This is a genomic window from Metaplanococcus flavidus (assembly GCF_042675885.1).
In the GTDB taxonomy this organism is placed as follows: domain Bacteria; phylum Bacillota; class Bacilli; order Bacillales_A; family Planococcaceae; genus Planococcus; species Planococcus flavidus.
In genome coordinates this window covers 115344-172232 of record NZ_JBHTKI010000022.1, presented here as the reverse complement: position 1 = coordinate 172232, position 56889 = coordinate 115344, and the positions used below count along the sequence as shown (strand labels likewise).

Below are 56889 nucleotides of genomic sequence, written 5' to 3'. Positions count from 1 at the left end.
CGTGGGCAACGCCAACAGCAAAAATAAACTGAGCATCATCGTTCCATGCCATCGAATCATCGGTTCGACGGGGAAACTCACGGGTTACGCCGGCACGTTGAGCAGGAAAGAATGGTTGCTGAAGCATGAACAGAAGATCAAAAGCGAAAGTGTGTGAGCTGAGAGAAAAACAGATGTATTTTTTGAGTGCAAGCTTATTGGAGGGGAGAAACTTGATAAAAGTTTCTCTTTTTTTGGCTGGTGAGAAGCTGGTGCTTGCTGCGAACGCTCATCCCCATTTAAAGCAGCGAGAAAATTGGCGAACGCGGATATAATTTTTTTAACACGGATATAAATCGCTGAACGCGGAAATAATTCGCTGAGCGCGGATATAATCTCCCGAACACGGATATCCGCTAATATGCCGACCCGCCGATGAGAAAAAGCAGTCCAAGAAGCGGATATTAGCCCTTATTGTGGCCAATATCCCTCCAAAAGCTCAAAACAAAAGACAAATGGATGCTTTTCGCAGGCGAAAAGTGAAAAAACCTTCTTGTTTGCTCAGTGTATTTTTGAAAATAATCGTCGATGGATTTGCATCAGTTTTATTTTAAATAAGACACGCAGTTGTCTAATTGGTAGTGGTAAAGTAGGTTCAATAGAACGAAAGAGGTGGCGCGGAAATGGAACAATGTTCATGGCCGAACAGCAGTGAAAAGATGCAGGCTTATCATGACGAAGAATGGTGCAGGCCCAGCCGGAATGACCGATATATTTTCGAAATGCTGAATTTGGAAGGCGCACAGGCGGGGCTATCGTGGAGTATTGTCATAGGGAAACGTGAAGCCTACCAGGCTGCTTTTCATAATTTTGATATCGAATATTGTGCTAATCTGAGTGACGCGGATCTGGAAACTATAAAAGAAAATTATAATGTCATCAAGCATTTTGCGAAGCTGAAATCGGTAAGCTCCAATGCCGAAGTCGTTTTGCGGATCCAACAGGAATTCGGGAGTTTTGCCGATTTCCTGTGGAGCTTTGTGGAAAATGAACCGATTATCAATCAGTGGGAAACCCAAGCGCAAATGCCTGCCGAATCTCCTTTGTCCCTCCAAATCAGCAAAGATTTGAAGAAGAGAGGGGTTAAATTTGTAGGGGCGGTTACGACGTATTCATTTCTGCAGGCGATCGGGATGATAGATGATCATATTAAGACATGTGATTTTCATACTTCGAATCGGCAAGTTCACGAAAGTTAGCGAGAAAAGCCTTTATCCACACGGGGATAAGTATTGGAGAATTTAAATCGTATATCATAAAGTAAACTTCCTTCATTTTTCTGTGGATAACAATATCAAAATGACCAAATGCAAAAGGAAGATCAATCAGCTTATTCATAAGCGCTTGATCTTCCTTTTTAATAATTGGTTCTGTTTGGTTTTATTGTCTTATTGAACTAACGTCTCGGTCTCTTCTTTATTGAAAATACCAACCAATAACATAACGAGTCCGACGATGAAAATGAAAGGGAAAATATACCACATAACCAATGCTGCCCAACCATTTTCTGTAAGGATTGCATAGGTTCTCCCTGTCGCAAAAGCGAAAGCTGGTGAAATTGGTATCATAAGAGCAATTCCCCATACCTTATATTTTTTGTTTTTCGGTTTATTTATGCTTAACAGAAAAGCTGCAAACGCACCTGTAAATGCAATTACATAACCTATAACAATTGCCATTTTAGCAATCCTCTCTATATTTAATATCCTGGTCATTCACTAAACTGCTCCGTTAGTGGAATAATCAACAAGGAACTTTAAAGAACCTGACAATTAATAATGAGGTTTCAACTTTTCATTGCTGCGAAACGGACCAGTGAAATGGTCGCTCTATATGATGCGGCAATTGCGTTTCCGCATCTCCTTTTGCTGAATTGATCTGCATCTGCGTCAAAAATAGGCTCCCCTGAAGTTGGTGCCTCTCAAATCCTGACGCGTTAAATTTTTCCCCATCCAATCGGCACCCCGCAGTTCCAGATCCCGCTTTTTCTGTTGGCGCGGCACTCTATTCGAAATCCGGTGGCGCAGCTCACTGCTCGCTTTTAGTAACAGATCATTCACGGGAGCCCGACAGGAAATCAAATCCAGATTCAATAACTCGTCTGCGTTTAAGTTTGTCAGCCTTTGCAACTCTTCCAATTGTTTGGTTAAGTCCTGCTGCAGAAGTGTAGTCGTTTCATAAGACAAGGCTTCAGCGACAAAGGCGATCATCTCAAACAGCTGCTGCATTACCGGCAATGACTTGAACATTTTCTCGGCATTCTCCGGCTCCTTTTTCCAGCTTTGTCCGTCAAACGTCGATTGCGCAATCATTTGGCCAGCACCAAGGCAGTCAAATACTGTGCATCCTTTAAAACCCGTTTCCCTCAGTTCGCTGTGTATACTGCAGCGGAAATCTTCCTGCAGATTTGGACAGGGTACTCCCGCCGGCTTATTGATCGCGAAATCACTTGAAGCAATCAGGTTGAGGGCTATGCAGCACAATCCGAAACATTGCGAACAGTCCGCTTTCAGCCCGGCTCTGATTTCTCTCGCCTGCGCAGGGTCAATCGGCTGATAGGAAGGCATACACAATCATCCTTTCTGAGTTAGACAGAGACCATATTTTCAAATTTAATCCAATTTAAAAACTGAACTGTTATAATAACAATAATAAACTGGATTTTGGGAGGCAAAATTACATGGTGAAAAATTGTAGTGTAACGATGGTGGTTAAAAAGCGATGACTAAAATAAGGACAGTATATTTCATCGGTTATTTTCTCTTGTTTCCTATTCTGTTTTTGTTTAGTTCGTTTTTATGGAAAATTATTATTAAAAGTTATAACGCACTGGAAGTCATGACTGATAGTTTATCCATAATCGCTATTTATTATATGTTAATCAGTTTCATTTTTATTATTTTTAGAAACAGAATAGGAGAAGATGATAAGAGTATATAAAATTGCGATGACTGCAGTCTTTTGTGGTTAATCGCAATTTTATTGCCATATGCTCATAAAAAATTTTCCGGATGCTTAAGATTATTTGTTAGTAAATGCTATATTCAGTATAAGCTAAAAAGACGGAAATTTCTGTTTTTTATTTAAAAAGTTTAAGTGGAGGGAGAAAAATGATTTCTCGTTTTCTTTTATCAATCATTGCAATCATTGTTTTTTACATAGGTCTGAGCGTTGCTTTCTATTTTGATTTGATCAACACTTTTATTGTAGTAGGAGTATTGTTTTTAATATTTACTGCAGCAATGATTGCTCTAATCCGATATCGCCACGAAAAATCTAAAGCTAATAAAATTAGCTTGGTTGTTGTATTGGTGGGCTTACTTTTCTCTTATGACAGTTTGCTTGTTCAGTATGAGCACTTGACGTTCAGGGCATTGGTGCATCTGGAGCCAGTTGAAGCAGCTGACAATTCTGGCATAAATTTAATGGGTGTCGGAATTTCATATGTTAAATTTATTGATGATGAAGAATGGCTTGTTAAAAACTATGGAAAGAGTGATCAGACCCTAGTTCACTTGGATAAGATGAACAATAAAATCCGGTACCACAGCAGAAACATGGCAATTCTGCAGTTACTTGGTATCCGTAACGATGAAGTATCTGAAATGGCCGGGAATGTCAGCGAATACCTCGATTATGAAACAACTGGTATCGAGCGGTTTCTGGAAAGTGGGAATAATTCCGGAGACAGCGCCGGCTTGGGTTTGGCGTTAACCGGTTTGATAGAGCAAAATAAACTCCAGAATGATTTGGAATTCGGTGTAACTGGGGCGTTGGATGGGCATGGCGAAGTTAGTGCCATCGGTATGGTCACAGAAAAGCTGATGATCGCGGAGGAAAAAGAATATCCATTCATGATTGTTCCGAGTGAAAACGCTGACGTAGCCGAGAAAGCAAAGGAGTCACAAAATCTCGCCATTGAGATTTTTGCCGTCAGCCATATCGACGAGGCTGTTGAATTGATTAATAGATTGAATGAAGAGCATGCGGAGTAAGGAGATTTGTAGGATTTAAACTGGTAATTAAGGGGAGGTGAACAGGGGGGATTTCATGAATAAAATTCTGATTTTTCTATATGTAATTTCCACAGTAATGGTGATGTTGGGATTTTACGCAATTAACTTTCTCACCGAACCTTTAGGGGCAGACGGTTATGCCGGCGGCAATGGAAATCCCGGGTTGTTCCCCGTTGTTTTTGTCATGCCGTTCTTCTTTTATTTTCTATACGGCACTGTAGAACTTTCCATGAGATTGGCGGAGAGATACAGGGAAAAACGTATCCTGTTTGTGAGCGTGGCAATCAGTGTGCTGACAGCGATAAGCATTGCCGTTTACACTTATCTGGAAGCTGATGCCGTGCGGACGGAAATACTGCTGAAAAGAGACGATCTGAAGACCGCTTCAGAAATTCCTCTTCTGAATCCTTTTTCCAACTCGATTTTCTTCAATCCGCTGACTTTCGTTTTGGTGGTGCTGGTGTGTTATGTGATTGGCGCGTTATGGAGTGTGAGCCGAGCGCGACGAAAGCAAAAGTTAACCTTGCAAAAACCTGAATCCACTTTTATTGAATAATTGAAGCAAGTAATGAAGAAATTCGGATCCGGGTTTCTCTTTTTTTTGGCGTAAAAATTTCTATGAGCGGTTTTCGGTAGTCTATGAGCGGTTTTTGACATTCTATGATCATTCAATCTTTATTCCGGCAAATTTGGCTGAAAATCTGGCGCATAATAAGTAAACGAGACCTATGACTGACTTTTGATTGGAATTTTTAGGATATAATGTTTAGTGAGTAGTTTAGTTAATTCGGGATATATAGTTTTCACATACATAGATTTAAAAAAATGAAAGGATGAAGAAAATGAAGAATTTCATCTGCAATACTTGTGGGGTGCAAGTTGGCAGTTCAGCAGCGGCGCCTGAAAAATGCTTAATATGCAATGAGGAGCGGCAATATGTGAACCCGACTGGTCAAACGTGGACAACATTAGAAGAAATGATCCAGTCTCAAATCTATAAGAATAACATCGCACCTGAAGAGGAAGGGCTGTTCAACATTTCCACTGCACCTGGTTTTGCCATTGGACAAACAGCTTATCTCGTTCAAGAGAAGAATTTTAACTTATTATGGGACTGCATCACGTATATCGATTCGATAACGATTGGTGAAATAAAAAAGTTGGGCGGCATTGATGCTATTGCATTATCGCATCCTCATTATTATTCGACACAAGTCGAATGGGCAGAGGCGTTCGATGCAAAAATCTATATCCACGAAGACGACAAGGAATGGGTGACGAGGCCAAGCGACAGAATCATCTTTTGGTCAGGCGAATCCCTCGAGTTAACAAGTAATATGATTTTGCATCGTATTGGAGGCCATTTCAAGGGCGCAACCATAACAGAATGGAAAGCGGGAAATGCCCGGAAAGGCGTTTTGCTGACAGGGGACATCATGCGGGTAGTTGCAGACCGCCGCTGGGTGAGCTTCATGTACAGTTACCCGAACTTTATTCCTTTGCCGGCGTCTACCGTCGAAAGAATGGCTGGGCAGCTGGATGAAATTACCTTTAATCGAATTTACGATGCTTTTCATCGCATTATAAAAGAAGATGCGGGAGCTGCGGTTCAGCGCTCAGCTATGCGGTATATCGATGCATTGAACGGAAAACTTTTTAATACTTGATCACAACACACTTAAATTTTCTTTTAATTGAACAAAGTGACCAGAAACATAAAAAGTCCCTGGCCACTTTGTTTTTTGCGATTTTATTTCTGAAAGTAACTGGAAGCGTAGTCATTAAATTTAGGATTGTGGTTGAACTCGCGGTCACCCATCGAGTAACTGGTGATTTGGATTTCTTCATCTCCAGATTTTATTTTGACCATCCACAAATAACCTTCTCGTTCTTCGTCCCGCCGAACTTCTTCCCATTTCACCTGTTCTAATTGATCCAAAAAGCTCTTAATTTCATCTGTTGCGGAAATTAAAGTAGAGTCCCCCGATGTGCCATCCACTATTTCAATTTCCTTAACTTCGTCAAAAGATGAAGGATACACATCTGACAGATGAATTTCATTGCCTGTAACTGCAGAATTCCTATCTTCCTGGCATGCCGCCATCAGGGATAAAGCGATAAAGAGAGTTACCGGAGCGCTTAACTTTTTCAAGTGGTTCCCTTCTTTCTAAAAGGTGATCCAGAACTCAGCATTTATGAGTGTGTGAGAAAATACAGATTTGAGCTCGTCGTACTGGAGTGTCATCTAGCGACAAACTTACTGTTTCGGATAAGGATTCCACTTATGATCAGGACAACGCCTACAATAGCCGCTATGAAATAAAAGCTGGTGAGAACATTCATGATGTGGAAAGGCACCTTGTGGACATATTCAGCCTTAACCCAAAGATTGTCGGCTTCTACGGCGATTGCTGTGGAAGTTGAGGTTCCAGTTATTTCATAATACTGCGTTCCTTTTGGATAAAAATTCGAAGCATCTCCGTAATAATTTCCAGTCATGTCATCTGTTTGGGTCTTTACTTCCCCGATGGCTTTTCCAATTTCATTGTCTTGGAGGATTTCTTCTTCTTTCACTTCGTAAACTTTGCCGTCCCAAACCACGAAAGGATAAGCCCAGCTCAATGCCTGCACGGGGGAAGAAATCAAAAATATAAATATCAGCGATAACAAAGATATTTTCTTCATAGACACCTCCTATCAATAATCCATTTTATTCCATATTAGCAGAAGATTCTGTAAAGAGTAACGCGTTTTTAAAATAAATGCGTTTCAGTAAATGACTGTTCGACGAGGCTAAAAGCAGAGGTTCAAAACAGGAATAATATGGTATATTCTTCTTAATAAAAGAAAGACAAAATAGAATGGGGGATTACCTATGACACCAAAAGAACAAACCATACAAGCAGTGTACTCACCGCCAAAGCACATTGTTTCAGCAGCCACGATTGTGTTGAATGCGCAAGGGGAAATGCTACTGATCAAGGGTCCGCGGCGCGGCTGGGAGATGCCGGGCGGGCAAGTCGAAGAAGGCGAGTCGCTGAAAGACGCCGCCATTCGGGAGACTTTGGAAGAGTCGGGCATCGAAGTGGAGATTCTGAAGTTCTGCGGCATCTTTCAGAATGTGGAGGCGTCCATCTGTAACACGTTGTTTCTGGCGAAGCCGGTCGGAGGCACACCGACGACGTCCGCAGAAAGCCTGGAAGTGGGATTCTTTCCAATCGCTGAAGCACTCGAAATGGTAACCTGGAAAAATTTCCGGGACCGCATCGAATTATGCCTGAACGAAGAAGTGCAACCGTTTTATGTGGACTTTTAATTTTTCTTTCAAAATTGTAGGGAGGAAATGCTGAACGTGCATATCTTTTTTTTAATCGCGCATAAAAATTTCTAATCGCGCATAAAATAATTTAATCGAGCATAAATCGTTTTAATCGCACGCAAATGAAAATAATCGCACACAAACACCAAACAATCGCACGCAAATCATTCCGCTCGCCAATTTTCCCCTTTCTCAAAGCCCCACATCCAAAAGGAAGCTTTCCACAGGGCGAAAATTTTTTTCATATCGCCAAATTCCCAAAACTTTCTTCACCACATTACCAAACGCCCAATGCTTCAGCAGATTAGGCGTTTTTCTTATGCCTTTCCACCTTTCCCCTTTCAAATTCACTCCGTCATGTCAATTTAAATTGTAATTAATTTCCTAAACCAATTGACCATTCCAAAAAATATATGCTACTGTGTATATGAGTATAAACAGTATAACAGTTAAAAGGAGTGCTCCAATATGAATGAGTGGAAACAGGCTTACCGGCTGGCGGCTTTTGAGATAAAAGCTTCACGAAGGAATTTATTGCTGATTATGGCTTTCTATATCGTCGCGAGCATGATTTTTATGCAGTCATTTGAAATCTACCTGAATGGAGAATTTCAGTTTTTCGATTTGATGTTTTTGCTGATTTTCTTTTTGTTTCCGACCTGGACGAAGGGCAAGGAATTTCAGATGCAGAAATTGGATGGTGATTTGTGGACAGCGCCATCGATTGTCATGATGCAGCAATTGCCCGTCACAAAAAAAGTCATTATCAAAAGCCGATTCATTATCCATGCGCTTTGTTCATTTCCGCTTCAGTTGGCTCTTCTTATCTCGATGCCACTGATCTCAGAAAATTTCAGGGAAATGATGACGCCTCTTGCGTACGTATCATTTTTGCTGATTTGGCTGGCTTTGTCGATAACTGTCGGTTTTATGATGGCGGCCAGTGAAGCAGGTGGGAATTTCAAAACCAAAGCTATCGTGCTGTCGTTCATCTATATGCTGCTGGGAATTGGCGCCATCTACTTATTGTTACTGCTGTCGAATGAAGGCTTCATCTATTGGACGATGGTGCTTGCAACGGAATGGACATTACTGTCGAGTTTGATTGCCATCATCCTGATCGTCGGAGGCTGGAAATACTGGCAGATGGATATGAAAAGAACGATGAAGAAAACGGATTATCTGTGAGAGGGGGGCCTGCTTTTGCTGCCGATACGTATATCCAAAGATTCGCGTGAACCTATTTACCATCAAATTGAAAAGCAGTTGAAAGCTCTGATTGCCGGTGGGCATTTGACGGCCGGCACACCGCTTCCTTCGATACGTGCGTTGTCGAAGGATCTGGAAATCAGCGTCATTACCATCCGTCGTGCCTATCAGGACCTGGAGGCGCAGGGGTTTATCCAGACAGCCCACGGCAAAGGAACTTTCGTCGCAGAGATCCTGACCACCACGAAACAGGAAGTGATGACCTCGTCGGTTCAGGAAGAATTCCGACGGGCGATCCGCAATGCGATGGATTACGACTATGCAGTGGAAGAAATCAAAGCAGTTTTTGAGCAGACATTAAAGGAGCTTGAGAAAGGGGAATGACCAATGCTTCCGTGGATCGAATTAAAAGATGTCAGGAAAGAGATAGAAGGGTTTCAACTGGGGCCCATCAGTTTAGCGGTGGAACCAGGGACCATTACCGCATTTGTCGGCAATAATGGTTCCGGCAAAAGCAACTTGCTGAAGCTGATCATGAATTTGGTCAATTTGGACGGAGGAGAGATTCGAGTTTTTGGCAAACCGGTTAACGGTGCAGATGAAAGCTGGAAGAGGCACATTACTTTTCAGCCACAGATTGCAGTGGGCTGGAATGCTTATACAGGGAACGACTTGCAGAAATTAATCGCGCCCTTATACACAAAATGGGATCAGGCACTTTTTGAGCGCATGATCGAACTTTTCGGGGTGCCGCTGGATAAACGTTTTGGTAAATTATCACCCGGCGTTCAACAAAAGCTTACGCTGTCGCTGGCATTGCCGCGCAGCACGGATATCCTCATTCTCGATGAACCGACTGCGTCACTCGATATTCCGTCGAAAACAGTGGTAATGGATCTTCTTGTTGAATGGATGGAGAAAGAGGACCGTGCAGTTATTATGACATCGCATCAGCCCGATGATCTGCGAAAACTGGCGGATTACCTGTTCCTGATTCAGGATGGACAAGCGATCGGCCGCTACGAGAAAGACTTGCTGATAACGGGATTCCGCCGCTATTGGCTGACGGCAATGCCCGCCGGTCCAGTGCCAGGTGAACTTTCGCGCTCGACCAATCAGCTGGTTTCTGAAAACCCTTACGCAACGGAACAGTACTTTGTGGAACAGGAAATCGACGTCATTGACGACAATGCGTTGGAACTGGAAGACATCATCAGTCTGCTGCTGAAATGAAAATTGAAAGGGGATGAGAGGAATGGAAACGATGCTCGCCGTAGAAGGACTGGGAAAATCATTTAAAGACAAGAAAATTGTCTCGAATATTTCATTCGAAGTTAAAAAAGGGGAAATCATGGCGCTGCTGGGGCCGAACGGAGCGGGGAAATCGACGACGATCCGAAACATCATGGGCATCATGTATCCCGATGAAGGGACCATCACATTCCGGAACGGCACGACCAAAGACATTCCCCGCAATAAAATCGGCTATTTGCCGGAAGAACGGGGCTTGTACAAAAACGTTAAAGTGATGGATATTCTGCTGTATCTGGCAGAATTGAAGGATTATCCGCTGGACCGCGCCAAGCAGCGCGCGCTGGAATACCTGGAGAAATTCGGACTCGAAGGCAAAGACAAAGTATCGGTGGAAGAATTGTCGAAAGGGATGGGGCAGAAAATCCAATTTATCGCTTCGATTATCCATGAGCCGGAATTGCTGATACTGGATGAGCCTTTTTCGGGGCTGGATCCCGTCAGCCAGGAACTGTTTAAGGATGAGATCCGGTCGCTCGCTAAAAACGGAACAGCGATTTTATTGTCATCACATCAGATGAATCTCGTGGAGGAAATGGCGGACCGGCTGTTTCTGATTCACCGCGGAAGCAAAGTGATTTCGGGGAGCTTGAGCGATGTGAAAAAGGAATACGCGAACTTTAAATGTACCATTCACGGCAGCAACAGCCTTGTGTTGCTTGAAAGTCTGCCGGAAGTGGAACGGGTGGAGCAGAGCGATGACACGGCGGTGCTCTATCTGTCGAAAAACGTCGATCCGGCTTTTTGGCTGAAGAATCTTCCGGGAGAAATGGATATCCAGGAATTATCGATTGACCGGATTTCGCTTCATGAAATTTTCATCGATATCGCTACGGACAAGAATTTATTGAAGGAAGCGGGTGAAGTGCATGCGTAATACGATGAAAGTCGCCAAATGGGAAATCAAACGCAATATGAAAAGCAAATCGTTCATCATCGGCCTGGTTCTGACACCGCTTATTTTTCTGGCATTTTTCCTGCTGCCGGATCTGTTCAGTTCGGATGACGAAGCAGCAACGACGACTGTCTATGTCAATGAAGGGCTTGGCGTCTACGATCAGCTGGAGATGGCGGCAGCAAATACCGAATGGCAAATGGAACCGACAGAAGTTACTGAACAGGAAGCAGCTGCGGCACTTGAAAGCGAAGAGGATGCAGCATATGTCTTTATCGATGAACAGTCGGTAGAAACAGGCAATGTGGCTGTCTACACGGGCGAAGAAACCAACCCCGCCTTCATGGAAGAGGTCCAGCTTCTGGGCGGTCCTTTGCAGATGATGCAGATTGAACAGCTCGGTCTGACACCGGATGAAGCGGGAGTCGTCGCGCAAGGCATCGTTTTTGAAGATGCTTCCGATGAAACCGAAGACAGTGGTCTGTTCAGTGAATCGATACTGGCGCGCGTGATTCCAGGCATCTTTGCAGCCGTCGTGATGCTGTCGATCGTCTTTACGGGAATGGCGATTTTCCAAAGCGCTTCTCAGGAGAAGAAAGACAAAATAGCAGAAATCATCCTGTCGTCGCTGACGCCGGCTGACTTGATGCAAGGCAAGATCATCGGCTATTTCGTCCTCGGCATCATCCAGGTGATCGTCTTCATTGTCATCGCACTCCCTGCGCTCATCTGGAAAATCGATTTCCCGATTATCGAGTATCTGCTGGTGCCCGAACTTCTGGTGCTGTTGCTCATCTCGATTCTTGGATACCTGCTGTATGCGGCTTTGTTTGTCGGCATCGGTGCCACGATGGCCGATATCTCGACGGCTGGCAATTTCCAGGGCATGGTCATGATGCTGCCATTCAGCCCCTTCCTTTTCATAGGGCCAGTGTTCAGCGATCCGAGCGGTTTCTGGGCTCAGCTTGGAAGTTATGTACCATTCACTGCGCCGGGCGTTCTGATTCTTCGCTTATCGCTCTTGGAAGAATGGCCGTGGGTGGAGATTGGCATTGCCATCGCAATTCTCGCCATCAGTGTTCTGATTTTCATGAAACTTGCCGGCAAAATCTTCAAAATTGGTATCCTGATGTACGGGAAAAATGCCACTCCAGGTGAGATCTGGAAATGGATTCGGGCGTAACCTTTTTGAAAAGCACTCCGATTCGTAGGGTTCTGGAATAACAGAACTTCTTCGAAGGGGGTGCTTTATTCAGGTCTTTAATGCTAAATTAGTTTAATAAAAGAATTACACTTAATATGCCGCTTCGTCGCTTTGTACAAGGGCAGAGATTATGCTACTGCGCACGCTCGTCGCGAAAGAGGTACCATCTTTGCATGGGCACATCTGGGCTCCTGGAATAAGCCGAGAAGACCACTCTTCGCGCCGGCGCTAGGGTTACATCCAGATATGGAGCAAAACAGCGAAGACGCCCAGGGGACCAAGCGAAGTGATGAGATCCACTCGGGCGAAGTGAAACGAGCCCGAGTTAGCTCAGCACGAGCCAAGAGTTGGCCGTAGCCTGCAAGGCCGGCTCTTTGCGACGAAGCAGCGCAGCGATGCAGGAGCAGCCTTAAAATCGTGCTCCTGCAGTGCTGCGCACTTCGTCGCAAAGACAGTATCCGTGCAGGACACACCTACTGTCTTCGAAGCTGTTTTTGCGGAATATCGGTTTCCCTAGATAATTAGTACAGCATATATAATAAAAGCAAGAGGCCATTGCCAAAATGAATATCTTGAATTTGTCGAAGCATCTTGATAAAAGCGGATATTTTCTTTTGAATAGGAGTAACACGAAATTTCCGAAACTTAATAACTGCACATCCGTAATAAGAATGAGGTGAAATACATGGAATACATATTAAAAGAACCGGAAAGACAAATTTCAACGAAAATCATCCAAATCTGGCGGATGACCAACACCATCGGGCACGGTTCTTTCCTGCTGGGCTTTGGCGCATTATTGACTGCCAGCCATTTGTGGGATTGGTACAACTGGGTCAATATTACCCTTTATGTGCTCATCGGCATCACGATTTTGTCGGCTATTTTCAGTATTTGGATCGAACCGGTTTTTATTCAGCGCACCTGGCGCTATGACGTCGACGAGAATTTCATTCAGCTTAAACATGGCCGCTGGAATGTTGAACATAAAATCATACCAATGGCGAAAATCGAGTATGTCATGACGGATCAGGGACCATTCCTGAGAAAAGCCGGACTTTATTCATTGAAGATCGGCACGACTGCTTCAAGCCACACGATACCCGCTATCCCGCAGGAAGAAGCGCTGAAGCTGCGTTCACTGATTGCGTCGTATGCCAATGTGAAGGAAGATGATTCCTTTGAATAATTCCGGCGAAGCGAAACGCTACCATCCTGCTTATCTGCTTGTGGAATTTTTTGCATTTCTGCGCAACAGCTTTTTCTTTATATTGGTCCTGTTTATTTTCAATTATGACGTAACGACCGGCTGGATCCTCTGGGCAAAAATCGCTTTCCTGGCTGCAGCGGCATTTACGGTTGTAAAGATCTTTTTGTCGTGGTGGCTGCATACCTATGAAGTCGATCCAACATCCATCACCTTACGTGAGGGTATATTCGTCAAAAAAGTACGGACCATTGCGTTCAACCGGGTGCAGAATAAAAAGACGGCTACCACCTTCATCCATAATTGGTTCGGTTTGACGTCGCTGACGCTTGAGACCGGGACTTCCAGTGAAGAGGCGTCAGTCCGTTTCCCGGTTTTGAAAAGGCAGGAAGCGGATGAGATTATCCGCATGATCGAAAGAGGAGACACTGATGTGGCTCCATCGATTGAGTCCGAAGAAAGTGAAGCAAGCGAAGACTTGCAGGTGCAGCCTAAAAAGGCGGAACGACGGGAATATTTCCAGTCGACAAAGCGGGATACGCTGCGCGCCGCTTTCACGTCGCTCAGTTTTCTCGCCATCTTTCCGATCCTGCTGGCATTGTATTTCCAGATCGATGATTTTTTCTCACTGGAAGATGAAGCTGAAAATGCCTTCTTCTATTTTGCCGATCATCTCTGGCTGCTCATCCCGCTCTTTATTGCCGCCGTCATCATCTCTTCGCTGATCGGCTATGTTATGACGACAATCCGCTACGGGAATTACCGGATTGCAGCGGATAAGGAACGGATTTATATTTCGCGGGGGGTCGGACAGGTCCATACGTTTTCGATCCAGCGCAATAAAGTCCAGGCAATTCAAATTGAACAACCGCTGATTAAACGTATCCTGGGTATTGTTGAAATCAAATTGATCAGCGCAGGAGCGGTCAATGTGGGGGATGAGCTGGAAACCAATTCGCTTTACCCGTTCATGAAGACACAGGAAGCTTACCGCTTGCTGAATGAGCTGATGCCGCAATATACGGTGCAGGAGAATTTGAAGCGCCTGCCCCGCAACACGATCTGGCTGAAGCTGATGCGTCCGTATTACATGACAATTCTTGCTGCTGTTGGCTTATGGTTCTTCCAGCCGTCACTCCTATGGATTGCAGGGATTCTGTTTGCCTTCAGTCTCGTCAGTCGTCTGTTCGAATACTTGTTCACGCGCTATGCACTGGAGGGGGATTCGATCCAGATCCGGACAGGCGGGTTTACAACGACCACCTTTATCACCCGCAGGGAGCGGATACAGGAAATCGAGGTCAGCCAGTCCAAACTGCAGCGAATGTTTGGCGTCGGGAGCCTGAGTTTCATTAACCGCGCGAAGCCGATTCACGTCAGCAATATCCGCGATGTGCCGAATGATCTCAGCGGGGTCTTCAAGCAATGGTTCGTGCAGCGCAAAGTCAAATTGGAATAAATTCAAAACCGCTCCAGCCTTACATAGGCCAGAGCGGTTTTTAATATTATTTTCACAGGTTACTAAAACTTAGATGAAAATGTATGCGCTGTCGGTAAACTTCTTGAAGCACGTTTGCAGGTAAATGAATTAAGGGTATGGTTGCAAAAAGAACTATTATTTGGGTTGCCTGTATTCCTGTGTTCTCTTGTTATGGAACAGAAGGGAGGTCCGTCCTATTTTTAACCTGATTAAACAAGTGGTAAGAATCAATACAGCCAAAGTTGTCCTGTTTGCCAGCCTTTTTTATATTGCCAGTGCTTTTATCATCTACTATATCGAACCCGAAACATTCGGGACACCTTTCAATGGCCTGTGGTGGGTTTTGACAACGGTTACGACTGTCGGTTTTGGAGACTATTCTCCTGTTACAGTACCCGGAAGGATATTCGGGATGTTCCTGTATTTATTCGGAATTGGCCTGATTGGTATCATACTCGGCAAAATCGTGGATACTTACACTTATTATGGGAGGCTTAAAATGGAAGGGAAGCTAAGTTATACTGGCAAAAATCATTTTTTGGTTATCGGATGGTCAAAAAGTGTCGAAAAAACCATTATAGAACTTTTGCTGAACAGAGGCATAGAAAAAGATGTGGTGTTGATAGACCACCTTAAAGAAGCTCCTTTTAAGCATGACCGGTTTCATTATATTCAGGGAAATCCGACAGAACAGAAAATATTGGAGCAAGCGAATATTGACAGAGCTGATTCTGTAGCAGTTTTTGCTTCTGATTATGAATATGAAGTACAGGCTGACGGCAAAACGCTCCTCATTGCATCCGCTGTTGAAAGATATGCTGCAGAAAAAGGAATAGATATTTACACCATAGCCGAAATTACGCATAAAAACCATATCAGAATGTTTAAGCACGCGGGTGTAAATGAATTCGTGCTGTCCAGTGAATCGTTCCCTCAATTAATGACGAAGTCGATGATGCATCACGGGGCCAGTCGATTATATAGTAAATTACTAAACGATGCATATGGAGAGAATATATGGGAGATTGAACCCCAGTCTTCATGGAAGACATATGGTGATGCATTTGAAGCGTTAATGCAGCAGGGGGCTAATTTGATAGCAGAAGGACATGATTTCAGCATCGTCCGCCGGCTGGAAGATCCGATTCCGGAAGATGCACGTCTCTACGTGATTTGTGATGAGTTGACTTATGAGAAGTTAATATTGATGTAAATGGGTTGCTGACAACAGGAATTAGGAAGCGCATGTTTTTCACAGTGTTGAAAATTCTAATCTTTTAAGAAAACCTTCGCATCGGCGAAGGTTTTTCGAGCTTGTTGAGAAAGTAAGAATGAAAACCGATATTCCGCAAAACAGCTTCGCTTGCCAAAACCCGTGCTCCTGCATCGCTGCGCTAGCTTCGTCGCAAAGAGTCGGCCGAACTTCCTTCGGCCAACTCTTGGCTCGCGCTGAGCTAACTCGGGCTCGTTACACTTCGCCCGAGTGGATCTCAGCACTTCGCTTGGTCCCCTGGGCGTCTTCGCTGTTTTGCTCCATATCTCAGATTGTTTTCTCTAAAAGCAAAATTTTAAGCCTATTTCAAGAAACTAGCATTCCGATTTTACCTTGAACCCGAATGAAGCGTCCGTCTAAAGCGAAATGATTGAGAAGTGGACATTCTCTCGATAGCCTAAGAAAACCTTCGCATCCGCGAAGGTTTTTCAAAGTTGTACGAATTCCGCGGCGAACTGAAAAGACAAGACTAAAATTTTTCACCCATCTGTGATATAAAGGAACATGGAAGTAAAGGCCTTACATGGAAAATCTTGAGTATTACTGACTTTTGCACCAGGAAACAGGAAGGATTGATTTGATTGGTTGATGTTGAAAATTTTAATTGGGAAGGGCTGCTGATCGATATTGGCATAATTGCAGCTCAAATTATCGGGATTCTTATAGCGTTCCTGATTGTCAAAGCGATAGGCAATCGAGTGATCGGGCGTTTTTTCGATAAATTAACGAAGAAAGGCGATGTCACTAAAGGCCGTGCGTTGACCTTGCAGAGTTTAGCGGAGAACGTATTCTCGTATGTGCTGATATTTATACTTGTCGCCACTATATTCAGTATATTCGGCTTGTCCGTCGCGAGTTTGATTGCAGGAGCCGGAATTGTCGGCCTGGCGATTGGTTTCGGGGCACAGGGCCTCGTCAGTGACGTGGTCACCGGGTTCTTCCTATTGCTGGAGAAACAGATTGACGTCAATGATTATGTAACGGTCGGAAACCTCGATGGCATCGTCGAAGCGGTCGGGTTACGGACAACACAGGTCCGCAGCTTCGACGGAACTTTGAATTACATACCGAACCGCGACATCACCACCGTCAGCAACCACTCGCGCGGCAATATGCGAGCACTGGTGGATATTGGCATATCCTATGACGCAGACATCGACAAGGCAATCGCGGTCATCCAGACGGCGTGTGAAAATGTCACGCTGGAAAATGAAACGATTGTGGAAGGTCCGGATGTCATCGGCGTTCAGGCATTTGGCATGTCGGATGTCACGTTGCGGGTCATCGCAAAAGCGAAAAACGGCGAGCAATGGGCGGTCGAACGCCAATTGCGCAAAGCCATCAAAGAAGCACTTGATGCAAATGGCATCGAAATCCCGTTCCCGCATCAGGTGAATATAACGAAGAATTCGGAACAGGCTTAAAAAGCTGTACGGGAAGTAAAGAGAATGCTTCCTGTGCAGCTTTTTTGTCTGAAAGAATTCATTTTATTTCAAATAAAAATTTTACATAATATTGTTCACCTTTCCTGAAGAAGAACGTTTATAAGGGGGGAGGCCGGTGAATGAGCGATCGAGTGATGGACCAAAAATTATATGATCATTTAAAAATTGTGAAATCCTATTTGATGAAAATGGGTGCTTCAAAAGAAGATGCAGAAGATATCGTTCAGGATACCGCCTATAAATTCATCCTCTACATAGATTCCATCAGCCATAAAAATGTGGAAAGCTGGCTGTTCCGCGTCGCTGTCAACGGCTATTATGATTTGTACCGGAAGCGCTCGCGGAGGCGGGCGATAGACCTGAAGTTTAATTTTCAGCAATTGTTCGAGGAATTCACGCCGGAAGATGCTGTCCTGCAGAATGAAAAGAAACAGGACGTTGATGGCGTGTTAAAGAAATTAAAACCGAAACATCAGCAATTATTATTGTTGAAATACAGTCTCAATCTCGCCATACGGGAGATTGCCGAGTTGTATGACATGAAGGAAGACTCGGTCAAAACGACGTTGTACCGCGCGCGCAAAGAATTTATGAATGAGTACAGGAGGCAAGGCTATGACTGAAAAAAATGAGTTGTTTCCGGGAGACGGCGATTTTTCGAAACTGGTAAAGAGGGCGCGAAGGAAATCGCTGATCCGCAACATCCTGGTTTCGGTGATAGTGAGTTCGCTGCTGTTTGCCGGCCTGTTGTGGCTGGGAACTTTTCTGATGTATAAAAATATGGAAAATGAAAACAATTACGACTACGCTGCGGGATCAATTCGCGGGGCCAATGTGGAAATGGAGGGATCGCAGTACAATTACACACCATTTTCAGCGAATATCGTGACTTCTTCCACGAAATACGTGGCGGGTGTGCCGGTTCCGTGGGAAACACGGGAAAAGGCATTTACCGTTTTCGGGTCTTCACGTGCAGTCGGGACTTCCTCATACTCTGGAAGAGGCTCTGTCGAGGATGACCGAATGGTTATGTATTTTAAGGGGGAGCGTTTGATTGAATTTTATTCCCCGGTGCTCGATTATGATTTTTATCCGGATGAACGGGAGTTATTGGAGGAAATCGACGGCAGTAAAGTAGTGGAAATGGCCTTTTCTTTTGATGCTGCATACGGAATAGAGGAAGTGCAGGAGAGTTTTTCGGATCAGCTGAACTGGTATTGGGTGGATGTCAGCAGGGCTGCTGACCAGGAAGAAGAACAGCAGCCGGTTTACGGATACAACGCTTATGGCTTTTTGCAGTACCGCGATGCTTTGGAGTCGGCAGACATTTTTATGCGGCAACTTGAGTGGCTGCGGCAAGAAGAAGGCGACTTCCAGCAGGAAGCTGGACGGATTCACGAGGTTATTGCGGGAGATGGGGCGTCCGGAGTTGCTGCGGAAGAGTTGGAAGTTTCCGGAGTCGTTGTTTCGGGATCTCCGGAAGAATTGATGTCTTTTGCCGACCTTCCGATGATCCGGGCAGCCGTTCTTGGTGCGACCACTGATAAATATTAGGTTTTTAGGTTAATTAGAGGCTTTTCGCTCAGCGAAAAGCTTCTTTTTTGGTTTTTGGGGGTTTGGGAGAGGCAGGAATTTGTTGATGTGGTGATTTGCGCGCGGTTAGAAAACTTTATGCGCGATTAAAAATTTTTGTGCACGATTAAATAAAAATATGCACGATTAGAAAAAAATACGCCCGATTAAATGTATTTATGCGCGATTAACAACTGTTTACTTTATTCTCCCCCAAGCGTTTAAAAGAGGAAAGGGGCTAACAAATGGTGAGAGAAACAGGGACACAATGGAAAAGTGAACAGTTCAGTTTATTGGTTAAGCGTGCAAAACGGAAAGCCCTGCTGAAAAACATCGTGATTTCAGCAGCTACAAGTTTTGTCTTTCATTATTTGATTCGCAGGAAGCTTTTTTGATACAGAGAGAAAGGGTGGAAAAAATGTTGAAATCGAAAGCCGCAATGGCAATAGGAAGTATGATAGGTGCATTTATAATAATTTACGGAACGGCGGTTGTGTTCGGATTGCTTTTCGGAGCGTATTTGTTTGAAGGTGGATTGGCGAATTTGAATTACGGAGTGCTGGCTTTATTGTGTGCAGCTCCATTTGCAGTGATTGCAATGGTCGGGAGGAATGAGAGGGAAGCGAAAAAATCCGTCATCATCAGTGCGTTTTTATTTTCCGTGATATTCATACTGGTGCACCTTGTTTTGGTCCTGTCAGCTGAAGTAATGGAAGTGAGCAGGGTGCTGGCAATTTTCCCGATAAGCGCTTTGCTGCTGGTTGGGGCGTTGTATATAACGACGGGCAAGGAAAAGGCAGTTTGAGAAGATCAAATCAGATGAGAAGGCGTCTGAATTTGGCGCCTTCTTTTTTAGGGAAATGAAAATTTTTCCTGTAAACTATTTTCAAAGTCACTTCAACTTTCCTCAATCAACAATCGGTTATTTCTATACTCTGCCAAATCAAATAAGTAACTTTCATTTTCACACTGCAGCAAGAGCTTAGCACCCCGTCCGCTGACCCGGAGCGGGAATATGCGCTTCCCTGCCGGATCCATAAAACTGAGTTCATTCACTTTATGGTACGCTGCACCTGTCCGCTTAGCTAAATGAAAAATCCCATTGTTTCGGCCCGTATCATCGGACAACAGGTAATCGTCATCCATGGCAAAAGCGGAAAGGTAGAGAGGGACTTCTTCGTTCATGTAATAAGTCGTTTTGCCATTTCTTCTAATGCCTATCTGAGAATCCCATAGCCCGCATTTAAACCAGACTTCGTCGTCTGACGGCGCATTCAGTGCCAGGCAATCCATGATGAAATGCTTGTTTGGCTGTTCGTATGTGTAGATGATTTCTCCAAATTCATTCCAGTTGATCAGTCCGTGTTTACCGATGGGATCATCCCAGCCATGATTGCCGAATACCCCTTCATCAAAATACCCAGTCCAAATTTTTTTGTCTGCCGTTGCAGAAATCTGTTCAATTCCATCCCCTAAGCAAAATGAACGGACGAAATTCCCTTCCGTATCGAAGATTCTCGCGTTTTCGTCTGCTTCTCCATTTTCATATTTAACGGCTCCCGCACAAACCAGAAGAAGCTGATCTTTGCCGAAGAGCTGGATATGGTGATAATTCCATGGTTGTTGAGGGATGGGAATTACTGTTTTTGCGCTGTCGGAGAGCACAATAACTTTGTAATCAATGAATTCTGCGGTTTTGCTTTGCACAAAACTTCCATCAATCAATTCTGGATCCGAAGTTGCCAGCAATAGGCAAATCTCGTTATTGGGATCGAGTGATGCGTTTCGAAGTGTATAGCCCGCCAGTTCGTCTTGCCAAACTGCCTGTGGTTCAAGTGTGATTGTTTCGTGTTTTGTCATCACTTTAGCTCCTTTTGTTCATAAAAATCCCTCTTTATCTACTCTACCGCAGGATTTGATATAGTTTCCAGAAAAAGGATGGCGTTTATTTTTGTGTATTCGGTTGCAACGAAAAATGGCCAGCGGAAAGTTCTCCTTAGTTCCTTCGGTCGCCGACTTCAAGAGTGTGAAAGCTGCATGTTTCATTCATTCTTCTCAAGAAAAATTCTTCTTTCATTGATTACCACTGAAAGTTCTTCTGTATCCACACGTTTAACAGTAAGGTTTCTCAACTCCTCACCTTCTAATCCAATCTGGCTTTGTCCAAGTTTTTTGTAAACAAAAGGAGCAATTTTTTCATACAAATAAATATCCCGCGGATCCCCGCTATCAGGATGCAGACCTTTCATTAGTCCGATTACCACCAGGAGTTCTTCATTGGCATCCGCAGTATCGAAATAATGTCTGCTGTGTTCGTCGTTTGTATTCATGACGATATATAAAAAAGATACAAGAATTGTGAATGGAATAAAAAATGCCATCAGCGCAATTGAAATGTACCTCATGGCCCGGCTGTTTTTGAAAAAATTATATAAGCTGTAAAAGAACAGCAACGTAAGTCCGACATCAACATAGGGAAGCAGCAAATCAAGATCGTGATTTTTGTAAATAAAAAGGTGGTTTTTATCGGCCATGACAAACAGCATTGCAAGCCTGCCCGCAAGATAAAGGGAAATAGAAAGTAAAATTGTTAAATGGAGTTTCTTTTTCATCTTATTAACGCTCCTTGTCTATGAATCTTATAAGACGATTCAGGAGGGGGATAGTTGCTGGTTTTATGGTCTTGGGAGTTGGAAATGCAAGGATTTATGGAGTTGCAGGGAAGTTTTGGTGAAGAAATTGTAAGAATTTCTTGTTAAAAGTGTGGATGGAGTGAGTTTCATAAATTTATTTGGGCAGACCCAATGTCCGCAATCACCCCAATTCTACCGCCCCGCTCAAACAACCCAAACCCCGATTTGAAAAAGCCTTAGCGTCCGCTAAGGCTTCCTTTAAACCATGGATATTTTTCGCGGGGCGAAAAACATCCGCTTTTGCCCTGGCAACTGAGAGGGAGGGAGATGATTTTATTGTCCGTCTGCATTTTTAACGAAAAGTGGTTTTCTATTTTTCCATAAAATGGATTTACTATCCGGAACAGCTTTAATACTATCCGGAGAATGAAAATACTATCCGCAACCGACAGAATACTGTCCGCATTCCAAAAATACTGTCCGGATGCAAAAATCGTCCCAAAAAAATGCCGATCCGTCATTCAAGCGGGACTGGCATTTCGAGTTGTTCCACTTAAAAAGCAGAAGTCCATCCTGCATCCGCAGTGACAACTGTGCCGTTGACGAAACTTGCTTCGTCTGATGCCAGGAACAATGCCACCTGGGCGATTTCTTCCGATTTCCCGGATCGTGGCATTAAGCCGTGCACAGCCTGCAGCCGGCCGGCGCCGAATTCGCTGATGTTCGTCATCGTGGAACCGATGTTGGTTTCCACGCCGCCTGGTGCGATCGCGTTGCAGCGGATGCCTGAGTTGGCATACATAAATCCGGTGTTTTTCGTTAAGCCGACAACGGCATGTTTTGAAGCGCCGTATGCAGCACCGGCGTGAGCTCCGTTCAAGCCGCCTGTTGAAGCGGTGTTGACGATGACACCTTTGCCTTTTTCAAGGAAAATCGGAAGCGCTTTACGAGTAGCCCGCATAACGCCTTTCATATTTACATCAAAAATCAGGTCCCATTTTTCATCCGTGATCTCGCCGACTGGCTCAAAGCCATCCATAATGCCGGCGTTATTGACCAGAATATCCAATGTGCCAAATTCATTTACCGCTGTATCAATCATGTTGTCGATATCTTCCTGGCTCATGACGTTCACTTTCACCGCTTTGGCGGTTCCGCCGTTCGCTGAAATGCCCTGTACCACTGCTTCGGCGCCGTCGAAATTCATGTCCGCAACGACCACTTTCGCGCCTTCAGCCGCATACAATTCCGCAATCGCCTTGCCCATTCCGGACGCAGCCCCTGTAACTACCGCAACTTTACCTTCCAATCTCATCAATAAAACCTCCTCATATTTAATGAACAAGTGTACAATAAAATTATAGACTTAAAAAGTAAGAATATTCAATAAACAAAAACGACAAAACTGTTCATTAACATAAAATATGACGAATTCTGTTCGCTGGGAGGTGGAAAAATGAAAACGGATTTACGGGTGTTCAAGACGAAAGAAGCGTTAAGGAAAGCGCTTATGCATTTATTGGAGCAAAAGAGTTTGAACTCGATTTCCGTAACCGAATTATGCCGGCTGGCGAAGGTCAATCGCGGAACATTTTATACGCATTATGGACAAGTTGAAAACCTGTTTGAGGAATACTTTAAGATGATTATGAAAGATTTGGCGGATTCTTATCAGGAGCCGTATAAACACGTGGAAAGCCTGCTGTCGAAAAACGTCAATCCAGCAACCATCCGCATTTTTCATCATATCGAAACTTATCAGCCATTCTACCGCATCGTTTTCTCGAAAACCGTGCCGCTGTCCTATTATTATCTGCTTTTTGATCAAGTGCAGAAACTGATCAAAGACGATATCAGCCATCATTATCAGACGGACATCGAAATACCGATGCTCAGCGCCTACCAGGCAAATGCCATTCTGGGCCTCGCGATAGAGTGGCACCGGCAGGATTTTCAGCAAAGTGCAACGGATATGAACCGGTTGCTTGTCAGGATATTGAGTATGTAAAACTTGTAACTTTCCCACCTATTTCCAGTCTAATGCGTTTAAAGGGGGTTGACCCATGAAAAAATTGATTCAGTTATTGATTGTCACGGGATTACTAACCGCTGTGTCAGGCTGCGGTATTATGCAGGATCAAGATCAAGCCAGTATGAAGATTGCGGATCATGTGGAATATGGAGAAACGGATTACGAACTGATTGCGGAGGCCAATAACATACTCGGCATGAAACTGCTGAAAGATTTATCGGCCAAAGAAGACGGAAACATCTTTGTGTCGCCAACAAGTTTGTATATGGCATTGGCGATGGTCTATAACGGAGCAGAGGGGGCAACGAAAGATGAAATTGCCAAAGTGCTTGAAGCGGAAGGGCTGGCTCCTGAAGAAATGAACAAAGCAAATGCATCACTTGTCACGAAACTGGCCAGTGATACAGAAGATATTGAACTGAATATAGCGAATTCCATCTGGGCAAAAGAAGGTTATACGTTTCGTGAGAGTTTTACAGAAAGCAGTCAGGATTACTATAACGCCAGGTTAGAAACCATTGACATTACAGATCCCGCTTCAGCAGACGCAATCAATGATTGGGTCAGTGACGCAACAAATGAAAGAATCGACAAGATGGCTGAAAGTCCGCTGCCCGGCAATTTGGTGGCCATGCTGTTGAATGCGATTTACTTTAATGGAGCGTGGCAGTACCCGTTTCCTGAGGACGCGACTGTTGAACGGCCTTTCCACCTGGAGGATGGTTCAACAGCACAAGTTCCGCTGATGAGCTTGAACGAGCAGCTCTCTTACCTGGAGACCGACAACTTTCAGGCTGTGTCACTTCCTTACGGCGAGGGTGAGATGAATATGCATGTATTTCTGCCGGCTGAAACCTCTTCATTGGACGAATTCAAAGCATCGATGAATGAAGAAGAATGGGCCGGGTGGATGGCCGGATTCGAGTCGAATTTAGGCACCGTGATGCTGCCTAAATTTGAACTGGAATACGAAGTGAATTTAAATGATACTTTGCAGGAACTTGGCATGGAAACCGCCTTCAGCAGTGCTGACTTATCGAAAATGTTCGAAACAAGCAGCGGTTTGTTGATCAGTGAAGTGAAACAGAAAAGCTTTATCAACGTGAGTGAGGAAGGAACCGAAGCAGCGGCAGTCACTTCTATAGGGGTCGATACATCAGGACCAGCAGAACCGCCATTTGAACTGATTGTAGACCGGCCATTCTTCTTCGCAATTACGGACGAAGAAACCGGCGTGATCCTGTTCATGGGTTCAATCGAGAACCCGGTATAGCAGAACTCTGATTGCCCGGAAACTGAAGGAAGAGAAACGCTGTCGACAAGGCGGCTTCTCTTCCTTTTTATTTCCTTTTTTCAAGAAAAAAAGAATTAGCTCTAAATTCCAAATTTACTGAAACGTTTTCCAATTCTCGTCGTATAATTATTATGCAGTAAAAATTCAGGAACATGGCTGCACTTACTTATTTGAATTTCAAATAAGAATACAACTCAAAGGGGAGATGTACGAATGTTGGAATCAATCGGATACGCCACACTGGGAATTGCGGTGTTGATCGTCGCAGTACTGGCTGGTATCGGGTACTTTTTCTGGGTAAGATTCCGTTACCGGACGGCCAAATCAAACGAGGCATTGATTATTACGGGACCGAAACTTGGGGATCCCGAGAAAGATACGAATATTTTTAACGATGAAGAAGGAAGGTCGATGAAAATCATACGGGGCGGCGGCTACCGCTTGCGCCGTTTCCAGACTTCCACACCGGTCAATTTGACTTCATTCCAATTAAAGCTTTCAACACCGCGTGTGTATACGATTGCCGGCGTGCCGATTGTGGCGGATGCCGTGGCCATGGTGAAAGTGGCTGATACGTTGAACGGCATCGCGAATTACGCCGAGCAATTCCTCGGCAAAGAGCAGAACGAAATCGAAACGGAAATCATCGAGGTGCTCGGCAGTAATCTGCGGGCGATTCTGTCCAAGATGACGGTCGAAGACATTAACGGAGACCGTGAGAAATTCAATCTGGACGTCCAGGAAGTGGCCCAAAAGCAATTGGATTTGATGGGCTTTAAAATCACATCTCTTGGGCTGACGGATCTGCGTGATGCGGATGAAACGAACGGCTACCTGGAAAACCTTGGCCGGCCGCGGATCGCTGAAGTCCGCAAGCGGGCTGAAATCGCAGAAGCGGAAACAGACCGCGAAACCCGGATTCAACGGGCGCGCACCGATCAGGAAGCGAAAGAGGAAGAATACAAGCGCCAAATTTCGATTGCTGAATCGCGGAAAGAAAAAGACATCAAAGATGCCGCGTTCAAAGAAGAAACAGAACGGGCGCGGGCGAAATCCGAGCAGTCTTATGAACTTGAAAAAGTGAAGCTTGCAAAAGAAATCCAGGACGAAGAATTGAACCTGAAATTCATGGAGCGGGAACGCGCCGTTACATTGGAAGAAGAGGAAAGCAAAGTCCGCAAAACGAAAGTGGATGCCACTTATTACGAAACCACACGTTCCGCAGAAGCGGAAGCCCGCAAGTCGATTATCAGCGGGGAAGCGAAAGCGAAAATCCGTCGCGACGAAGGTGCCGCGGAAGCGGAAGTTATCCGCGAACGAGGGAAAGCAGAAGCCGAATCGCGCAAACTGCTTGCTGAAGCGATGGAGGAACACGGCGATGTTATCATTGCAGAGAAACTGATTGATATGCTGCCGGTATTTGCTGAAAAAGTAGCGCAGCCACTCAACAATATCGAATCCGTGAAAATCATCGATTCCGGCAATGGCCAGGGAGTGCCTTCCTTCGGCCGCAGTGTCACAAAGACAATGGTTGATATGCAGGAACCGCTGCGGGAAATGACCGGTATTGATATCGGAGACTTATTGAAATCCTATGTCGGCAGAGCACAAGGCGAAATCGTTCAGCCTTCCAAGCAGCCTCAGCCGGAAGAAGAAACGATAGAAAATGAACCGAATGAAGAGTCCAATGAAGAAAGAAATGAAGAACAGAGTGAAGAGAAGTAATCCACAACTTCTTTTCTGTGGATAAAGGAATATCCCTCTGCTTGTCGAATATTTAACTGTGGATAAGTAAAAAATGACAGAAGACCGGTTCTTATCCACAGGAACCGGTCTTTTATCGTCTACCGACAGGAGGAGGATGTATTGGTAATCGATGTGATCAGGCATTCTGAATGGGCGGAAACCAAATTCACCTTGCATTTGCTTTCACAGATTCTCGGGAAGATAAAATTGGAGACAGCACAGCAGGAACCGTAATGGGCACATGTCGCATTGACCATTACACCGGACGGCTTCAGTAGGGGGATTTTGTTTACAACGAGCCAGGTATTTCAAGTGGATATGGATATTCGGCACAGCCGCATCATTGTCAACGTTGATGGCGATACTGAGTTTATTGAGCTGAAGACGTCCAAATCGATCAAAACGTATTTTGAGGAAATATTTTCAGCGCTCCATGCCCGGGGCATCAAGTTGAAAATCAATCCAAAACCGCAGGAAATGGCCTATCGTGTGCCTTTGAACGAAGACGATACATCGAGGGAATTCGATCAGCACAGCGCTTTGCGGGGATTGAAACTTTTCCAGTTTGCGCTACTGGAGCAATCAAAGTTTGTCGCGCCGTTGCGCTGTCGAAAAATGAAACCGGCATTATTTTGGGGCACTTTCGACGTGTCGATGATCATCCTGCCCGGCATAATGGAGCCGTATCCCGAAGACAGGGTCATCGAAAAGGCGGCTTTTGATGAGCACATGGTCGAATATGGTTTTTGGCTCGGCGATGAGCAAACGGATATTCCCACCTTTTTTGTGCTGCCCTAACCGTTTCTTTACAAAGATTTAAATGATCCAGTGCAGCCTCCAGAAGCCTATTACGATGGAGCGAAAAGCGAATATTTTCTGCCTTTGAGTGCTGTTGCCGGAGAGGAACTTTCAAGTGGAAAAGTTCAGGGATTTTTCCGTACGACCTTTGAAGTCTTAAGGTCCGAATTGAAATGGGAAGGCTGTGACTATTATTTCACGCCATTAAAATGAAAAAGCAAAACGGATCAAAATAAAAAAATACAAGCGAAAAATGAATGGAGAAGACGATGGGAAAAGCCGCTGGAAAACGGCTTTTTTCTTGTGTCCATGTTTTGCCGGGGCGGCTGATTATAAGAAAAGTTTAAGTTGATCAAGAAAGTCCTTGCAGATTCAGCATTTTAATCATATGATATAAAACGTAATTATTACTATTTATAAAGATGATTTCTATTAAGGAGGAAAAGATATGAGAGTGAACATCACATTGGCTTGTACTGAAACCGGAGACCGCAATTACTCGACGGTAAAAAACAAACGCAATAATCCTGAGCGGCTTGAAATGAAGAAATACAGCCCGCGTCTGCGGAAAGTAACTTTGCATAGGGAAACAAAATAAAAAAATTTACGGTTTTACAAATCGTAATCGTTACGATAATGTCTGAAGACAAATAAATGAGCAAAGCATGTGAAGAACATAAATTAGTGAATTGAGGGATTTCATTTGAAAAAATTATTACTGCCGGCCCTGCTGCTGTTAATAGCGAGCGGCTGCGGCAATACGGATGAAGCTGTGACAAGTACAGACACCGAAAGTGCAGCAACAGAAGAAAAGATCGAGATTTATACAACCGTATATCCGCTTACATATTTCACGGAACGGATTGGCGGGGAGCATGTGAACGTCCAGTCCATCTATCCGCCTGGTTCGAACGAGCATACATTCGAACCAACTCAGCAGGACATGATTGCAATGGCTGAAGCTGATGCTTTATTCTATATCGGATTTGGGCTGGAAAGTTTTATTGAGAGTGCTAAACAGACTTTAAGCAATGAAAATGTTGAATTCATAGCCACTGCTGAATCGATTCCTGAAGTAGAGCTTGGCGAAGAACCTTCGCATGAAGAGGGAATAAAAGAAGAGGAGCGTGATTACGAAGAAGGAACGGAAGACCATGATCACGACCACGCAGAAGAAACGGAAGAAAACCACGATCACAGCTATGAAGTGGATCCGCATGTCTGGATTTCACCGGTGTTGAGCAAGCAGCTTGCTGAAGCCGTCAAAAATGATCTGGTGGAGCGTGACAGCGAAAACGCTGAGGAGTACATAGCGAATTACGAACAATTGATTGAGGAACTTGAAGAACTGGATACGTCGTTCGAGGACATGGCAGCTGCCGCGGAACAGAAATCCTTTTTCGTTTCGCATTCGGCATTCGGCTACTGGGCAGATGCTTATGATTTAAACCAGGTTGCGGTAGCAGGATTGAACAGCCAGGATGAGCCGTCCCAGCAGGAACTTGTAGAAATTGTGGAACAGGCGGAAGAACTGAATATCGAATATATCGCCTTCGAGCAAAATGTTTCCTCGCGGCTGACGGAGATCATCCAAAAAGAAATAGGAGCGGAAGCTGTGCAATTGCATAACCTGAGCGTATTAACCCAGGAAGAAATCGATGCAGGCGAAACTTATTTTTCATTGATGCAAAAAAATATTGAAGAGATGGAGAAAATTCTTCAATAAATCAAATCGGATATCGGATGCATCCTGCCAAGTGAAATCCAGCAGGAAATTCAGGGGATAACGCGAATATACACAGGGTGTAAACAAACTTTTCTTAAGGACTGCTGAAAACGAAAAGGGGTGCCTGTATGAATTTTCGATTTGAAGAAGCCATTCAACTGCTCGCGCGTACACCAGCCAGTCTGGAAATGTTCCTGTCCGGATTGCCTGAAGGATGGATCCATTGCAACGAAGGCGAAGGGACCTGGAATGCGGAAGAAGTGATCGCCCACCTGATTGAAGCGGAGATCAGCAATTGGATTCCACGGATTGAGACGCTCCTCCGGGAAGGCGAAAGCAGGCCGTTTCCGCCATTCGACCGCTTTGCCCATCTCGACACCAGCGCTGACACAACACTTGAGCAAAAGTTGGCGGCTTTCAAGGAAATCCGAAGATCCAATCTGGAAAAATTGAAAGACCTGGTCAATAACGACAAAGATCTTGATTTGCGAGGCACCCACCCTGAATTCGGCTCGGTCACATTACGCGAATTGCTCTCCACATGGGTGGTCCATGACCTGACGCACATCTCCCAAATCACTCGTGTGATGGCGGAAAGGTATCGGCAGGACGTAGGCCCGTGGCAGCAATACCTGAGCATTTTAAAAGTGAGAAAGTGAATTGCGGTAGAGTTCTTACTATAAAAATAGTGTATACGCAAAAAGCGCCCAGCTGCATCAATCACAGCTGGACGCTTCTTTTATTCCTTCGACACAAGATCCGCAATCAGGATAAAGCGTTCCGGTGCATAGCCGATAAAGTCGAAAGGATAACAGGTCGAGACCGTCAGCACAGCTTTCGGTTTCGGCACAATCACCGTCCGGTCATCCGCATCCACAATCCGGGTCTTTCTCACCTTATACGTAAATGTTCCAGCAGACGTCTCGACAATCAGCAAGTCACCTTTTCCGACTTCGCCTAATTCACGGAACACCGTATCGCGGTGGCCGGAAAGAACCGAGTTGTCGTTTTCGCCCGGCAGGACGCTGTCGGCAAAATGGCCGACGCCTTTTACAAGCTCATCTTCATCCGTCCCATGATAAATCGGCAAGGTGGCGTCGATTTTCGGAATCACAAGCGATCCGATATTCTCGCCTTTTTCCGGGCGCACCGGATAGAGCACTGCATCTCCTTCAGTGTCTGCAGTTTCTTTCGTTAAGCTGACAGTCTCAGTGGAAGGAGGCGTTTTCTCGCCGACTTCGGCTTGGGCTGCCTGGTCGGTCTTGAAAAGCATATAACCTTTCATGAAAGAAGCCGCGTTTGTACCGCTGAACCAAAGGCCGAAAGCTATCATCGATAAAGCGAGGACCGACAAAATGAATTTGTTGCGGCCTGCGCCTCTCTTTCTTTCTTTTCTCATCGATTAATTGCCCGCAGTTTTCATACGGCGGAATAACAGCAACCCGATCAATACGAATGCCAGGCCGATCAATGCATTGCTGAGGTAATTGGAAGCCGTTTTCGGAAGCTTCGCGCCTTTTACTGTCTTAACAGCTTTTACATCTTTTTTCACGGTTTCTTTTTTAGGAGCAGCGACAACTTCTTTCACCACTTCAAGGTCTTTCGCTGTTTCTGTAATGATTTCAGAACCGAACATTTCAGCTGTGAGAATGAGGTCGGCAAGGAAAGTGCCTTGCTTATTGTAAATTTCAATCAATAAATCATAGCCGTCCGTTGATTCCAATGTCATCAAGGCAGCTAAAGTAAGGGGCTGCTTTTCTTTTCCATCAGTGAGGTAATACTTCGCATCAATTTGGAACAGGTTCATGGTATCCGTTAAAATATCCAGAATCTCAGCGATTTGAGCAGCATCCAGTTCATCTGCACTTTCGAATTCCTCAATCGTTTCCATGCGCTCTGCCAGAACTTCCAATTGAGCAAGGAAAGTTTCATCTTCCAGATCCAATCCGAGGAAATGCTCAAACAGTCGATCCAATTCTTCATCCGTCAAACCGATTTCCGTGAAAAGACCTTCAATGCCAAAGTCGATGTCTGCAAGATTCTCTTCATCCAGATAATACTCTACGTAGGAATAAAGATCTTCGTTAAAAATGAGGGAAGTTCCTTCCATTACATCTTCGTCTTCTGCAAGATCATAATTGTCGACAAGCAATGCGTTCAATTCTTCGCGTGTCAATTCAAAATCAGCCATCACTGTCTGAACATCTTCTTCAGTCAATGGCGTTCCAAGTTCTCCGATTTCCCAAAAATCCGCCAAAGACCAGCCTTTGCTGTCGAGAAATGCCAGGTAATCTTCTTTCGACCAGTTGATGTCCTCAAGGAAACTCGAAAATTCCGTGTCATTTTCATCAATTCCTGCACTCAAATAGAATTCTGTGTAGTAGTCAAGATCTTCGTTGAAGATGATATAAATGGAGTCCAATACATCTTCGCCTTCTTCAATTTCGCCAAAATCAAAATGCAGCGCGTTCAACTCTGAGCGAGTCAATTCATATTTGGCCATAATGGCCTGTACGCCCTCTTCAGACAAAGGCATACCCAATTCTTCTATCTCCCCGAACTCTTCCAGGGACCAATCTTTGCTCTTCAAATAATTTATGTAATCTTTTTTGGACCAGTTGATTTCTTTCAGAAATGCGTCAAACTCCGGATCACTTTGATCGATTGCAAACGTTGAAACAGGCACAGCAGAAACCACCAATAATACTGCCATCAATAAAGCCAATAATTTTTTCATTTCTTTCCCCCATCTAACAAGATTGTGATATCCAGAAAATTATAATCCGTAAATTCCAAAGCTAGTATAGGTCATAAGTAATTATTTTCAAAAAAGTTCCAAAATACTGGTTGATTTATGCCAAAGAAATCTGAACCGGAGAAAAAGCAGCAAAATACTGGTGCCGCGGAGAGTCTCAATGTCCGTAATATTAACCATGGCAGGGCGATGCAGTTCAACAGAAATTTTTCGGAAATAAAAAAGTCGGATCTAAAACGGTAATAATGATGATCCTATAAAGAAAGTGCCTTAAAAGCCCCCTGCACCTGAAAAAAAGTCTATAAAAAAACAGGGGGAAGATTCACCCCTGGAGAAAAGCCACCTTAACCACTCCGGCTATGACGATACACATACCTATGAATATGAAGGTATTGTATGGATTTTTTCTGATTACTTGAACCAGTTTTGATATCTCGGGGTGAATCAGCAGCAGTATGAATCCCCCGATTAAACTTAGTACAACAGTTACTACGATTGATTGAATGTCCATTGAACCATCTCCTTTGAATTTTATGCCTACCTCTTTCTTCTATGCATCTTGGGTATGCCTTACAACCTGTAAACACCGGAACCCGTGAAATCAGACTCTAGAATCAGTTTGAGTGGAATCTTTGTATTATGATATGCGGTTCACGCTACAAAATTCCTTGCACAACTATCTACCCGGCCGAACCTTAAGTGCGGAGTTTTAGTTGAAAAATCTTTGTATACTTATATCGCGTGCCGAACGGTGAGTGCGGAATGTAAGCTGAAAGATTCTTTGTATAGTACTATTGCGGGCCAATCTGCGAGTGCGGAGTTTTAGCTGAAAAACCCATCTCTTAAATAAACAAAAAAGTTCAAAGTTCACTCCTAATTTCCATAAAAAATTTAAATAAAATTCATATACATTTAATTTAAACAGAATCTTCCCCTTCAAAAGTGCAATCATAGTGCAGTCCTTTAAAGCTGCTTTAAGTATGGCACGTTTTAGAATGAACTTCTTCCCCCCTGAAGTTTCAACATTTCAAGTGTGGCAAGTTTTTAAGCGAACTTCGCTACCCCTAACAAGTTCACGGATCAGGTAGCTTGAAAATGAAACGTATCAAAATATCTATACTTTTCGTTATAACTATAGAACAAAAAAATTCAGCTATTGTTTGTACATTGCTGGCACATCAAATAATATAAGAAAGTTAACGGATATTATTTTTACCTTAAATAATCTTACAAAATCAAACAGAAAGTTGGCACATCTAATGAAAAAACTAATGATAATTGCATTACTGTTAATGTTTCTACCATCTACAGCTCATGCCCACTCGGGCTTATCCTCTTCAACACCCGCTGAAGGTGAATCGCTTGATCAGGCACCTGCTGAAATTCTGTTTCAATTCGACACGCCCATCCAGCAGGGGGAGATGAACATTACTGAAGCATCCGGAAACGCCTTTGAATTTACCGGCGTCAGCGTTTCTGATACGGAATTGCGGGGTGAACTGAGCGAAGGTTTGCCAAATGGCGCCTATACAGTCTCCTGGAGTGTGATCAGCCAGGACAGCCATGAAGTAACGGGCACACTGACGTTCAGCGTTGCAGCGGAATCCATCGCAGAGGAACCTGTCGAAGAAGAGGTTGCCGAAGAAGCAACGGAAGAAGAAGCAACAACGGAAGAAGCAACCAGTGAGGAAGCAGAAGCAGCCTCTGCACCGGATGTGGAGCCTGCAAAAGCAGACACTCCATGGGTCACCATCCTCATCGTTGCGCTATTGATAATTGCAGCAGTCACGTTCTTCGTATTGGCCAGAAGAAAATGATTCTGTTCACCATCATTTCGGATTTTCTGCTTTATGTGATCGTTTCATTCCTTGCAGGCATTATCGTCCTGCAATTTGTTCCGGAACACAGGAAACCGTCAATCACCGTTAAAAAACCGACAGTACTGTTGGCGATTGCTTTCATCCCAGTGTTGTCGGCAGCACCAGCTATTCAATTGACCGGTCTGTTGGTCAATAACGCAGGGGCAGGCACCGCAATATGGACAGCCATCAGCGAATTCCAGATTGGCCAGAGTTTTGCATTCAGTCTGTTCCTCGCATTTTTCTGGTTCGGTGCGGCAGCGGTCAATAGTTCGAAATACATTCAGGCGTTCTGGCTGCTGCTGGTCATCATCAATATGGGCTTCGGCAGCCACGCGGCTTCGCTCGACTTGCTTACGGGCTTGCTCAGCCACACCCTGCATTTTCTGTCACTGGCGTTATGGGCCGGGGTGTTGATCGTCGTTACCTGGTTTTCTGCGGCTCCCACCAACTGGAGCAGTTTTCTGAAATGGTTCACTCCTTTTGCTTTCGGCATGATGGCAATGATCCTGCTGAGCGGTTTTACAGTGTGGCTGCTGTTTTCAAAACCCGCCGATTACACAGCTTCCTGGTTGCTGCCTTACGGACAGATGCTGTTGCTTAAACATTTGAGCATACTTCCTCTATTGGCGGCAGCCTTCCTTAACGGCTTTGGCAATGGGGAAAATGAGTTCTCACGCAGAGGATTGAAGCTGGAGACTATTATGCTTGGGCTGGTCTTTCTTTTCACTGCTGTTATGAGCAAGCTCGCACCGCCGCATGCAGTCAACAACACATTCATAACTGAAGGAGCGGCGCCGTTTATCGAAACGCTGATCGGGAAGCAATTTCTGCCGGTTGATCCGCAATTCGTTTTGTCGATTGACGGCATTCTGTTGCTGGTGGTCGGCGCATTTTTCATCAGTCTCATGATTATGAGCTTTTTTAGGGCTGTACCATTCTGGCTTTCATCCGTTTTTGGTGCCGGATTTGTGGTATGTGGATACTTGGGTATAATGCTGAACATGAACTTTTGATAAATGAAGCTTCAGGAAGACATTATTATGTAAAATTAAAAAAATTTTTTGAATCCGTCCCGAAGTAATTTTTCGGGGCTTTTTTTCTGGAGAATCCAGTCAAGGAGATGGTCCGGGGGAATAAATAGATAAAAAAACATCGAAATTAATTATATTACAAATATTATTTTCAGATTAATCTGATATAATGATGATTAGTTCGTGTTACTAAGGGTAAATTATGTAAGAAGATAAAAATTAATTGTTATTATATAGGAGGTGCGTATTGTGGTTGGTAAATATGCAGTTTATGAAAATTTAAGATCAGGAGAAAGTGACTTATTGAAGAAGTCACGCCGTTGCTTTAACGACCAGGATGAGAAGAACAGGAAGAACGGGGAATTTTTCATGGTTTATTTTCTTGCCAATTGTTCTTCTGAAGGGGTTTTATTCAAGACAATTAAAGAAATCACTACGGATTTGAATATGTCTCATGCATCCTTGACAAAAGTTCTGAAAACATTGGAAGATGAGCAATTCATTTATCGCCGAAATGGCATTATTGGTCTCCATCAGGACCGGTGAACCCAAAGGGGTAACAAGTTGCGAAAAAGAGGTGTGTGATGATGGTGAATTCAATCAGTGGCCTGCAGGGATTGAGAGAAGACAAGGGATTGTCATCAAAAGAACTCGCCCGGCAAGTGGGAGTAGCGACCAGTGCAATCTGGGGTTTTGAAAGCGGTGCGAAGAAAATGTCAGAGCAGCATGCTGAACGGTTGGCACAATTTTTCGATGTTCCGATGGAAACGCTGCTGCACGATTAAGTATACTTTGCCTGCACTATTTATGGCAGAACAGAAAAGGAAGGAGACCTCATGAAAAATACAGAAGCTTCAACAAATCATTTCTACCGGGAACGCGCCTTTACAAATCTCGCGGAAGGTTTGGAAGGGCGGGAGCAGGAAATAGCCAAAAATGCCTTATGGGAAATTCAGGTACTGAAACGGGAAGTCCAATTATTGCGCCGGGAAAAAGAGGTGCTGCTCCATGACAAAAAAGAGCTTAACGAATCCCTGAAAAGCGAGAAATACCGTTCCAAGGAAATGCTCCGCTATTTCAGCCGCTGGACGGAGGAGTTTGCAAAAATTATCAAAATCCCAATCGATATGGAAAACGAAGTGCATATCCGCCAGCATTATTTTTCATTGCGTGAATCCGCGAAAAACCTTGTTCATGGTTGCAGACGAAAATTGAAAGAAATCGATTATGCGACAGATGAAACGGATAAGCACACAGTCAGAAGGCATTGACGGCAGGAATCATCAACGGGGCGGCTACTGTCCGCCTCCATAATGGTTTGTGTTTCCGCCACCCCCATTGTAGTTGCTGCTTTCTCCCGGTTTTGCGTTTGAATTTATTGCGCGGTTCATAGTATTAATATTCTTTTTTCTTCTCCAATCAATAAAGCCCGTAAATCCGATCATGCCAAAAACCATGACAAAAAACCAGGTCATAGTATTCAGCTTGTTGAGAAAGTAAAAACGAAAACCGATATTGCGCAAAACAGCTTCGAAGACATTAGCCGAAGCGTGCAAGGCTAAGTCTTTGCGACGAAGCAGCGAAGCGATGCAGGAGCACCTAAAGGGACTCGCACTTCGTCGAAACGACGTTGGAAAGCCAACGCCGTTTCTGTCTCTGCATCGCTTCGCTAGCTTCGAGACATGAAAGAGCGTTGCTCCCCTGGGCGTCTTCGCTGTTTTGCTCCATATCTCAGCTCGTCCTCTACAAAGGAATAGATGTTCAAGCGTATTGCAAGTGGGCAAATGGACACTTCCATTATCAACACAGAACAGAATGAAGCGGCAGGCGGCGACTCCATCGGGAACCAGAGCGAGTCCTGAGACCCCGGAGGGAGCAATGCGACTGAGAAGGCTCAGGCCGCTCCCCGAGGAAAGCGTCCGCCTAGAGCGAAATGATTTGGGAAGTGAACAGTTTCTCGACAGCCTGAGTATTCCACCTCTATTTTTGGTGATCCTACTTACTTAGTGTGCCAAAAAATTGGAATAAAAAAGTAAGATTCTGTTAAAAGAATCTTACTGCATAATGTGGCTTTGCCGTGACGATCTATTCGCTGAACAGCGGTGTTTTTTCGGTGGGGCGCGGGGCAGGCAAAGCAAGAACTTCTTTTTTCTTAGTTTCTTTGACTGGCGGGTTCGCCATTAAAGCTGCGGCCATGCCTATTGCCGGAAACAGCATCATGGCCCAAAGGATCTGCTGATAGCCGCCGAAAATATCGAACGCCATGCCGAGCGGCAATGGACCGAGCGCCGATCCGGTCACGATCATCGCCATCGCAATGCCGCTGATACTGCCGATATGCTTGCGCCCGAAATAATTTGGCCAGACTACCGCCATAACAATACGTTCCATCCCCATGCTGACTCCCCAGACCAACCCAAACACAACGGCAGCCCCCAGGAAATTCGCATTTTGTAAAAGGAACAACGAAACAAGCTCACCTGCAAAAACCAGCACAAGCATATACTGCACTTTCACTTTATCGAGCAGCATACCTGTCACGAATGTTACAGGGAGCCCGATCAGCGCAGTTAAACTTAAAATTCCTGCAGCCAGTTCAAGCGATAAGGAATTTTCATGAAAAATGGACACAAGATGAAATGTCAGTCCCGTATTGACGATGCCGGGAATCGCGGCGCAAACGAGCAATAACCAGAAAGCGCGGGTTTTAGAAGCTTCGCTGACAGACCAACTGGCTTCTTCGGGCAGCTTTTTTGTTTTGTCTGTTTTTTCAGCTGAACCGTTATCCGGCAGCAAGCCGACATCTTCCGGTGAATTTCGGATAAGAAAGAGGGCAAGGGGAGTAAAAAGAACGATGATGATAGCCCCGAGCACCATCCACGACATGCGCCAGCCGAAAGCGTCAATCAGCCAGACATTCAATAGCGGAAACGCCGCGGAACTGACCAATCCGCCAATTGCGGCAATGCTTAGCGCTCGCCCTCTCTTTTTCACGAACCATTGCGGAATCAGTGAATTCGAAATCAGCGCCATCGAACCTTGTCCCAATAAACGAATAAGAAAGAAGCCGATGAACAGCATGAGCAAACTTGTCACAAAACTATTGAACAGGCAAGCCACCGCCAGCAGCACTGAGACGATCACCGCCATTTTCCGTGAACCGTTGCGGTCAATCAAACGCCCTACAAAAAACAGCAAAAAACCCGCTGCCAAAGTGGCGCCAGAATAGATACCGGACACCGTCGAGCGGCTCCAGCCAAAATCCTGTATATAATAATCGATGAAAATCGCATTTGAAAAAGTTTGTCCGGGGCCTGAGAAGAACTGTGACAAAGCCGCGATAGCGACGATGACCCAGCCATAGTGGAAGTTATTAGTAGCGAATTGTCTCATTACTGGAATTGCATCTCCATTATTGTTTAGTAGCCAAAAACCGCTGCAGATAAAAACATATAATTATTTCAATATCAGTTTCTTATCATAGCATAATTAATTTTTAATTAAAGTATATGAGACTACAGTAATAGAAATGAAATCTATCTGACAATTGCTATTTTCAGATAATCAATAAACGCTTTAATATTTGTTTGGAATTGCTATAATAAATTATACTCAATAGCTTAAATATGTATTCTATATAAACCGATATTCCGCAAAACAGCTTCGCTTGCCTGGGGGCTTGCGCTGAGCTAACTCGGTCTCGTTACACTTCGCCCGAGTGGATCTCAGCACTTCGCTTGGTCCCCTGGGCGTCTTCGCTGTTTCGCTCCATATCTTGATGAAGGAGTGGAAGACGGTGAAGAGCAAAGATATGTTCCTGTCTCTGTCCCCGCATCGCTTACGCTAGCTTCGGGACATGAAAGTACGCTGCACCGCTTCGTCGCAGAGAGCTGCCCTCGCAGGCTTCGGTCAACTCTTCGCTGGCGCGGTATGCATATAAAAAATTATTAATAAACTTATTGCTAAAAAATGCTGGCTAAGATATAGTTTAGAAATACAATATTTAGTGTATAATATATAGGAAAACACAATATATAGTAAAAACCGATAACAAAGGTGCCTGAAAAGGCTTAATAGGGAAGCCGGTGAAAATCCGGAGCTGTACCCGCAACTGTAAGTGCTGACGAGCTATGGAAACCACTGTCGAAAGATGGGAAGGCCATAGCAGAGGATGACGCACAAGCCAGGAGACCTGCCTTCGTTATATGTTAATTGCCTTCTCCGGGAGCTGGGGGGTATAACGATGGTCTTAACAGGAATCAGCGTGATATTCGGCTTCTTTATTCCTTTTATGCTGCGTTATCCAACCCATCCTCTCTCCGGAGAAGATGGGTTTTTCTATGGTTGTTTTTATTCGAAGGGATGGAGCAGAATATGGAACAGCAAATATCAGCAGGCATATCACGAACAATTCAAACGAGGCTGGTGCTGCCGCCCGATACCAATCACATGGGCACGATTTTCGGTGGAACGGTACTTGCCTATATTGATGAAATCGCGGCGATAACAGCGATGAAGCACAGCGGCAAAGTGGTAGTGACCGCATCCATCGATACGGTCAATTTCCTGTCTTCGGCGCGGATCGGCAATGTGCTGATTCTGGAAGGCGTGGTCATTTCAACAGGGCGCACATCGATGGAAGTCTATGTGAAAGCCGAATGCCAGGACATTGCAACGCGGGAGCGAACGCTTACGACAACGGCCATCCTGACGATGGTGGCGGTGGATGTAAACGGCAAACCCACGCCGGTTCCAGGCGTAATTCCTGAAACGGATAAAGAACAGCATTTATTCAAAAACGCCCAGGCAAGAAAAGATCGGCGCATGAAATTGAACGAATTTGCGAAGGAGCTGATTTAAATGAATATCGGAATCTCACAGGAAATGGATACAGTGGAGCGGGCATTGCAGCGTGCAGAGCAATTGCACGGACTCGATACACAGGCGTTGCGCAATAAAATCGGAGAGCTTGATGGCCGGATGGACACTGAACAATCGATGCTTTATGCGCTGAACCGCATTTCAATGGACGAACCGAAATGGACGTTTCTTGCAGCGGAACTATATTGCACTGACTTATACCGCCAGGCGGCCGCAAGCCGCAGTTATGAAGCAGAAGAAAAATACGGTGACTTCTATAGTCTTGTGGAAAAACTCTCACGTATCGGCATTTATTCGGATGAATTGCTTGCTGCCTATACGGAAGCGGAAATCCGCGATCTCGGCGCAGTCATCGAACCGGAGCGCGACTTATTATTCAATTACATCGGCTTATTTTTATTGGCAGACCGCTATTTGGCAAAAGATTATGAAGGCAATCTCCATGAATTGCCGCAGGAGCGCTTTCTCGTTATTGCGATGGCGCTGATGCAGTACGAACCGGCGCATAAGCGTGCTGAACTTGTGCGGGAAGCGTATTGGGCGATGAGCAATCTATATATGACGGTGGCGACACCGACACTATCCAATGCCGGCAAGAGTTTTGGACAGCTGTCGTCCTGCTTTATCGATACGGTGGATGATTCGCTGGACGGCATTTACATGAATAACTGGGACATCGCGCGGCTCAGCAAAGACGGTGGCGGGCTCGGCATTTATTACGGCAAAGTGCGGGCTTTGGGCTCAGACATCAAAAAATTCAAAGGCAATTCGTCGGGCGTCATTCCGTGGATCCGCCTCGTCAATGATACAGCGGTCAGCGTCGATCAGCTGGGACAGCGGCAGGGTGCGGTTGCGGTGTACCTGGACGTGTTCCACAAAGACATCATGAACGGTTTCCTTGATTTGAAAACGAATAACGGCGATGAGCGCCGGAAAGCGCACGATATTTTCACGGGCGTGTCGATTCCGGATCTGTTCATGAAAAAATTGCAGGAAACGGATGAAAATGGGCGAAGCGTCGGTGAATGGCATACGTTCTGTCCGCACCAGGTGAAGCAGGTGATGGGATGGAAAGATGGGGAAGGAAACGCGCTCGGCCTTGAGGATTTCTATGATGAAACGTACCGTACCTATTTCACGGAGAAATATGAGGAAGCCATTGCCAATCCTTTATTGCCGCGAAAGACTTACCGGGCAATGGACATCATGGCGCGGATCATGGTTTCGCAGCTGGAAACCGGCACGCCGTATATGTTCTACCGCGATGAAGTCAATCGCCAGAATCCGAACAAGCACCTGCGCGGCAGTGGGCTGACGTCGATTTACTGCAGTAATCTGTGCAGCGAAATCACCCAAAATATGTCAGCTACGACAATCGTCAAAGAATACACCGATGCGGATGGCAATCTGGTCATGGTGCGCAAACCCGGCGATTTTGTCGTCTGCAACCTGTCATCGATCAATCTGCCGCGCGCGGTGAAAGCGGAAGTGCTGGAGCGCCTGGTGCCGATTCAAATGCGCATGCTGGATAACGTCATCGATTTGAATACGATTTCGGTCGGGCAGGCGGATGCCACGAATAAAAAGTATAGAGCAGTTGGTTTGGGCACTTTCGGCTGGCACCATTTGCTGGCGCTTGAAGGCATCCACTGGGAAACCGAAGAAGCCGTGGAATATGCAGATAAATTATATGAAGAAGTCGCCTATCACTCGATTCGATCTTCCATGAAACTCGCGAAAGAGAAAGGCAGCTATAGTGAATATGCCGGCTCGGAATGGCAGACAGGCGAGTATTTCAGACGAAAAGGTTATGACAGCGTGCGGTGGCAGCAGCTGTACAATGAAATAACAAAGCATGGCGTCCGCAACGGCTGGATGATGGCGGTCGCGCCGAATTCATCGACTGCGAAAATCGGCGGCTCAACAGATGGCATCGATCCGATTTACGCAGTGGAATATGCCGAAGAGAAGAAGAACTTCAAATTCAAGGTGACGGCGCCGGACCTTGATCACCGGACGTACGATTATTACCGCCGGGCAAGGCACGTATTGGATCAGAAATGGAGCATCCGCCAGAACGCGGCAAGACAGCGCCACATCGATCAGGCCATCAGCTTCAATCTGTATGTGCCGCATACCGTCAAAGCGAAGGAATTGCTGGAACTGCATCTGGAGGCATGGCAGCAGGGACTGAAAACGACATATTATGTACGCAGCACGTCGCAGGCTGAAATCGAAGAATGCGAAGCGTGCCAGAGCTAAGGAGGATTTCATATGGCAATCGACACACCTTTGACGAAGATCAAATTGCTCAATCCGGAGTATCCGAACAAATCGACAGGCATTCTGAACGGGAAATCTTCCGGTTTATTGAATTGGAACGATATTGCCTATCCGCAGATGTATGATCTGTACCAGACGCTGCTGTCGAATTTCTGGAAAGCGCAGGAGATCAATATGCAGGACGACATCAAGCAATGGGATCACTTGAGTGATACAGAGCGCGATGTGTTTTTGCGCATCAATACGCAGCTGGCGTCACTCGACAGCCTGCAGACACCGACGATGACGATGGCGATGGATTATGTCACCGACTCGAGTTTCAAAGCAATTTTCGCAGTCATTTCCCAACAGGAAGCGGTGCATAACGAATCGTATTCCTATATTTTGAGTTCACTTGTCTCAGTGGCCGAGCAGAATGAGCGGTTCAACCAGGCGAAAAGCGACCCGGTGGTGCGGAAGCGCAACGAAGGGATTTTGGATGCTTACGAAGAATTCCGGCAAAATCCGACGCCGCAAAGTTTGTTCAAGCTCGGCATCAATTCGATTAATCTCGAAGGCATTTATTTCTACGCCGGCTTTGCTTTCTTCTATCATCTGGCGCGCCAGCAGAAAATGCTGAAAACGAGCACGATGATCAGCTATATCCAGCGCGACGAGATGCAGCACGCCTATTTCATCGGACAATTTGTGCGGATCTTATTGACGGAGAATCCGGAACTGAACAATGACGAAAACATCGATTATATATATAAAACAGTTGACCAGGCCGTGCAGCTGGAGAAGGAATGGGCCGACTATATCCTGGGCGATATTGAAGGTCTCGATCTGGACGAATTCGGTGATTATGTCGAATACCTGGCCAATAAACGATTGCGTCAGCTCGGCATGAAAAACCTGTACGAAGAACGCAGCAACCCGATGCCATGGATCCAGGTGTTCGGCGACGACATGATGAACGGCACGAAATCCGATTTCTTCGAACAGAAATCACGCACTTATTCGAAAGTGTCCCAGTCCAATGGCTTCGATGAGCTGTGAACCGGAAATCGCCATCGTCTACAGCTCGGTAACGGGAAATACTGCAGAACTGGCGGGCATGCTGATGGAATGTGCCCAAGAGCGCTGGAAGAATGTCCGGGTTTTCGGACCACGGGAATTCTGCCGTGAAAAGATTACCGATTTCGATGCGGTGATGGTCGGCACCTATACGTGGGGCAGCGGAGAAATTCCGCATGACATGCGGAAAGTTTACAGGCATTTTGAGGCATCCGAATGTAAGAATGTCGTAACGGCAGTGTTTGGGACGGGAGACAGTTTCTTTGCGGAATTTTGCGGAGGCGTTGACCGGTTTCGGGATATGCTGTTTGTTCAGACTCAACTTGCAGCGGTGTTGAAAGTGGAATTGAGTCCGGAAGAAAGGGAACAGAGCCGTTGTGAGAAACTGATAATGGCTGTTGGGAAGAAGTTGCCGGCTGAAAAGGTAACAGTCACCCACACAATTTAAATACTATTGAAAAAGGCAATGGACTGGAGCTTCAGCCCGTTGCCTTTTTGGCGTATTATTTTATCGGATTCCGAGCCGCATTTCACCTGCGCTTTTCGGTATGTCACCATCCCGTTTCAGCCTGTCACTGGAAATGTGAAGTCACCCTGTGGGGAATTGGCTATAGTTTGATTATAGGAAGAAGCAACGGAGGGATCGGATGAATATCATTGAAGTTACGGATTTAACGAAATCGTATGGGGAAAATGAAGTATTGAAGAGCATGGATTTTCAGGCGCAGGAAGGGGAAGTGATCGGTGTGATCGGTAAAAACGGTGCCGGCAAATCGACCTTTCTGGAAACCCTGATGACAATCAAACAATATGATGGCGGAACGGTAAGAGTGTTTGGTAAAGAGCTGTCCTCCATTTCTTCAGGGGATCTGGAGCAGGTGCGCCGACAGATTTCAGTGGTGCTGCAGCCGACCCAGTTTTATAAGACTTTGAAAGTCGAAGAATTGCTGCAGTTATTCAAGAAGTATTATGGCTCCCAGGTGGAAGTCGAAAGCGTGCTGGCAGATTTCAAGCTTGAGCCACATCGCAAAAAGTACTTCGACAAGCTATCCGGCGGCTGGAAGCAGATTCTCAGTCTGGCTATAGCGTTCCTGTCACAGCCGAAGCTGCTGATTCTCGATGAACCGACCACCGGCCTCGACCCGCATATGCGCAATCTGCTTTGGCAATATATTAAGGAATATAACACCCGCACGGGCGGAACGGTGATTTTGACAACGCATAATATGGATGAAGTCGAACTCTATTGCGATAAAGTGCTGTTAATCGACGGAGGCATTGATGAAATTTTTGTGACCACGGAGCAAATTTTAAAAACCGGCTATCGCTCGATCAATGAATTCTATCTGGCGAAAGTGTCCGCCTAAGGAGGAAATAATAATGTTAGCGACCCAATTGAAATATGATTTACTGATGTTTTCCCGGGAAATATTTTATCTGGTATTCACAATTGTGGTGCCGCCACTGTCGTACATCGTTTTGGGCCAATTGTTCCAGGAACAGACTTATGCCGGCAATTTGAATTACGCCCAGACCTACACGCCGGCTTTCATCCTGCTTATCACATTCACTGTCATCTTTTTCGCATTCGGTTTTGACCAGGTGTCCCACCGCACAACCGGTGTGGAAAAGCGCATCCAGTTGACGCCGGTGTCAAAAAACATCCTGCTGTTATCCGGCATCATCCGGTCATTGATCATCACCAGTCTCGGTTATGCGCTTATCTGCTTAATCGGCATATTAGTCTATTCACTGAATTTCGAACTGGCCGGTTTCCTGCACAGCTATGCCGTTTTTATTCTCATCAATGCCTCACTGCTCCTCATCGCTTCGGCAATCTATTCGTTTTTCCTCAATGACAAAAGCGCACTGGTCTTTTCCATCGTCATTTTCCAAGTTGTCATGCTGACCGGCGGGTTTGCGATGCCAGTCGAAAGAATGCCTGCATTCGTCCAAACTATTGCGGACTTGAATCCCTTGTATCATATGAACAAAATTTTCACAGCAGTATGGAACAATCAGCTGCACTTCGACAGCAGCACATACCTTGCCATCGGATATATCGTTTTCCTGTCCGTTCTGTCACTCTTTATTCTGCAAAATAAAAATAAAAGAAAATATTAGCAATTGTCTTAAAGACAGAAGAAGTCGGAACATTTACACTAGCAATAAGGGGTGACGATATATGAGGGTGTCAGTGGACATTGATCGTGAGTATGTAGAAACAAAAGTGACGATCCATTGCAAAGAAATGGACGATTCCATAAAGAACATCCTCGACTTTCTGAAAGGGCAGGAAACCGAATTTCTTGTCGGAAAAGAAGGAGAGATGCAGCATATATTAAAGCTGGACACCATCCATTATTTCCATACCATTAACGAGAGCGTCAATGCCGTGACAGCAAAAGGCGAATTTCGCCTGAAAGAAAAACTTTATGAACTTGAAGAGATTCTGCCAAGGGGCCGTTTTATCCGGCTGTCCAAGTCAGTTATCGCCAACCTGCACGAATTAAGCCGTTTCGAAGCTTCGTTTAACGGAACGCTGTGTGTGTATTTTAAATCGGGAGCGAAAGAATACGTTTCCCGGAATTATGTCAATGCCATCAAGGAATCCTTAAAAGTGAACAGGAGGAAAGGCAAATGAAAAACTTCCTCATTAGAAGTATCCTGGGCATATTTTTCGGTGCTTTTATCATGGTGGTCTTAACCGGCTCTGTTGCACTGAGCGGCCAGGAAACACTGGATAGTATGATTTTCCTGACTAATGCGATCGGTTTTATGCTAAGCGGCTGGTTTTTTACCACCAGCACATTATATTTCGAGAATCCGAATTGGAGTTTGGGCCGCCAGACAATGATGCATTTTATGACCGTAATCATTTTATATTTTGTGCTGGCATTTGTCATTGGATGGATTCCATTCAACTGGGCAAGTTTTCTGTTGATGCTGGGAGTATTCCTCGGTTTTTATACGATCTTTTGGACAATCTTTTATCTTTACTTCAAAAATCAGGCACAAAAACTGAATGACGAATTGAATGAAGTTTAATGAACGAGGAACAGCGCGGGGGACTTAAATGGCCTTTCGCGCTTTTCTCTTATATGCATACTTCTTGAAGGAGAGAACCAGCAAAATTTATGGCGGCTTATGGGGCAACCGACGATAAACATAAAGAAATCGCTGATAAACGTTTAAAAATCGCTGATAAACTCAAAAAAATCGCTGATAAACGTTTAAAAATCGCCGATAAACTTCCAAAAATCGCCGATAAACCGAAATCACTGTCAGCAACGGCTTACACCATACTTCAAAGGGATTCATTTTTAATGAGAATAAATTATTTTTAAAAAAATCACCTTTTTATGTCACGTCGTGATATAGTCGAGGTATGACATAACAAGAAGAGGGTTGCCCGTGGACATCCAAAAAATGCTCAAGAAATATGTGCCGATGACAGAAACGGCTTTTTATATTTTATTGTCCCTGACCGAACCGCGGCATGGCTACGGCATCGTCAAGCATGTGGAAGAAATTACGGCAGGCCGGTTGAAACTGGGCTCCGGAACTGTTTATGGCACTTTGCTGAAAATGCAGAAAGATGGCGTGATTACGGTGTTCGCCGATGAGCAGCGGAAAACGGTCTATGAAATCACCGATGCCGGCAAAGAATTGATGAAGGCGGAAATCGTAAGGGTTAAAGAAGTGCACCGCAATGCAGTCACGTTTGAGGAGGGATTCAAGTGAAAAAGGTGTATAGAGCGTTATGGAGCTATGACGTTCAAAAAACAGAGCAATGGTTGGCGGACATGGCGGAACAAGGATTGATCTTTGAAAGACTGAACCGCTGGACACGCTGCTTTTATTTTCAGGAGCAGGAACCGGAAACGCGGACTTACCGCATTGCATACGAAAAGGTGAGTTCTTCTGTGTTACCGAAAACTTTGCAGGCAGAAGGATGGGAAAAGGTTGCAAGCGCCGGCAATTGGGAGTTCAGTGCCAACACCCAACCGGAAAGCGCAATTCGCACTTCGCCGGGGCGGGAAGGAATCGTTAAGCATAATCAGTTTCTTACTTACTTATTATTTCCAATGGTATTTTATTTTGGTGTCATCCTGCTGAATTTTATTGTTTCGATGTTTTCCGCCTGGGTACTCGAGGGCGGCAGTAATATTGTGGAAAGTCCGATGTGGATCGTGACTTATCTTTTCTTCACCTTCGTGTTGGGCAGTGTGATCTTCGGGATTTATTCGATAGTCAAAATCAAGCGGACGAACAAGGAGCTCCAAGGAAACGAAACTTTGGATACGACTTCCGTTCATGAAACGCGCGATAAACAATCGGAAAATGAACTGAAGAAGGCAGGCCGTTGGGTGACGAAAGTGAAATTTGGCTGGATGTATTCACCGGATAAGATGGAGCAATGGCTGGAATCGATGGAACAGCGTGGATTTAACCTTTATCGGGTCAATAGAATTGGAACCATCTTTCATTTTGTAAAAGGGGAACCCCGGAGAATTGCTTATCGGATTGATCACCAACGGGGACCGACACAAAGTTATTATGCTATTCACCAGGAATCGGGATGGAACGAGAAATTCAAGTCATATTCGAGTATAGAAAATTGGACGATCTGGAGCAAAGCTTACGAAGAGGGTGAAGAGCGACCGCAGCTTTACAGCGATCAAAGCAGCCGGCTCAAGCACGCGAAGAGAATTGCGTTCACCTATTCAGCACTGTTTCTGCCGTTCGTGGCTTTCTATTTGTATTTAATCCTTCTAAATATCACCAGAGCGGAAGTGTCGAATTCCTTTACGTGGAACATGACCGCCGTGCACTTCGTTATCGTATTGATGTTCGGATCATTCGTTTTTCGTACATGGGCTTATTATGGCCGCTTGAAAAAAGGGAAGACAGCTTGGGACGGCTGAAATTCAATAGGGGTCGACCACGGTCACCCGCATAATTTAAACACAATTCAGCATGTACTGCCTCTTAGAACCGGTTGCCATCAATGGCAATCGGTTTTTTTGATGAATCTTTGCAGTTTTTAGTTATTGCTGACGGGGTATGAAAAAGGTGTGAGCAATATAAAATCTTTAATAGCCATGTCATAAATAAGAGGCGGGGATACTATCTGGTACGAATGGATAAGCACGTTAAGCAATGTATTTATCCTGTTGAATATAGTGCTGGCGTTTTTCATTTTATTTTATGAACGGAAAACGGCTTCTTCGGCATGGGCATGGATATTGATCCTTTTCTTAATACCAATCCTTGGTTTTATCCTGTATCTGTTATTTGGAAAACCATTAAAGCGGAAACGGTTGAATCGTACAACAGTGTATGAAAATCAAGATTTTCGGGAAACGTTGGACCGGCAGCAGGAAGAAATGAAATCCGGGAACCTCGTGAATTTTTCACCGGTTGCGGAAGAAATGCAGGATTTGATCCGGATGAATTTAACGAGAACTGATGCCCCTTTGTCGACAGCCACTGAAATAAAAATATATAACGATGGCACAAAGAAGTTCGAAGCTTTGTTTGAAGATATAAGTCAGGCGAAGAACCACATTCATCTGCAATATTTCATTTTAAATAATGATGACTTAGGGAGGCGTTTAGTCGAGCTGTTGACGGAAAAAGCCCAACAAGGTGTGAAAGTGCTTTTTCTGTATGATGACTTGGGCTCCAGAAAACTGCCGAAACATTTTTTTGATGACTTTATAAAAGCTGGAGGAGAAGCTTCGGCGTTTTTGCCGGCGATGTTAGCCAATCTGAATCTGCAATTGAACAATCGGAATCACCGGAAACTCGTGGTGATTGATGGCACAACAGGTTATATCGGGGGCTTTAATGTCGGTGACGAATACATTGGAAAGGAAAAGGAACTTGGCTATTGGCGGGATACGCACCTCCGGCTCAAAGGGGAAATCGTCCACTCGCTGCAAAACCGGTTTTTCATCGACTGGAATCAGGCAACAAAAAGATATCCGATGAAGTATGCCGAAAATTATTTCCCAAAAATAGATAACAAAGATGGTTATGCTATGCAAATAGTAGCGAGTGGTCCACTGGAAAAGCGTGAAGATATAAAAAACGGATTCCTGAAAATGATTTATCACGCACGCAAGTCGATTTATCTGCAGACGCCATATTTTATTCCCGATAAGTCCGTTATGGACGCTTTGCGGACAGCGGCGCTCGGCGGGGTCGATGTACAGATTATGATTCCCCATCAGGGTGATCATATATTCGTCCTCTCCGCGACGCGGTCATTTGTCCGGGAATTGGTCCAGGATGGGGTCAAAGTGTTCAGTTATAAAAACGGTTTTATGCATGCCAAAACGCTGATTGTGGATGAAAAAGCCTATTCAGTGGGATCGGCCAACATGGACATCCGCAGTTTCGCTCTGAATTTCGAGTTGAACGCTTTTGTCTACGATAGGCAGTCCGCGAAGGAAATGGCGGATATCTTTTCCCAGGACAAAAAGCTCTCCGTCGAACTGACGCAAGAAACATTTGAGAACCAATCGTGGCTGGAAAAAGCGAAGCAGGACGTAGCGAAGCTGGTTTCGCCGTTGTTATGAGATTTTTAGCAGATTGTTCTGGGGTAGTGTGGTTTTTATAAGTATCGCTCCGATAATTCAGAGAAAACAGCGGACTGGAATTCTGGTCCGCTGTTTTTATGATTGTCAATCGGTTATGAGCGGAAGAAAGAATCTTCTGCGCTGAAAATACAAGGAGGTGCTACGCTTGGGGAATATAAGTATTATTTAATAATTTCCAATCAATCCGAATTGCTGCAGTTCCCTCAAACACCTTCACACTACAAAAAAACTCCCCGTCGCTCAAAAGAGCACGGGGAGTTCATTAGTCAGACACCAATCAGACTCTTTTCAACAAAGCCTTCAGTTGATTGCTCGACGCCAGGCTGGCGGTACGTATCGAGCATATCGCAAGGGCGCCCGATAAAGTCGATGCGTCCGTCTTTCAAACGGACGATGCGGTCAGCGAGAATGTGTGCATCCTTTTCGTCATGCGTAACGAAAATCGAAGTGATATTCGCTTTTTTCAGGATGTCGCGCAGTTCCTCGCGGATTTTTCCTTGCAGTTCCGCATCGAGGTTGCTGAACGGTTCATCCAGCAGGATCAGGTGCGGGTTTGGCGCGACTGCCCGTGCAATAGCAACACGCTGCTGCTGGCCGCCGCTCAATTGATGCGGGTAGCGTTTGCCGAAATCCTGCAGCTCGACGAGTTCCAGCACTTCCTGGAGACGCTTCTTTTTATCGGATTTTTTCATCCGGAACAATCCGAACAAAATATTTTCGGCAACGGTCAAATGAGGGAAAAGTGCGTAATCCTGGAATACCATGCCGATGCCGCGTTTTTCAGGCTGCAGAAAGGTTTTATTGTCAAAAAGCACTTCGTCCTGAATGACGAGGCGGCCTTTTTCAGGCTTTTCAAGGCCTGCCAACAGGCGCAGCACGGTGCTTTTGCCGCTGCCGCTGCGTCCGAGAATGGAGATGACTTCCCCTTTTTCAATCTTCAGTGAGAAATTATCCAGTGTTTTATTTTTTGCATTTGAGTACGAAAAACAGACGTCTTCGATAGCTACAAACATGCTAATCCAACTCCCTTTCAAGGAACTTATAAAAGAAAACAATGGCCAGGGCACTAATACCGATAATCAGCAGGGAAGCTTGAGAAGCTTCCATGATTTTTTCATCACTTGCATATTGAAAAGCTTTGGTGGAAAGTGTATCAAAATTGAACGGACGCAGAATCAGCGTCAACGGAATTTCTTTCAGCACGTCGATGAACACCAGGATGAACCCGCTGATAATGGCGCCTTTCATCATGGGCACGTCGACTTTAAAGAACGTTTTCGTCACACCGTAGCCGAGGATGCGCGAAGCATCCCGGAAGTCAGTGCCGATTTTATCATAGCCCGTTTCGATGGAATTATAGCCGATGGCGAAAAACCGGATGACGTAAGCCGTAACAAGCAGCACGATGCTGACACTCAGGACCAGCGTGGTGCTGAATCCTGCCCATTCGTAAACTGGAGCCAGGAAACGGTCCAGGCCGATAAATGCAGTGACCACCGCGACGGCGATGACAGCTCCGGGTATCGAATAGCCGAGAACTGTCAGCCGCGGCAGGAGTTTGCTGATGCGGCCGCGTACCAGGCGGGCAAAGTTGCCGACAATTAACGCGAAGACGATGATCAGGGTGGCGCTGAGTCCGGCGACGAAAACAGAATTTTTCACATAGCTCATAAATTCATCCATCGGAATGGTGCCGAATGTCAAGATGGTCCAGTCGATCAATTGCGCGATCGGTATAAAAAAGGCGAGGGACAGGATACCGAAGCCATAAGCTGTTGCTGCCGCCGCCTTTCCGCCTGACAGTTTGATCAGGGGTAGAGGGCGGACCTTCGTAGTGGAATAGCTGTATTGCCTTCTGCCCCGGAGGAGCTTCTCAATCATGAGGATGAGAATGACAAAGCCCATCAGCGAAGCCGCAAGCTTAATCGACGTGTCGATATCACCCAGTCCGAACCAGGTTTGGAATATTGCAGTTGTAAATGTCTGAACACCATAATATTTTACCACACCATAGTCATTCAGCACTTCCAGAACGACCAGGCTGGCTCCGGCAATAATGGAAATTCGCGAAATTGGCAGCACAACCTGAAAAAAAGTCTTCCACGGCCCTTTGCCCAGAATGCGTGTGCTCTCGATCAGGGATGCGGACTGCTGCGACAGATAAACCTGGGTGATCGAATAAACATATGGGTACAGGAACATCGTATAAATGAAAATCGCACCCGGCAAATTCATGATATCGAAAAACGCCGGATTAACTGCCATGCCTAAGTCATCGCGAAGCGTTGTTTGAACAACGCCGGTATAGCTCAGCATGCCGTGATACGTATAGGCGCCTATAAAGGGCGGAATGGACAGCGGGAGGATCAATGCCCATTTCAGGAAACGGCGCATCGGAAAGTCGTATTGGGCAATGAGCCAAGCAAGGCTCAATCCGATCATGATGGTGAAGAATGCTGTTGCTGCAGTCAGAATCAGCGAGTTTGTCACAAAGCCCCACAGCACAAATTCTTTCATATGCTCCCAATTTTCATTGGAAGGAGTGAACAGGCCGGTTACAATTGTCAGGTTCGGGAGAAACAGCAGAACGATGATAATCACTGCACCGACTGTCCAGGTATTTATGTTGGTAAATCTGTGCTGCACGCTTTTGCCTCCTCCTTCCAATCGCAAGAAATCCCCTGCTGCAATTGTGGTTGCAACAAGGGCTTCAGCATTTTTTTAAAAGATAAGAAAATCAAATCATTTTAACTCTGACTATTCTTTGCAGGAGACTATTCGTTTTCAGACTCCAGTACTTTTCTTTATTTCCAGCCGACTTCATTCGAAATCAGAATGGCTTTTGAATTATTTTCACCAAGAATGGACAACTGAATGTCCTGTTCCTTAAATTCGCCCCACGACGTCAGTAGTTCGTTCGGTTCAACGTTCGGGTTGACCGGGTACTCGTAATTGGCGGAAGCGAACGTTTCCTGAGCTTCAGGAGCTGACAGGAACTCAAGCAATTTCACTGCATTTTCCTGGTTCTCAGAAGCTTTCACGACTCCAGCGCCGCTGACATTGATATGCGTGCCAGTAGTGTCCTGGTTCGGGAAAAAGATGCCAAGCCCTTCGGCAACTTTCACTTCTTCAGGATCTTCCGAATTCAGCATTTGTCCGAAATAATACGTGTTCATAATAGCGACATCGCCAATGCCTGCTGCAATGGCTTTTGCCTGGTCACGGTCTCCGCCTTCAGGATCGCGTGCGAAGTTGGCTACCAAACCGGCTGCCCATTCTTTTGTTGCTTCTTCACCATTAATTTCGATGAATGAAGCCAGAAGAGATTGGTTGTAGACATTTTCAGAACTGCGGATCAGCACGCGGCCTTTCCATTCCTCTTCTGTTAAAGCTTCGTAAGTGGAAAGCTCTTCCGGCTGAACAGTTTCTTTGTTGTATAGAATTACACGGGCACGCTTCGTCAGGCCATACCACATTTGGTCGCTGTCCTGGAAGTTTGCAGGAACCTGCTCATCCAAAATATCGCTTGATACAGGTTGCAGCAAGTCATCCGCTTTCGCACGGTGGAGGCGTCCAGCGTCAGCTGTCAAGAAAAGATCAGCTTGGGTTGCGTCGCCTTCTCGTTTGATGCGCTCAAGCAATTCATCGGCTTCGCCTTTGATGACATTCACTTTAATACCCGTTTCTTCTTCAAATTTTGCATATAATTCGTCGTCCACATCATAATGGCGTGCTGTATACAGGTTAACTTCATTACTTTCGTTTGTCTCGTTGGAAGTTCCTGTTTCTGTGCTTTCCTCGTCCTGGCTGCCGCATGCAGCAAGGATCAGTGCAGTTAACGCAATTACCAAAAATAACAGCTTCTTCATGTATAGTTCCGCTCCTTTTAATTGTATGTAAGATAAATCATTTCAAATGAAAATGATTCTCAATGTCAATTGTAAGGTCTTAATTGAGAATGTCAATGCTTTTCTTTAAAAAAATTGGCGACTATTATGATAAAGGTGTGAACATTTTTGGGTTTGCGATCGCATCGTCAATCAGCCGGAATGTTATACTTTGCTTATATATAGAAGAAAAAGATTTTTATGGAAGGGGCAAGGAGATGAATTTACATGAATATATTGCGCTGGATGCGGTCGGCATGGCCGCCTTATTGGAAAATAAAGAAGTGAGCGGCGAAGAATTGCTCCACTTAAGTTTTGAACGGTTAAAACAGGTGAATCCACAGCTGAACGCTTTTACAGAAACTCGGAAGGACCAGGCAGAGAAGGAATTAAGCAAATTTCCTGATGGAGGTTTTTCCGGTGTGCCGATGGCGCTTAAGAATATATCGCAGGCATTGAAAGGCGAAAAACTGACTGCCGGTTCAAAATTGCTGAAAGACATGAAAGCCGCACAGGATTCCCATTTGACCGTCAAGCTGCGGGGCGCGGGCTTTACGTTTGTCGGTCATACCAATACACCGGAATTCGGCTTGAAGAATATCAGTGAGCCGGAACTTTACGGTGCCAGCCGCAATCCGTGGAATCCGGAATATTCCCCCGGCGGCTCGAGCGGCGGGTCCGCTGCTGCAGTCGCTTCAGGAATTGTGCCATTGGCAGGGGCAAGTGATGGAGGCGGGTCCATCCGCATTCCGGCATCGTTCACCGGTTTATTCGGTTTGAAGCCGACACGCGGCCGCATGCCGGTTGGCCCCGGCGCAGGACGCCAATGGCAGGGTGCTTCCATTGATTTTGTACTAACTAAAACGATACGTGATAGTTCGGCGATGTTGGCTTTATTGCAGACTGTGCAACCGGCTGCCGCTTTCCATACGCCATTATTTCCCGGGAAATATGGCGAAGAAATGGAACGGAGTTTTTCACGGCCAATGAAAATAGCTTATACGAGCGAGTCACCTGTAGGGACACCGGTTTCCGAAGATGCACGCCAAGCAGTATTGAAAACAGTGAAATGGTTGGAGCAGCAGGGGCACGAAATCGAAGAAAAGGGCAATGGAATTGATGGCGCCGGTTTGATGCGTGATTATTACCTCATGAACAGCGGGGAAATGGCGTTGCTGGCACGCAATCTGGAAAAGGCTGCAGGACGCGAATTGACTGTTGGTGATATGGAAATCGAGTCGTGGCTGCTGAGCCGGGCGGGACTCAAGGTTTCCGCTGCTGACTATTCGGCGAGCCTTGCTTCGTGGGACGCGGCGGCTGCTAAAATGGCGGCGCTTCATGACAGTTATGATTTTTACCTGACACCCGCAACTGCTTATCCGGCTCCGAAAATCGGCGAACTGACGCATACCAAAGAATCCCGGGTGAAACTGCTCAATGATTGGGGTCGTGCAGACACCATGGAGTCGCAGCAGGAGCTCATTTATGACATGTTTTTGCCGAGTCTCACCTATACGCCGTATACACAATTGGCCAATTTAACAGGCCAACCGGCAATGTCATTGCCTGTCCACGTCACTGGAAATGGCTTGCCGCTTGGCGTGCAAGTGATGGCCGGTAAGGGACAGGAGCATCTGCTGCTGCAACTCGCCCGCCAGATTGAGCAAACGGATCTGTGGCATGGGATGAAGGGGAATCCGGGGATGACAGTGTGAAGTGAATTGGGGAGGTTGTAAGGGGTGGGTGGCTGGTGCTCCATTTAGGATTATCAGCAGAAGCGATGATATTTTGCTGATCGACGATAAATGGTGAAAAATCGACGATAAAGCACCAGAAATCGACGATAAACCACAAAAAATCGACGATAAAAAAAGAATCGCTGATAAACTGTTAAAAATCGCTGATAAAACACAGAAAATCGCTGATAAACCTTCCAGAATCGCTGATAAACTAAAATTCCTGACAACCCCACATATAGATGCTTTTCGCCAGCGAAAAGCGAAAAACTCCAAAGGAGACCCGCTGAAAATCCAGCGGGTCTTCTTTGTTCCTAAACTATTAAGCTTTCAAATTCTCCACTACCACGCCAATAAGTGGTATGCGCAGCTTTTTTGGGTTTTTAGAGGAATTATTCAATAGCGGTCCTGTATAAATTCCTGTTTTTTATTAGGACCACGGGGTATAAATTAATAAAAATGAAATACATCAGGAGTCCAGACTACCAAAGGAGGAATTTATGATGGTTAAAGATAAATGGCTGAAAGTGGGAGCTGGCACAGTTATATCAGTCATGGTCCTGGCGGGCTGCGGCAATTCGGATGACCCGCAGATGGAACAGGAAAATCAAGTGCCGGGTGAGGAGCAGGAAGACAATTCTAACCGGGAAGGTATAGAAGATGAAGACGATCCGGATGAGAGTGATGAAGAAACAGAAGAAGATGCCACTACAGACAGCCTGGATGAAGACGAAGAAATCGACACAGATGAAGACTGAGATGAAAATATGCCATAGTGAAAGTTCTTCCTTTGACGGAAGAACTTTTTTATATATGCAAGTCACAAAAATCCATACGGAAACAATGCAATTTATCTTATAAAACACGTATAATAGAACAGCCTGACATCCTTATTAAAGAGGTGTGTACCATGATTCTGATTATCGATAACCATGATTCATTCACATATAATCTCGTTCATTATTTCGAACAGCTGGATACAGAAGTGCTGATTTTTCAAAATGGAGAAATTACTGCAGAAGAAATTGGCAGGCTGTTACCTGATTTGATCGTTCTGGGGCCTGGTCCGGGAAGGCCGACGGAAGACGGAGCGACAAGAGACATTCTGGAGAAATTGAGTGGCGAAGTTCCAATTCTTGGTGTCTGCCTGGGGCATCAGGCGATTGTCGAATATTTCGGCGGCACTATCATAAAAGGGAGCCAGCCCGTGCATGGCAAAGTATTCGAAATGACTCACGATAGGGGAGGGTTGTTCGCGGACATTCCTTCGCCTACACAAGTCACACGCTACCATTCGTTGACAGCGGAGGCCTCTTCTATGCCGGAATGTCTTGAAATCACAGCCAGCACAAGCGATGGTGCGGTGATGGCGGTGCGTCACCGCGAATTGCCGATCACTGGAATTCAATTTCACCCCGAATCCATTTTGACGCTTGATGGATTTCAGATGCTGAAAAATTCTTTCGGCCAGGCGAAAGCATGGCAAGCAGCCAAGAAAGGAGGGGCGTTGGATGAAGAAACCTTATCTTCTTTTTGAATTTCGCAATCAGTACGGCGAAATCGAACCTCTCACTTTTGCCGATCCGATCCA

General features: G+C 45.2%; 59 protein-coding genes, 1 pseudogene and 1 riboswitch (2 of these 61 running past the window's edge). Of the genes and pseudogenes, 47 read left to right on the top strand and 13 right to left on the bottom strand.

The genetic code is table 11. The features are described 5' to 3' along the window. Together ACFQ1X_RS14320 and ACFQ1X_RS14315 are read left to right on the top strand one after the other, a co-directional pair. Positions 1–157 carry the final stretch of a methylated-DNA--[protein]-cysteine S-methyltransferase gene (locus ACFQ1X_RS14320; protein ID WP_379083113.1) on the top strand. Its footprint begins 332 nt before the window's first position, so 157 of the gene's 489 nt are visible here — the last part of the coding sequence; the start codon falls outside the window, past its left edge; the stop codon is at positions 155–157. 505 nt (positions 158–662) lie between these two features. After that, entirely contained in the window at positions 663–1238 is a 576-nt protein-coding gene (locus ACFQ1X_RS14315; protein ID WP_144838528.1) for a DNA-3-methyladenine glycosylase I, read from the top strand. A gap of 189 nt (positions 1239–1427) precedes the next feature. Here the strand turns inward: ACFQ1X_RS14315 and ACFQ1X_RS14310 are convergent, their stop codons facing one another. Further along, positions 1428–1718 carry a hypothetical protein gene (locus ACFQ1X_RS14310; RefSeq protein WP_144838650.1) on the bottom strand — a complete coding sequence of 97 codons (291 nt, stop codon included), beginning with the start codon at positions 1716–1718 and terminating at the stop codon, positions 1428–1430. Positions 1719–1928: 210 nt separating this feature from the next. Next, entirely contained in the window at positions 1929–2606 is a 678-nt protein-coding gene (locus tag ACFQ1X_RS14305) for a pentapeptide repeat-containing protein (protein WP_379083108.1), read from the bottom strand. A 543-nt stretch (positions 2607–3149) separates the two neighbouring features. Here ACFQ1X_RS14305 and ACFQ1X_RS14300 point away from each other — a divergent pair. The 3 genes from ACFQ1X_RS14300 to ACFQ1X_RS14290 all read left to right on the top strand — a co-directional run bounded on the left by ACFQ1X_RS14300 (position 3150) and on the right by ACFQ1X_RS14290 (position 5722). After that, positions 3150–4034, top strand: a complete 885-nt coding sequence (locus ACFQ1X_RS14300; RefSeq protein WP_144838524.1) for a S16 family serine protease — start codon at positions 3150–3152, stop codon at positions 4032–4034. Between the two features lie 55 nt (positions 4035–4089). Then, entirely contained in the window at positions 4090–4611 is a 522-nt protein-coding gene (locus ACFQ1X_RS14295) for a hypothetical protein (RefSeq protein WP_144838522.1), read from the top strand. Positions 4612–4897: 286 nt separating this feature from the next. After that, positions 4898–5722, top strand: coding sequence for an MBL fold metallo-hydrolase (locus ACFQ1X_RS14290; RefSeq protein ID WP_144838520.1), 825 nt, complete (start codon positions 4898–4900; stop codon positions 5720–5722). A gap of 83 nt (positions 5723–5805) precedes the next feature. On the opposite strand, the gene ACFQ1X_RS14285 is transcribed toward ACFQ1X_RS14290, so the two are convergent. Both ACFQ1X_RS14285 and ACFQ1X_RS14280 read right to left on the bottom strand, forming a co-directional pair. After that, on the bottom strand, positions 5806–6207 hold the full coding sequence (locus tag ACFQ1X_RS14285) for a hypothetical protein (protein ID WP_144838518.1): 402 nt from the start codon (positions 6205–6207) through the stop codon (positions 5806–5808). 89 nt (positions 6208–6296) lie between these two features. Next, positions 6297–6740 (bottom strand): hypothetical protein, encoded by a 444-nt coding sequence (locus ACFQ1X_RS14280; protein WP_144838516.1) that lies wholly within the window; start codon positions 6738–6740, stop codon positions 6297–6299. Between the two features lie 190 nt (positions 6741–6930). Between ACFQ1X_RS14280 and ACFQ1X_RS14275 the strand changes: the two genes are divergently transcribed. The 14 genes from ACFQ1X_RS14275 (at position 6931) to ACFQ1X_RS14210 (ending at position 19775) form a co-directional block, all read left to right on the top strand. Beyond that, on the top strand, positions 6931–7371 hold the full coding sequence (locus tag ACFQ1X_RS14275) for an NUDIX hydrolase (RefSeq protein WP_144838514.1): 441 nt from the start codon (positions 6931–6933) through the stop codon (positions 7369–7371). Positions 7372–7842: 471 nt separating this feature from the next. Further along, the gene (locus tag ACFQ1X_RS14270; RefSeq protein ID WP_144838512.1) at positions 7843–8562 is read left to right on the top strand and encodes a hypothetical protein; all 720 of its coding nucleotides are present in this window, start codon (positions 7843–7845) and stop codon (positions 8560–8562) included. 15 nt (positions 8563–8577) lie between these two features. Beyond that, on the top strand, positions 8578–8967 hold the full coding sequence (locus ACFQ1X_RS14265) for a GntR family transcriptional regulator (protein ID WP_379083102.1): 390 nt from the start codon (positions 8578–8580) through the stop codon (positions 8965–8967). Between the two features lie 3 nt (positions 8968–8970). Then, positions 8971–9816, top strand: coding sequence for an ATP-binding cassette domain-containing protein (locus tag ACFQ1X_RS14260; protein WP_144838508.1), 846 nt, complete (start codon positions 8971–8973; stop codon positions 9814–9816). 22 nt (positions 9817–9838) lie between these two features. Then, a complete protein-coding gene (locus ACFQ1X_RS14255) occupies positions 9839–10771 on the top strand; it encodes an ABC transporter ATP-binding protein (protein ID WP_144838506.1) in 933 nt (310 codons plus the stop codon). Then, positions 10764–11972 (top strand): ABC transporter permease, encoded by a 1209-nt coding sequence (locus ACFQ1X_RS14250; RefSeq protein ID WP_144838504.1) that lies wholly within the window; start codon positions 10764–10766, stop codon positions 11970–11972. Before ACFQ1X_RS14255 ends, ACFQ1X_RS14250 begins: the two co-directional genes overlap by 8 nt. 706 nt (positions 11973–12678) lie before the next feature. After that, positions 12679–13182, top strand: a complete 504-nt coding sequence (locus ACFQ1X_RS14245) for a PH domain-containing protein (protein ID WP_144838502.1) — start codon at positions 12679–12681, stop codon at positions 13180–13182. After that, entirely contained in the window at positions 13175–14659 is a 1485-nt protein-coding gene (locus ACFQ1X_RS14240) for a PH domain-containing protein (protein WP_379083097.1), read from the top strand. Before ACFQ1X_RS14245 ends, ACFQ1X_RS14240 begins: the two co-directional genes overlap by 8 nt. Before the next feature lie 238 nt (positions 14660–14897). Continuing rightward, positions 14898–15893, top strand: a complete 996-nt coding sequence (locus ACFQ1X_RS14235) for a potassium channel family protein (protein WP_379083094.1) — start codon at positions 14898–14900, stop codon at positions 15891–15893. A 641-nt stretch (positions 15894–16534) separates the two neighbouring features. Continuing rightward, the gene (locus ACFQ1X_RS14230; RefSeq protein WP_144838464.1) at positions 16535–17377 is read left to right on the top strand and encodes a mechanosensitive ion channel family protein; all 843 of its coding nucleotides are present in this window, start codon (positions 16535–16537) and stop codon (positions 17375–17377) included. Positions 17378–17517: 140 nt separating this feature from the next. After that, a complete protein-coding gene (locus ACFQ1X_RS14225) occupies positions 17518–18021 on the top strand; it encodes an RNA polymerase sigma factor (protein ID WP_144838463.1) in 504 nt (167 codons plus the stop codon). Beyond that, positions 18014–18952 carry an anti sigma factor C-terminal domain-containing protein gene (locus ACFQ1X_RS14220; protein ID WP_379083090.1) on the top strand — a complete coding sequence of 313 codons (939 nt, stop codon included), beginning with the start codon at positions 18014–18016 and terminating at the stop codon, positions 18950–18952. Before ACFQ1X_RS14225 ends, ACFQ1X_RS14220 begins: the two co-directional genes overlap by 8 nt. A 263-nt stretch (positions 18953–19215) precedes the next feature. Then, positions 19216–19365 carry a hypothetical protein gene (locus tag ACFQ1X_RS14215; protein WP_379083087.1) on the top strand — a complete coding sequence of 50 codons (150 nt, stop codon included), beginning with the start codon at positions 19216–19218 and terminating at the stop codon, positions 19363–19365. Positions 19366–19388: 23 nt separating this feature from the next. After that, positions 19389–19775 (top strand): hypothetical protein, encoded by a 387-nt coding sequence (locus ACFQ1X_RS14210; protein WP_144838459.1) that lies wholly within the window; start codon positions 19389–19391, stop codon positions 19773–19775. Positions 19776–19867: 92 nt separating this feature from the next. Here ACFQ1X_RS14210 and ACFQ1X_RS14205 read toward each other — a convergent pair whose 3' ends face one another. From ACFQ1X_RS14205 to ACFQ1X_RS14195, 3 genes are all read right to left on the bottom strand, one after another. After that, a complete protein-coding gene (locus tag ACFQ1X_RS14205) occupies positions 19868–20830 on the bottom strand; it encodes a hypothetical protein (protein WP_144838457.1) in 963 nt (320 codons plus the stop codon). A gap of 182 nt (positions 20831–21012) precedes the next feature. Beyond that, the gene (locus ACFQ1X_RS14200) at positions 21013–21582 is read right to left on the bottom strand and encodes a hypothetical protein (RefSeq protein WP_144838456.1); all 570 of its coding nucleotides are present in this window, start codon (positions 21580–21582) and stop codon (positions 21013–21015) included. Between the two features lie 574 nt (positions 21583–22156). Beyond that, positions 22157–22918 carry an SDR family oxidoreductase gene (locus ACFQ1X_RS14195; RefSeq protein WP_144838454.1) on the bottom strand — a complete coding sequence of 254 codons (762 nt, stop codon included), beginning with the start codon at positions 22916–22918 and terminating at the stop codon, positions 22157–22159. A 141-nt stretch (positions 22919–23059) separates the two neighbouring features. Here ACFQ1X_RS14195 and ACFQ1X_RS14190 point away from each other — a divergent pair, with 141 nt between their 5' ends. The 7 genes and pseudogenes from ACFQ1X_RS14190 to ACFQ1X_RS14160 all read left to right on the top strand — a co-directional run bounded on the left by ACFQ1X_RS14190 (position 23060) and on the right by ACFQ1X_RS14160 (position 29858). Next, positions 23060–23611, top strand: a complete 552-nt coding sequence (locus ACFQ1X_RS14190) for a TetR/AcrR family transcriptional regulator (protein WP_144838452.1) — start codon at positions 23060–23062, stop codon at positions 23609–23611. Between the two features lie 55 nt (positions 23612–23666). Beyond that, the gene (locus tag ACFQ1X_RS14185; RefSeq protein WP_144838450.1) at positions 23667–24908 is read left to right on the top strand and encodes a serpin family protein; all 1242 of its coding nucleotides are present in this window, start codon (positions 23667–23669) and stop codon (positions 24906–24908) included. A gap of 234 nt (positions 24909–25142) precedes the next feature. Further along, positions 25143–26654, top strand: a complete 1512-nt coding sequence (locus ACFQ1X_RS14180; protein ID WP_379083081.1) for a flotillin family protein — start codon at positions 25143–25145, stop codon at positions 26652–26654. Between the two features lie 267 nt (positions 26655–26921). Beyond that, a pseudogene (locus ACFQ1X_RS14175) lies at positions 26922–27473 on the top strand (DUF5996 family protein); the annotation flags it as partial. A 448-nt stretch (positions 27474–27921) separates the two neighbouring features. Further along, complete coding sequence (gene rpmG / locus ACFQ1X_RS14170; protein WP_144838448.1) at positions 27922–28071, top strand: 50S ribosomal protein L33; 150 nt, start codon at positions 27922–27924, stop codon at positions 28069–28071. 105 nt (positions 28072–28176) lie between these two features. After that, a complete protein-coding gene (locus ACFQ1X_RS14165) occupies positions 28177–29199 on the top strand; it encodes a metal ABC transporter solute-binding protein, Zn/Mn family (RefSeq protein ID WP_144838446.1) in 1023 nt (340 codons plus the stop codon). 128 nt (positions 29200–29327) lie between these two features. Then, entirely contained in the window at positions 29328–29858 is a 531-nt protein-coding gene (locus ACFQ1X_RS14160) for a DinB family protein (RefSeq protein ID WP_144838444.1), read from the top strand. A gap of 80 nt (positions 29859–29938) precedes the next feature. Here ACFQ1X_RS14160 and ACFQ1X_RS14155 read toward each other — a convergent pair whose 3' ends face one another. Both ACFQ1X_RS14155 and ACFQ1X_RS14150 read right to left on the bottom strand, forming a co-directional pair. Further along, a complete protein-coding gene (locus ACFQ1X_RS14155) occupies positions 29939–30598 on the bottom strand; it encodes a class D sortase (RefSeq protein ID WP_379083076.1) in 660 nt (219 codons plus the stop codon). Positions 30599–30601: 3 nt separating this feature from the next. After that, a complete protein-coding gene (locus ACFQ1X_RS14150; RefSeq protein ID WP_144838442.1) occupies positions 30602–31936 on the bottom strand; it encodes a processed acidic surface protein in 1335 nt (444 codons plus the stop codon). 1277 nt (positions 31937–33213) lie between these two features. On the opposite strand from ACFQ1X_RS14150, the gene ACFQ1X_RS14145 reads away from it, so the two are divergent. From ACFQ1X_RS14145 to ACFQ1X_RS14125, 5 genes are all read left to right on the top strand, one after another. Further along, positions 33214–33771 (top strand): copper resistance CopC family protein, encoded by a 558-nt coding sequence (locus ACFQ1X_RS14145; RefSeq protein WP_144838438.1) that lies wholly within the window; start codon positions 33214–33216, stop codon positions 33769–33771. Beyond that, positions 33768–34829 carry a copper resistance D family protein gene (locus ACFQ1X_RS14140; RefSeq protein WP_144838436.1) on the top strand — a complete coding sequence of 354 codons (1062 nt, stop codon included), beginning with the start codon at positions 33768–33770 and terminating at the stop codon, positions 34827–34829. Before ACFQ1X_RS14145 ends, ACFQ1X_RS14140 begins: the two co-directional genes overlap by 4 nt. A 267-nt stretch (positions 34830–35096) precedes the next feature. Further along, the gene (locus tag ACFQ1X_RS14135; RefSeq protein WP_379083071.1) at positions 35097–35393 is read left to right on the top strand and encodes a MarR family transcriptional regulator; all 297 of its coding nucleotides are present in this window, start codon (positions 35097–35099) and stop codon (positions 35391–35393) included. A gap of 38 nt (positions 35394–35431) precedes the next feature. Beyond that, positions 35432–35632 carry a helix-turn-helix domain-containing protein gene (locus ACFQ1X_RS14130; RefSeq protein ID WP_144838435.1) on the top strand — a complete coding sequence of 67 codons (201 nt, stop codon included), beginning with the start codon at positions 35432–35434 and terminating at the stop codon, positions 35630–35632. 51 nt (positions 35633–35683) lie between these two features. Beyond that, positions 35684–36118 carry a hypothetical protein gene (locus tag ACFQ1X_RS14125; protein ID WP_144838433.1) on the top strand — a complete coding sequence of 145 codons (435 nt, stop codon included), beginning with the start codon at positions 35684–35686 and terminating at the stop codon, positions 36116–36118. An 814-nt stretch (positions 36119–36932) separates the two neighbouring features. On the opposite strand, the gene ACFQ1X_RS14120 is transcribed toward ACFQ1X_RS14125, so the two are convergent. Beyond that, positions 36933–38240: an MFS transporter gene (locus ACFQ1X_RS14120; protein WP_144838429.1), complete on the bottom strand. Its 1308-nt coding sequence runs from the start codon at positions 38238–38240 to the stop codon at positions 36933–36935. Positions 38241–38884: 644 nt separating this feature from the next. Further along, a riboswitch (cobalamin riboswitch) is annotated at positions 38885–39061 on the top strand. A 160-nt stretch (positions 39062–39221) separates the two neighbouring features. Between ACFQ1X_RS14120 and ACFQ1X_RS14115 the strand changes: the two genes are divergently transcribed. The 12 genes from ACFQ1X_RS14115 to cls all read left to right on the top strand — a co-directional run bounded on the left by ACFQ1X_RS14115 (position 39222) and on the right by cls (position 49654). Further along, on the top strand, positions 39222–39707 hold the full coding sequence (locus ACFQ1X_RS14115) for an acyl-CoA thioesterase (protein WP_144838427.1): 486 nt from the start codon (positions 39222–39224) through the stop codon (positions 39705–39707). Then, on the top strand, positions 39708–41990 hold the full coding sequence (locus ACFQ1X_RS14110; protein ID WP_144838425.1) for a ribonucleoside-diphosphate reductase subunit alpha: 2283 nt from the start codon (positions 39708–39710) through the stop codon (positions 41988–41990). 12 nt (positions 41991–42002) lie between these two features. Next, on the top strand, positions 42003–43049 hold the full coding sequence (locus tag ACFQ1X_RS14105) for a ribonucleotide-diphosphate reductase subunit beta (RefSeq protein WP_144838423.1): 1047 nt from the start codon (positions 42003–42005) through the stop codon (positions 43047–43049). After that, the gene (locus ACFQ1X_RS14100) at positions 43030–43515 is read left to right on the top strand and encodes a flavodoxin domain-containing protein (RefSeq protein ID WP_144838421.1); all 486 of its coding nucleotides are present in this window, start codon (positions 43030–43032) and stop codon (positions 43513–43515) included. The genes ACFQ1X_RS14105 and ACFQ1X_RS14100 overlap by 20 nt, the downstream gene beginning before the upstream one ends. 199 nt (positions 43516–43714) lie before the next feature. Then, a complete protein-coding gene (locus tag ACFQ1X_RS14095) occupies positions 43715–44434 on the top strand; it encodes an ABC transporter ATP-binding protein (RefSeq protein ID WP_144838419.1) in 720 nt (239 codons plus the stop codon). Between the two features lie 13 nt (positions 44435–44447). Beyond that, entirely contained in the window at positions 44448–45191 is a 744-nt protein-coding gene (locus ACFQ1X_RS14090; protein WP_144838417.1) for an ABC transporter permease, read from the top strand. Between the two features lie 61 nt (positions 45192–45252). Next, positions 45253–45711 (top strand): LytTR family DNA-binding domain-containing protein, encoded by a 459-nt coding sequence (locus tag ACFQ1X_RS14085; RefSeq protein WP_144838415.1) that lies wholly within the window; start codon positions 45253–45255, stop codon positions 45709–45711. Then, positions 45708–46115, top strand: coding sequence for a DUF3021 domain-containing protein (locus tag ACFQ1X_RS14080; protein ID WP_144838413.1), 408 nt, complete (start codon positions 45708–45710; stop codon positions 46113–46115). Before ACFQ1X_RS14085 ends, ACFQ1X_RS14080 begins: the two co-directional genes overlap by 4 nt. A gap of 89 nt (positions 46116–46204) precedes the next feature. Continuing rightward, the gene (locus ACFQ1X_RS14075) at positions 46205–46414 is read left to right on the top strand and encodes a hypothetical protein (protein WP_379083062.1); all 210 of its coding nucleotides are present in this window, start codon (positions 46205–46207) and stop codon (positions 46412–46414) included. 67 nt (positions 46415–46481) lie between these two features. Next, positions 46482–46811 (top strand): PadR family transcriptional regulator, encoded by a 330-nt coding sequence (locus ACFQ1X_RS14070; protein WP_379083060.1) that lies wholly within the window; start codon positions 46482–46484, stop codon positions 46809–46811. Beyond that, complete coding sequence (locus ACFQ1X_RS14065; protein ID WP_144838411.1) at positions 46808–47995, top strand: DUF2812 domain-containing protein; 1188 nt, start codon at positions 46808–46810, stop codon at positions 47993–47995. The genes ACFQ1X_RS14070 and ACFQ1X_RS14065 overlap by 4 nt, the downstream gene beginning before the upstream one ends. Before the next feature lie 186 nt (positions 47996–48181). After that, positions 48182–49654, top strand: coding sequence for a cardiolipin synthase (gene cls, locus ACFQ1X_RS14060; protein WP_379083197.1), 1473 nt, complete (start codon positions 48182–48184; stop codon positions 49652–49654). A gap of 287 nt (positions 49655–49941) precedes the next feature. On the opposite strand, the gene ACFQ1X_RS14055 is transcribed toward cls, so the two are convergent. The 3 genes from ACFQ1X_RS14055 to ACFQ1X_RS14045 all read right to left on the bottom strand — a co-directional run bounded on the left by ACFQ1X_RS14055 (position 49942) and on the right by ACFQ1X_RS14045 (position 53544). After that, positions 49942–50688, bottom strand: coding sequence for an ABC transporter ATP-binding protein (locus tag ACFQ1X_RS14055; protein WP_144838407.1), 747 nt, complete (start codon positions 50686–50688; stop codon positions 49942–49944). Position 50689: 1 nt separating this feature from the next. Then, positions 50690–52321, bottom strand: coding sequence for an ABC transporter permease (locus ACFQ1X_RS14050; RefSeq protein ID WP_144838405.1), 1632 nt, complete (start codon positions 52319–52321; stop codon positions 50690–50692). 158 nt (positions 52322–52479) lie between these two features. Further along, positions 52480–53544, bottom strand: a complete 1065-nt coding sequence (locus tag ACFQ1X_RS14045) for a Fe(3+) ABC transporter substrate-binding protein (RefSeq protein WP_144838403.1) — start codon at positions 53542–53544, stop codon at positions 52480–52482. A 236-nt stretch (positions 53545–53780) separates the two neighbouring features. Here ACFQ1X_RS14045 and ACFQ1X_RS14040 point away from each other — a divergent pair, with 236 nt between their 5' ends. The 4 genes from ACFQ1X_RS14040 to pabB form a co-directional block, all read left to right on the top strand. Continuing rightward, positions 53781–55277 carry an amidase family protein gene (locus ACFQ1X_RS14040; protein ID WP_144838401.1) on the top strand — a complete coding sequence of 499 codons (1497 nt, stop codon included), beginning with the start codon at positions 53781–53783 and terminating at the stop codon, positions 55275–55277. A 524-nt stretch (positions 55278–55801) separates the two neighbouring features. Then, complete coding sequence (locus ACFQ1X_RS14035) at positions 55802–56056, top strand: hypothetical protein (RefSeq protein WP_144838399.1); 255 nt, start codon at positions 55802–55804, stop codon at positions 56054–56056. A 152-nt stretch (positions 56057–56208) separates the two neighbouring features. After that, positions 56209–56835: an anthranilate synthase component II gene (locus ACFQ1X_RS14030; RefSeq protein WP_144838397.1), complete on the top strand. Its 627-nt coding sequence runs from the start codon at positions 56209–56211 to the stop codon at positions 56833–56835. After that, positions 56810–56889: the 5' end (the start) of an aminodeoxychorismate synthase component I gene (pabB, locus tag ACFQ1X_RS14025; RefSeq protein WP_144838395.1), read on the top strand. Its footprint extends 1663 nt past the window's final position; the window shows 80 of its 1743 coding nt (coding positions 1–80); it begins with the start codon at positions 56810–56812; its stop codon lies off the right edge, out of view. Before ACFQ1X_RS14030 ends, pabB begins: the two co-directional genes overlap by 26 nt.

What these genes read in the sequence shown, in the direction of transcription:
- ACFQ1X_RS14315 (WP_144838528.1), top strand. Translation starts at nt 663, where the DNA reads ATGGAACAATGTTCATGGCCGAACAGCAGTGAAAAGATGCAGGCTTAT.
- ACFQ1X_RS14310 (WP_144838650.1), bottom strand. Translation starts at nt 1,718, where the DNA reads ATGGCAATTGTTATAGGTTATGTAATTGCATTTACAGGTGCGTTTGCA.
- ACFQ1X_RS14305 (WP_379083108.1), bottom strand. Translation starts at nt 2,606, where the DNA reads ATGCCTTCCTATCAGCCGATTGACCCTGCGCAGGCGAGAGAAATCAGA.
- ACFQ1X_RS14300 (WP_144838524.1), top strand. Translation starts at nt 3,150, where the DNA reads ATGATTTCTCGTTTTCTTTTATCAATCATTGCAATCATTGTTTTTTAC.
- ACFQ1X_RS14295 (WP_144838522.1), top strand. Translation starts at nt 4,090, where the DNA reads ATGAATAAAATTCTGATTTTTCTATATGTAATTTCCACAGTAATGGTG.
- ACFQ1X_RS14290 (WP_144838520.1), top strand. Translation starts at nt 4,898, where the DNA reads ATGAAGAATTTCATCTGCAATACTTGTGGGGTGCAAGTTGGCAGTTCA.
- ACFQ1X_RS14280 (WP_144838516.1), bottom strand. Translation starts at nt 6,740, where the DNA reads ATGAAGAAAATATCTTTGTTATCGCTGATATTTATATTTTTGATTTCT.
- ACFQ1X_RS14275 (WP_144838514.1), top strand. Translation starts at nt 6,931, where the DNA reads ATGACACCAAAAGAACAAACCATACAAGCAGTGTACTCACCGCCAAAG.
- ACFQ1X_RS14270 (WP_144838512.1), top strand. Translation starts at nt 7,843, where the DNA reads ATGAATGAGTGGAAACAGGCTTACCGGCTGGCGGCTTTTGAGATAAAA.
- ACFQ1X_RS14260 (WP_144838508.1), top strand. Translation starts at nt 8,971, where the DNA reads ATGCTTCCGTGGATCGAATTAAAAGATGTCAGGAAAGAGATAGAAGGG.
- ACFQ1X_RS14255 (WP_144838506.1), top strand. Translation starts at nt 9,839, where the DNA reads ATGGAAACGATGCTCGCCGTAGAAGGACTGGGAAAATCATTTAAAGAC.
- ACFQ1X_RS14250 (WP_144838504.1), top strand. Translation starts at nt 10,764, where the DNA reads ATGCGTAATACGATGAAAGTCGCCAAATGGGAAATCAAACGCAATATG.
- ACFQ1X_RS14245 (WP_144838502.1), top strand. Translation starts at nt 12,679, where the DNA reads ATGGAATACATATTAAAAGAACCGGAAAGACAAATTTCAACGAAAATC.
- ACFQ1X_RS14225 (WP_144838463.1), top strand. Translation starts at nt 17,518, where the DNA reads ATGAGCGATCGAGTGATGGACCAAAAATTATATGATCATTTAAAAATT.
- ACFQ1X_RS14220 (WP_379083090.1), top strand. Translation starts at nt 18,014, where the DNA reads ATGACTGAAAAAAATGAGTTGTTTCCGGGAGACGGCGATTTTTCGAAA.
- ACFQ1X_RS14215 (WP_379083087.1), top strand. Translation starts at nt 19,216, where the DNA reads ATGGTGAGAGAAACAGGGACACAATGGAAAAGTGAACAGTTCAGTTTA.
- ACFQ1X_RS14210 (WP_144838459.1), top strand. Translation starts at nt 19,389, where the DNA reads ATGTTGAAATCGAAAGCCGCAATGGCAATAGGAAGTATGATAGGTGCA.
- ACFQ1X_RS14205 (WP_144838457.1), bottom strand. Translation starts at nt 20,830, where the DNA reads ATGACAAAACACGAAACAATCACACTTGAACCACAGGCAGTTTGGCAA.
- ACFQ1X_RS14200 (WP_144838456.1), bottom strand. Translation starts at nt 21,582, where the DNA reads ATGAAAAAGAAACTCCATTTAACAATTTTACTTTCTATTTCCCTTTAT.
- ACFQ1X_RS14195 (WP_144838454.1), bottom strand. Translation starts at nt 22,918, where the DNA reads ATGAGATTGGAAGGTAAAGTTGCGGTAGTTACAGGGGCTGCGTCCGGA.
- ACFQ1X_RS14190 (WP_144838452.1), top strand. Translation starts at nt 23,060, where the DNA reads ATGAAAACGGATTTACGGGTGTTCAAGACGAAAGAAGCGTTAAGGAAA.
- ACFQ1X_RS14185 (WP_144838450.1), top strand. Translation starts at nt 23,667, where the DNA reads ATGAAAAAATTGATTCAGTTATTGATTGTCACGGGATTACTAACCGCT.
- ACFQ1X_RS14180 (WP_379083081.1), top strand. Translation starts at nt 25,143, where the DNA reads ATGTTGGAATCAATCGGATACGCCACACTGGGAATTGCGGTGTTGATC.
- rpmG (WP_144838448.1), top strand. Translation starts at nt 27,922, where the DNA reads ATGAGAGTGAACATCACATTGGCTTGTACTGAAACCGGAGACCGCAAT.
- ACFQ1X_RS14160 (WP_144838444.1), top strand. Translation starts at nt 29,328, where the DNA reads ATGAATTTTCGATTTGAAGAAGCCATTCAACTGCTCGCGCGTACACCA.
- ACFQ1X_RS14155 (WP_379083076.1), bottom strand. Translation starts at nt 30,598, where the DNA reads ATGAGAAAAGAAAGAAAGAGAGGCGCAGGCCGCAACAAATTCATTTTG.
- ACFQ1X_RS14150 (WP_144838442.1), bottom strand. Translation starts at nt 31,936, where the DNA reads ATGAAAAAATTATTGGCTTTATTGATGGCAGTATTATTGGTGGTTTCT.
- ACFQ1X_RS14145 (WP_144838438.1), top strand. Translation starts at nt 33,214, where the DNA reads ATGAAAAAACTAATGATAATTGCATTACTGTTAATGTTTCTACCATCT.
- ACFQ1X_RS14140 (WP_144838436.1), top strand. Translation starts at nt 33,768, where the DNA reads ATGATTCTGTTCACCATCATTTCGGATTTTCTGCTTTATGTGATCGTT.
- ACFQ1X_RS14130 (WP_144838435.1), top strand. Translation starts at nt 35,432, where the DNA reads ATGATGGTGAATTCAATCAGTGGCCTGCAGGGATTGAGAGAAGACAAG.
- ACFQ1X_RS14125 (WP_144838433.1), top strand. Translation starts at nt 35,684, where the DNA reads ATGAAAAATACAGAAGCTTCAACAAATCATTTCTACCGGGAACGCGCC.
- ACFQ1X_RS14120 (WP_144838429.1), bottom strand. Translation starts at nt 38,240, where the DNA reads ATGAGACAATTCGCTACTAATAACTTCCACTATGGCTGGGTCATCGTC.
- ACFQ1X_RS14115 (WP_144838427.1), top strand. Translation starts at nt 39,222, where the DNA reads ATGGAACAGCAAATATCAGCAGGCATATCACGAACAATTCAAACGAGG.
- ACFQ1X_RS14110 (WP_144838425.1), top strand. Translation starts at nt 39,708, where the DNA reads ATGAATATCGGAATCTCACAGGAAATGGATACAGTGGAGCGGGCATTG.
- ACFQ1X_RS14105 (WP_144838423.1), top strand. Translation starts at nt 42,003, where the DNA reads ATGGCAATCGACACACCTTTGACGAAGATCAAATTGCTCAATCCGGAG.
- ACFQ1X_RS14100 (WP_144838421.1), top strand. Translation starts at nt 43,030, where the DNA reads ATGGCTTCGATGAGCTGTGAACCGGAAATCGCCATCGTCTACAGCTCG.
- ACFQ1X_RS14095 (WP_144838419.1), top strand. Translation starts at nt 43,715, where the DNA reads ATGAATATCATTGAAGTTACGGATTTAACGAAATCGTATGGGGAAAAT.
- ACFQ1X_RS14090 (WP_144838417.1), top strand. Translation starts at nt 44,448, where the DNA reads ATGTTAGCGACCCAATTGAAATATGATTTACTGATGTTTTCCCGGGAA.
- ACFQ1X_RS14085 (WP_144838415.1), top strand. Translation starts at nt 45,253, where the DNA reads ATGAGGGTGTCAGTGGACATTGATCGTGAGTATGTAGAAACAAAAGTG.
- ACFQ1X_RS14080 (WP_144838413.1), top strand. Translation starts at nt 45,708, where the DNA reads ATGAAAAACTTCCTCATTAGAAGTATCCTGGGCATATTTTTCGGTGCT.
- ACFQ1X_RS14075 (WP_379083062.1), top strand. Translation starts at nt 46,205, where the DNA reads ATGGCGGCTTATGGGGCAACCGACGATAAACATAAAGAAATCGCTGAT.
- ACFQ1X_RS14055 (WP_144838407.1), bottom strand. Translation starts at nt 50,688, where the DNA reads ATGTTTGTAGCTATCGAAGACGTCTGTTTTTCGTACTCAAATGCAAAA.
- ACFQ1X_RS14045 (WP_144838403.1), bottom strand. Translation starts at nt 53,544, where the DNA reads ATGAAGAAGCTGTTATTTTTGGTAATTGCGTTAACTGCACTGATCCTT.
- ACFQ1X_RS14040 (WP_144838401.1), top strand. Translation starts at nt 53,781, where the DNA reads ATGAATTTACATGAATATATTGCGCTGGATGCGGTCGGCATGGCCGCC.
- ACFQ1X_RS14035 (WP_144838399.1), top strand. Translation starts at nt 55,802, where the DNA reads ATGGTTAAAGATAAATGGCTGAAAGTGGGAGCTGGCACAGTTATATCA.
- ACFQ1X_RS14030 (WP_144838397.1), top strand. Translation starts at nt 56,209, where the DNA reads ATGATTCTGATTATCGATAACCATGATTCATTCACATATAATCTCGTT.